This is a genomic window from Pseudomonas sp. LBUM1658 (genome assembly GCF_059716055.1).
This window is the reverse complement of sequence record NZ_CP166798.1, coordinates 2,299,748-2,357,418: the sequence shown is the minus strand read 5'-3', so window position 1 is coordinate 2,357,418 and position 57,671 is coordinate 2,299,748. Positions and strand designations below refer to the sequence as shown.

49 protein-coding genes and 2 pseudogenes (2 of these 51 running past the window's edge) are annotated in these 57,671 nt (G+C 60.9%); 27 read left to right on the top strand and 24 right to left on the bottom strand.

All coding sequences use genetic code 11. From position 1 onward, the window contains the following. Window positions 1-351, top strand: partial view of a transcriptional regulator FtrA gene (gene ftrA / locus ACA064_RS10755; RefSeq protein ID WP_497673335.1) — the end only. The gene continues 630 nt to the left of window position 1, outside the view; 351 of the gene's 981 nt are visible here — the last part of the coding sequence; its start codon lies off the left edge, out of view; its stop codon occupies window positions 349-351. Between the two features lie 135 nt (window positions 352-486). Here ftrA and cobF read toward each other — a convergent pair whose 3' ends face one another. The 4 genes and pseudogenes from cobF to ACA064_RS10735 form a co-directional block, all read right to left on the bottom strand. Beyond that, window positions 487-1,248, bottom strand: a complete 762-nt coding sequence (cobF, locus tag ACA064_RS10750) for a precorrin-6A synthase (deacetylating) (RefSeq protein ID WP_497673334.1) — start codon at window positions 1,246-1,248, stop codon at window positions 487-489. Beyond that, the gene (locus tag ACA064_RS10745) at window positions 1,245-1,832 is read right to left on the bottom strand and encodes a histidine phosphatase family protein (RefSeq protein WP_497673333.1); all 588 of its coding nucleotides are present in this window, start codon (window positions 1,830-1,832) and stop codon (window positions 1,245-1,247) included. Before ACA064_RS10745 ends, cobF begins: the two co-directional genes overlap by 4 nt. A 213-nt stretch (window positions 1,833-2,045) precedes the next feature. Then, a pseudogene (locus tag ACA064_RS10740) lies at window positions 2,046-2,330 on the bottom strand (glutamate carboxypeptidase); the annotation flags it as partial. 93 nt (window positions 2,331-2,423) lie between these two features. After that, a complete protein-coding gene (locus ACA064_RS10735) occupies window positions 2,424-3,497 on the bottom strand; it encodes a diguanylate cyclase (protein ID WP_497673332.1) in 1,074 nt (357 codons plus the stop codon). Window positions 3,498-3,757: 260 nt separating this feature from the next. On the opposite strand from ACA064_RS10735, the gene ACA064_RS10730 reads away from it, so the two are divergent. Further along, a complete protein-coding gene (locus tag ACA064_RS10730) occupies window positions 3,758-4,681 on the top strand; it encodes an alpha/beta fold hydrolase (RefSeq protein ID WP_497673331.1) in 924 nt (307 codons plus the stop codon). A gap of 337 nt (window positions 4,682-5,018) precedes the next feature. Next, the gene (gene hglS, locus ACA064_RS10725; protein WP_497673330.1) at window positions 5,019-6,410 is read left to right on the top strand and encodes a 2-oxoadipate dioxygenase/decarboxylase HglS; all 1,392 of its coding nucleotides are present in this window, start codon (window positions 5,019-5,021) and stop codon (window positions 6,408-6,410) included. A gap of 195 nt (window positions 6,411-6,605) precedes the next feature. On the opposite strand, the gene ACA064_RS10720 is transcribed toward hglS, so the two are convergent. Genes ACA064_RS10720 through ACA064_RS10710 form a run of 3 tightly spaced genes read right to left on the bottom strand, consistent with a single transcriptional unit; the run spans window position 6,606 to window position 10,831 of the window. Beyond that, the gene (locus tag ACA064_RS10720; protein ID WP_497673329.1) at window positions 6,606-7,691 is read right to left on the bottom strand and encodes a lipocalin-like domain-containing protein; all 1,086 of its coding nucleotides are present in this window, start codon (window positions 7,689-7,691) and stop codon (window positions 6,606-6,608) included. Further along, window positions 7,681-10,161 (bottom strand): FtsX-like permease family protein, encoded by a 2,481-nt coding sequence (locus ACA064_RS10715; RefSeq protein WP_497673328.1) that lies wholly within the window; start codon window positions 10,159-10,161, stop codon window positions 7,681-7,683. The genes ACA064_RS10720 and ACA064_RS10715 overlap by 11 nt, the downstream gene beginning before the upstream one ends. 1 nt (window position 10,162) lies before the next feature. Further along, on the bottom strand, window positions 10,163-10,831 hold the full coding sequence (locus tag ACA064_RS10710) for an ABC transporter ATP-binding protein (protein WP_497673327.1): 669 nt from the start codon (window positions 10,829-10,831) through the stop codon (window positions 10,163-10,165). A 215-nt stretch (window positions 10,832-11,046) separates the two neighbouring features. Between ACA064_RS10710 and ACA064_RS10705 the strand changes: the two genes are divergently transcribed. After that, complete coding sequence (locus ACA064_RS10705) at window positions 11,047-12,960, top strand: acyltransferase family protein (RefSeq protein WP_497673326.1); 1,914 nt, start codon at window positions 11,047-11,049, stop codon at window positions 12,958-12,960. Between the two features lie 53 nt (window positions 12,961-13,013). Here ACA064_RS10705 and ACA064_RS10700 read toward each other — a convergent pair. Continuing rightward, window positions 13,014-14,111 (bottom strand): annotated as a pseudogene (locus ACA064_RS10700) (RHS repeat domain-containing protein); the annotation flags it as partial. A gap of 378 nt (window positions 14,112-14,489) precedes the next feature. Then, on the bottom strand, window positions 14,490-16,187 hold the full coding sequence (locus ACA064_RS10695; protein WP_497673325.1) for a sulfatase-like hydrolase/transferase: 1,698 nt from the start codon (window positions 16,185-16,187) through the stop codon (window positions 14,490-14,492). 498 nt (window positions 16,188-16,685) lie between these two features. Here ACA064_RS10695 and ACA064_RS10690 point away from each other — a divergent pair, with 498 nt between their 5' ends. The 16 genes from ACA064_RS10690 to ACA064_RS10615 all read left to right on the top strand — a co-directional run bounded on the left by ACA064_RS10690 (window position 16,686) and on the right by ACA064_RS10615 (window position 34,748). Next, on the top strand, window positions 16,686-18,038 hold the full coding sequence (locus tag ACA064_RS10690) for a UDP-glucose dehydrogenase family protein (RefSeq protein ID WP_497673324.1): 1,353 nt from the start codon (window positions 16,686-16,688) through the stop codon (window positions 18,036-18,038). Continuing rightward, entirely contained in the window at window positions 18,035-19,117 is a 1,083-nt protein-coding gene (locus ACA064_RS10685; RefSeq protein ID WP_497673323.1) for an NAD-dependent epimerase, read from the top strand. Before ACA064_RS10690 ends, ACA064_RS10685 begins: the two co-directional genes overlap by 4 nt. Continuing rightward, on the top strand, window positions 19,114-19,860 hold the full coding sequence (locus ACA064_RS10680; RefSeq protein WP_497673322.1) for a sugar transferase: 747 nt from the start codon (window positions 19,114-19,116) through the stop codon (window positions 19,858-19,860). The genes ACA064_RS10685 and ACA064_RS10680 overlap by 4 nt, the downstream gene beginning before the upstream one ends. After that, window positions 19,860-20,507 carry a CpsD/CapB family tyrosine-protein kinase gene (locus ACA064_RS10675; protein ID WP_497673321.1) on the top strand — a complete coding sequence of 216 codons (648 nt, stop codon included), beginning with the start codon at window positions 19,860-19,862 and terminating at the stop codon, window positions 20,505-20,507. Before ACA064_RS10680 ends, ACA064_RS10675 begins: the two co-directional genes overlap by 1 nt. Window positions 20,508-20,529: 22 nt before the next feature. Next, window positions 20,530-21,552, top strand: a complete 1,023-nt coding sequence (locus ACA064_RS10670; protein WP_497673320.1) for a polysaccharide biosynthesis/export family protein — start codon at window positions 20,530-20,532, stop codon at window positions 21,550-21,552. Window positions 21,553-21,572: 20 nt separating this feature from the next. After that, window positions 21,573-23,165: a GumC family protein gene (locus ACA064_RS10665; protein ID WP_497673319.1), complete on the top strand. Its 1,593-nt coding sequence runs from the start codon at window positions 21,573-21,575 to the stop codon at window positions 23,163-23,165. After that, on the top strand, window positions 23,162-24,244 hold the full coding sequence (locus ACA064_RS10660; RefSeq protein ID WP_497673318.1) for a glycosyltransferase family 4 protein: 1,083 nt from the start codon (window positions 23,162-23,164) through the stop codon (window positions 24,242-24,244). The genes ACA064_RS10665 and ACA064_RS10660 overlap by 4 nt, the downstream gene beginning before the upstream one ends. Before the next feature lie 2 nt (window positions 24,245-24,246). Beyond that, window positions 24,247-25,614, top strand: coding sequence for an O-antigen ligase family protein (locus tag ACA064_RS10655; protein WP_497673317.1), 1,368 nt, complete (start codon window positions 24,247-24,249; stop codon window positions 25,612-25,614). Next, on the top strand, window positions 25,611-26,579 hold the full coding sequence (locus ACA064_RS10650) for a glycosyltransferase family 2 protein (RefSeq protein ID WP_497673316.1): 969 nt from the start codon (window positions 25,611-25,613) through the stop codon (window positions 26,577-26,579). The genes ACA064_RS10655 and ACA064_RS10650 overlap by 4 nt, the downstream gene beginning before the upstream one ends. Further along, entirely contained in the window at window positions 26,572-27,708 is a 1,137-nt protein-coding gene (locus tag ACA064_RS10645; RefSeq protein WP_497673315.1) for a glycosyltransferase, read from the top strand. The genes ACA064_RS10650 and ACA064_RS10645 overlap by 8 nt, the downstream gene beginning before the upstream one ends. A 12-nt stretch (window positions 27,709-27,720) precedes the next feature. Further along, window positions 27,721-28,731: a polysaccharide deacetylase family protein gene (locus tag ACA064_RS10640; RefSeq protein ID WP_497673314.1), complete on the top strand. Its 1,011-nt coding sequence runs from the start codon at window positions 27,721-27,723 to the stop codon at window positions 28,729-28,731. Then, entirely contained in the window at window positions 28,728-30,032 is a 1,305-nt protein-coding gene (locus ACA064_RS10635) for an oligosaccharide flippase family protein (protein ID WP_497673313.1), read from the top strand. Before ACA064_RS10640 ends, ACA064_RS10635 begins: the two co-directional genes overlap by 4 nt. After that, window positions 30,029-31,966 carry a hypothetical protein gene (locus ACA064_RS10630; RefSeq protein WP_497673312.1) on the top strand — a complete coding sequence of 646 codons (1,938 nt, stop codon included), beginning with the start codon at window positions 30,029-30,031 and terminating at the stop codon, window positions 31,964-31,966. The genes ACA064_RS10635 and ACA064_RS10630 overlap by 4 nt, the downstream gene beginning before the upstream one ends. 139 nt (window positions 31,967-32,105) lie before the next feature. After that, on the top strand, window positions 32,106-32,795 hold the full coding sequence (locus tag ACA064_RS10625; RefSeq protein WP_497673311.1) for an N-acetyltransferase: 690 nt from the start codon (window positions 32,106-32,108) through the stop codon (window positions 32,793-32,795). Window positions 32,796-32,800: 5 nt separating this feature from the next. Further along, complete coding sequence (locus ACA064_RS10620) at window positions 32,801-33,985, top strand: GNAT family N-acetyltransferase (protein ID WP_497673310.1); 1,185 nt, start codon at window positions 32,801-32,803, stop codon at window positions 33,983-33,985. Next, a complete protein-coding gene (locus ACA064_RS10615) occupies window positions 33,957-34,748 on the top strand; it encodes a carbohydrate deacetylase (protein ID WP_497673309.1) in 792 nt (263 codons plus the stop codon). Before ACA064_RS10620 ends, ACA064_RS10615 begins: the two co-directional genes overlap by 29 nt. Before the next feature lie 240 nt (window positions 34,749-34,988). Here ACA064_RS10615 and ACA064_RS10610 read toward each other — a convergent pair whose 3' ends face one another. From ACA064_RS10610 to ACA064_RS10585, 6 genes are all read right to left on the bottom strand, one after another. Next, on the bottom strand, window positions 34,989-36,293 hold the full coding sequence (locus ACA064_RS10610) for an MFS transporter (protein ID WP_497673308.1): 1,305 nt from the start codon (window positions 36,291-36,293) through the stop codon (window positions 34,989-34,991). Between the two features lie 109 nt (window positions 36,294-36,402). Next, the gene (locus ACA064_RS10605; protein WP_497673307.1) at window positions 36,403-37,620 is read right to left on the bottom strand and encodes a fumarylacetoacetate hydrolase family protein; all 1,218 of its coding nucleotides are present in this window, start codon (window positions 37,618-37,620) and stop codon (window positions 36,403-36,405) included. Between the two features lie 52 nt (window positions 37,621-37,672). Beyond that, window positions 37,673-38,731, bottom strand: coding sequence for an Ldh family oxidoreductase (locus tag ACA064_RS10600; RefSeq protein WP_497674217.1), 1,059 nt, complete (start codon window positions 38,729-38,731; stop codon window positions 37,673-37,675). Window positions 38,732-38,767: 36 nt separating this feature from the next. Continuing rightward, entirely contained in the window at window positions 38,768-40,348 is a 1,581-nt protein-coding gene (locus ACA064_RS10595; protein ID WP_497673306.1) for an aldehyde dehydrogenase (NADP(+)), read from the bottom strand. Between the two features lie 110 nt (window positions 40,349-40,458). Then, a complete protein-coding gene (locus ACA064_RS10590) occupies window positions 40,459-42,012 on the bottom strand; it encodes a UxaA family hydrolase (RefSeq protein ID WP_497673305.1) in 1,554 nt (517 codons plus the stop codon). Between the two features lie 184 nt (window positions 42,013-42,196). Then, window positions 42,197-43,213: a LysR family transcriptional regulator gene (locus ACA064_RS10585; protein ID WP_497673304.1), complete on the bottom strand. Its 1,017-nt coding sequence runs from the start codon at window positions 43,211-43,213 to the stop codon at window positions 42,197-42,199. 84 nt (window positions 43,214-43,297) lie between these two features. Here ACA064_RS10585 and ACA064_RS10580 point away from each other — a divergent pair, with 84 nt between their 5' ends. Further along, window positions 43,298-44,623, top strand: coding sequence for an L-fuconate dehydratase (locus ACA064_RS10580; protein WP_497673303.1), 1,326 nt, complete (start codon window positions 43,298-43,300; stop codon window positions 44,621-44,623). Window positions 44,624-44,817: 194 nt separating this feature from the next. Beyond that, window positions 44,818-46,119 carry an MFS transporter gene (locus tag ACA064_RS10575; protein ID WP_497673302.1) on the top strand — a complete coding sequence of 434 codons (1,302 nt, stop codon included), beginning with the start codon at window positions 44,818-44,820 and terminating at the stop codon, window positions 46,117-46,119. Window positions 46,120-46,310: 191 nt separating this feature from the next. Here the strand turns inward: ACA064_RS10575 and ACA064_RS10570 are convergent, their stop codons facing one another. Next, window positions 46,311-47,225 (bottom strand): LysR substrate-binding domain-containing protein, encoded by a 915-nt coding sequence (locus tag ACA064_RS10570; RefSeq protein ID WP_497673301.1) that lies wholly within the window; start codon window positions 47,223-47,225, stop codon window positions 46,311-46,313. A gap of 96 nt (window positions 47,226-47,321) precedes the next feature. Here ACA064_RS10570 and ACA064_RS10565 point away from each other — a divergent pair, with 96 nt between their 5' ends. The 5 genes from ACA064_RS10565 (at window position 47,322) to ACA064_RS10545 (ending at window position 51,555) form a co-directional block, all read left to right on the top strand. Next, window positions 47,322-48,317 (top strand): DMT family transporter, encoded by a 996-nt coding sequence (locus ACA064_RS10565; RefSeq protein WP_497673300.1) that lies wholly within the window; start codon window positions 47,322-47,324, stop codon window positions 48,315-48,317. A 72-nt stretch (window positions 48,318-48,389) separates the two neighbouring features. Further along, window positions 48,390-48,920: an iron transporter gene (locus tag ACA064_RS10560; protein WP_497673299.1), complete on the top strand. Its 531-nt coding sequence runs from the start codon at window positions 48,390-48,392 to the stop codon at window positions 48,918-48,920. A gap of 9 nt (window positions 48,921-48,929) precedes the next feature. Next, window positions 48,930-49,298, top strand: a complete 369-nt coding sequence (locus ACA064_RS10555) for a cupredoxin domain-containing protein (protein WP_497674216.1) — start codon at window positions 48,930-48,932, stop codon at window positions 49,296-49,298. A gap of 38 nt (window positions 49,299-49,336) precedes the next feature. Next, the gene (locus ACA064_RS10550; RefSeq protein WP_497673298.1) at window positions 49,337-50,191 is read left to right on the top strand and encodes an FTR1 family iron permease; all 855 of its coding nucleotides are present in this window, start codon (window positions 49,337-49,339) and stop codon (window positions 50,189-50,191) included. Beyond that, window positions 50,179-51,555: a 4Fe-4S binding protein gene (locus ACA064_RS10545; protein WP_497673297.1), complete on the top strand. Its 1,377-nt coding sequence runs from the start codon at window positions 50,179-50,181 to the stop codon at window positions 51,553-51,555. The genes ACA064_RS10550 and ACA064_RS10545 overlap by 13 nt, the downstream gene beginning before the upstream one ends. A 60-nt stretch (window positions 51,556-51,615) precedes the next feature. Here ACA064_RS10545 and ACA064_RS10540 read toward each other — a convergent pair whose 3' ends face one another. The 8 genes from ACA064_RS10540 to ACA064_RS10505 all read right to left on the bottom strand — a co-directional run. Continuing rightward, window positions 51,616-52,848: a KPHS_23130 family T6SS system protein gene (locus ACA064_RS10540; protein ID WP_497673296.1), complete on the bottom strand. Its 1,233-nt coding sequence runs from the start codon at window positions 52,846-52,848 to the stop codon at window positions 51,616-51,618. After that, the gene (locus ACA064_RS10535) at window positions 52,848-52,967 is read right to left on the bottom strand and encodes a hypothetical protein (RefSeq protein WP_497674215.1); all 120 of its coding nucleotides are present in this window, start codon (window positions 52,965-52,967) and stop codon (window positions 52,848-52,850) included. Before ACA064_RS10535 ends, ACA064_RS10540 begins: the two co-directional genes overlap by 1 nt. 29 nt (window positions 52,968-52,996) lie before the next feature. After that, a complete protein-coding gene (locus ACA064_RS10530; protein ID WP_497673295.1) occupies window positions 52,997-53,680 on the bottom strand; it encodes a hypothetical protein in 684 nt (227 codons plus the stop codon). Further along, window positions 53,677-54,498, bottom strand: coding sequence for a hypothetical protein (locus ACA064_RS10525; protein WP_497673294.1), 822 nt, complete (start codon window positions 54,496-54,498; stop codon window positions 53,677-53,679). The genes ACA064_RS10530 and ACA064_RS10525 overlap by 4 nt, the downstream gene beginning before the upstream one ends. Continuing rightward, window positions 54,452-54,808, bottom strand: coding sequence for a hypothetical protein (locus ACA064_RS10520; RefSeq protein ID WP_497673293.1), 357 nt, complete (start codon window positions 54,806-54,808; stop codon window positions 54,452-54,454). The genes ACA064_RS10525 and ACA064_RS10520 overlap by 47 nt, the downstream gene beginning before the upstream one ends. Window positions 54,809-55,430: 622 nt before the next feature. Continuing rightward, window positions 55,431-56,126, bottom strand: coding sequence for an anaerobic ribonucleoside-triphosphate reductase activating protein (locus ACA064_RS10515; protein WP_497673292.1), 696 nt, complete (start codon window positions 56,124-56,126; stop codon window positions 55,431-55,433). Then, complete coding sequence (nrdD, locus tag ACA064_RS10510) at window positions 56,123-56,290, bottom strand: anaerobic ribonucleoside-triphosphate reductase (RefSeq protein WP_497673291.1); 168 nt, start codon at window positions 56,288-56,290, stop codon at window positions 56,123-56,125. Before nrdD ends, ACA064_RS10515 begins: the two co-directional genes overlap by 4 nt. 31 nt (window positions 56,291-56,321) lie before the next feature. After that, window positions 56,322-57,671, bottom strand: partial view of a ribonucleoside triphosphate reductase gene (locus ACA064_RS10505; RefSeq protein WP_497673290.1) — the 3' portion only. It continues 666 nt past the right edge of the window; 1,350 of the gene's 2,016 nt are visible here — the last part of the coding sequence; the start codon falls outside the window, past its right edge — the gene reads right to left on this strand; it ends in the stop codon at window positions 56,322-56,324.

Sequence of the window (57,671 nt, the reverse complement as noted above, 5' to 3'; positions counted from 1 at the left end):
ACGCCGCGCAGTGATCTGTCGCGGGTCATGCAGTGGGCCCGCGAGCATTTGCATGAACCGTTGGGCGTGCGTGAACTGGCCAGCCAGGCGGCCATGAGCGAACGAACCTTTTTGCGGCGTTTCAGTGAAGCCACCGGTGCTTCGCCCAAGTCCTGGCTGCAGCAGCAACGTCTGGCCCGTGCCCGCGATCTGCTGGAAAGCAGCAGTCACAACACCGACCACATCGCCCAATTGTGCGGCTATCGCTCGGTGGAGAGTTTTCGTGTGGCATTTCGGACAGTGGTCGGTTTGCCGCCGTCGGTGTATCGCGAGCGGTTTGGGGGTGGGGTCAAGGTAAAGGGGTGTGTCTGAGGGCCAATCGCGAGCAGGCTCGCTCCCACAATAGATAGCATCCAGCCGCAGATTTTGCGATCGACACAAATCCAATGTGGGAGCGAGCCTGCTCGCGATGAGGCCAGCATAGACAACATAGCTTCTGCTCAGTGCTCACTCACCACGCTTTCGCAACAAATAGGTATCCATGATCCAGCCATTGGCCAGCCGCGCCGCTTTGCGCACCTGTTCGATCTCGTCGGCCACGTCCTTGAGCTTGCCGGCAATAAGGATTTCATCCGGTGTGCCCAGGTAAGCTCCCCAGTAGATATCCAGGTCCTGGTCAGCCACCTGCTGATAGGAGTCCTCGGCATCGAGCATCACCACCAGGCTGTCGGCATCGCTGACCAGCCCCGCCGCGAGCCTGCGTCCGGTGGTGATTTCGACCGATCGACCGATGCTGTTCAATGGCACCTTATGCTGTGCCGCCAGCGCCTGGACGCTGGTGATGCCGGGAATGACCTCGAACTCGAAGGTGCAGCGACCGCCAGCGAGGATCGCCTGGAGAATGCGGATGGTGCTGTCGTACAGCGCCGGGTCGCCCCACACCAGAAAGGCCGCGCATTCGTCGTCGGCCATTTCATCGCTGATCAGCCGCTCGAAGGTCTGCTGCTTGTCGCGGTTCAGATCCTGCACGCTCGCGGTGTAGTCCACCTCGCCACGCACACGCTCGGGGCTGTGGGCTTCGACAAAACGGTAGTCGCGCCCGGTGATATAGCGCTCGCAGATGTCGTGCCGCAGGTCGGTGAGTTTGTCCTTGCTGCGGCCCTTGTCCATGATAAAAAAAACGTCGACCCGATTCAGCGCGTTGACGGCCTGCATGGTGATGTATTCGGGGTTACCGGCACCGATGCCGATGATCAGGATTTTCTTCATGGGGTCATGGTCTCCGTGTCTGAGCGGTTTTCCTGCAAGCGCAGGCGCCAGCGTCCGTTGAAGCGCAATTCGGTGGCCGATAACGGCTCGATATCGATCACATTGAAGGCTGCAGGCGGGCACTGCATGACGTGCATGATCGCTGCACGAATAACGAACGGGTGAGTGATCGCAACGAAATGTCCCGGGGTACTGCGCAACGTCTCCAGCCAGTCAGCCACTCGCTCGCACAGTTGCGCGACAGACTCACCGCCGTGGGGCGCCGAGGTGTTATCGGTCAACCAGGCTTGAAGTGCCTCGGGTTCATGTTTTTGCAAATCATCGATGGGCAGGCCGTGCCAACGGCCCATGGCACAATCCGCCAGCGCGGGGACGATCAGCATCTGCGCGCCGAACAGTTCGGCGGTTTGCCGGGCCCGAGCCTCAGGCGCACTGAGCAATTGCGCTGATCGTTTGAAGTCGCCGGCCCGAGAGCCCCGCGCTACCTGCCAATCCATTTCCACCGACTCGTCCAAGGGAAAGCGTGCGGTTTTCTGCGCCACGGTTCGCGCGTGGCAGATCAAGGTCAAACGGGTGGCCTGCACTGGGGATTACTCTGGTTTGGTCAGTCGGGAAGCGTACATCGCCGGTGGCGCTACTGTATTCGGGCTTTTCGCTGTAAGCCAGACCCAGGTTTTGTGGTGACAAGCCTGACGCCTTCACGCCCGCTCCCACAGGGTCCGGCGCACCCGCAAAAGCTTGATCTATCAAATCATTTCTTCCCCGCCAACTCCATGATCATCCGCGTCAGCAAATAGATCCGCGGTGTCCGGCGTATTGGGCACCAGTTCAATGGTTGCACCGAGCTTTTTCAGCTCCTCGATAGCGATATCGCGAACCTGGGTCAGGCCCGGCTCATAGCCGGAACCGGAGTCGATATTCACCAGCCGCTCAAGCAGTTTCAGGGCCTCGCCCTTGTACTGTTCAGCATCTGCCTGGACCTGTTTGTGGGGTTCGGCAAAGGCGCCGGGAGCAACCATGCCAAGAGCGAGGCTCAGGCCAAGACTGGCAGCCATGATGGAGCGATGGAATCTGAAGGTCATGAATCAATCCTTGTTTCGTGCCGGAAGTTGTCGAAACACCCTACCTGACAATCCGACAAGGCTCCATCGCGGATGGCGCAACCGAGAACCGCTTCACACCGAACCAAGCATGACCTGATGCGGCGCCCAGTCAGACCGACAAATGACCCGATTGCGGCCGGTGGCTTTGGCTACGTACAACGCCTGGTCGGCATCATTGAGCCACTGGGTTGCTTCAGTGTATCGGGGGTCATAGGCGGCCAGGCCTATACTCAGGCTGACCTTGAGCGCCGGGTTTTGCTCATAACCCAGGCAGGCGAAGCGATCCCGCAGAGCGTCCATGACCTGAGCGGCGCTGGCCAGTGACATGTCCGGCAGAATCACGCAGAACTCGTCGCCGCCGTAACGCCCGGCCATATCACTGGATAGCAGGTTTTGCTTGAGGGTTTTGCTCAACTGACGCAACACGATATCGCCGGCGACGTGGCCATAGGTGTCGTTGATGGTTTTGAAGTGATCGATATCGATCAGCGCGATGGCCCCGCCCTGTTGCTGGCGCCGGCAACGCTGGAACTCGAACTCCAGTTGATCCTTCAAGGCGCCATGGTTGAGCAGGCCGGTCAGGCTGTCCGTGCGACTCAGGGCCAGCAGCTCACGCTTGTGCCGGCCCAGGGTGTAGGCCTGGCGAAAACAGATCCAGCCCAGTGCCAGCGGATACAAGGTTAATAGCGGCAGGCAGGCGTACAGTTGCAGAGGGCTGGTTTGCGGGATGAAGGCTGGTGCAAACATCAGCAGACCGGTGCCAATACCCAACAGTTGGGCGACGGAGCCTGCGAGCAAAAAGCGCATGCCGCCGATCGCCACGTTATTCATCGCCATCATCGACACCGTGACTGCCGCGGGCAATGGATTGAAATGCATGGCGGCGACCCAGAAACCACCCAGAAACGAGTCGATCAGCAGATTGCGGTGTTCGGCGTGGTAGGGCACTTTCGAGCGGCGTGCCCATTGATAGCCCAGATGCGGCCAGAGCAGGCCATTGAAGATCATGAACACCCAGACCCAGGGCGCAGGGTCGAGCGGGTACATCGCCGCCGCCACGCACAGGAGCCCCAGAGCAAGGCCCAGCATTCGCGAGGTGTACAGCCTCCTGGCCAGTGAAAGTCCCTTTCCTCCAGTTTGTCCCATGGGGGCCAATGCTCCTCTGTGCTGCTGAACGAGACACCGCTTCTTGCTTGGGGCTTGCTGGGAGTCTATCAGCGCAACGGCAAATAGCCATCACCGGTCAGCGCCTTGAAAACGCTGTTCTCGCGGTTCCTTTGGCGAATGCTTGACTATAAATGACAGTGGGCGAAACGTGATGTCACTGGTCGTCCGGGTAAAAAATGACGCGAACGCTCAAACCTGCCGATCACATCCTGCCCTGAACACGCTGGGGATAGCGCTCCATGTTAATGACCCTGCTACTTGCCGCGGCTTTCATCATTTTGAGCTGGTGGAACTGGCCGCATCTCGGCGAGCTGCTGTATGACCTGAACATGGCCCTGGAGGCGCGTCTCTATCACCTGCGAAAAGTGCCGGTGCCAATCGCGGAAATGACGCTGAGCACCTATCAGGGAGGCCTGCCCAAGGCGCCGACGCTCCTGATGCTCCACGGCTACAGTGCCGACAAAACCGTCTGGCTGCGTTTTGCCCGGCACCTGGTCGGTGATTATCGGGTGATCATTCCCGACCTGGCGGGCCATGGTGAAACCGGCTTTCGGCGACGTGGCAGCTACGACATTCCCTCCCAGGCACAACGGCTGACCCAGCTGCTGGATGCCTGCGCGGTGGAGAAGGTTCATGTGATCGGCAATTCCATGGGCGGCTACCTTGCTGCCTGGCTCGCTGCGACTTATCCCGAGCGAGTTGCATCACTGGCGCTGATCGACCCGGCGGGAGTCGCCTCGCCGCTGCCCAGCGACATGGAACGGCTGCTGGCCCAGGGTAACAACCCGTTCCTGATCCATTCACGGGCCGACTTCGATCAGTTTTACGCCATGACCATGGCCTCGCCACCCTGGGTGCCCGACGTAATACTGGCGGCGTTGGCCGAACGGTATCAGCGCCGGCGTGACGAACTGGCGGAGATCTTCCAGGACTTCCATGGCAGTGATCCGCTCGAACCCCGGCTGGCCGAAATCCAGGCCCCTACCCTGCTGTTGTGGGGACGCGAGGATCGGCTGATTCACGTCAGCAGCGCGCAAGTCTGGGCCGAGGGCATTGCCCGGATTCGCGTGGAGCTGTGGGATGGCATCGGGCATATGCCGATGGTCGAGCGACCGGCCAGGACTGCGCAGTTGTATCGCGAGTTTTTGCAAGAGCAGGCCTGATGCGATCTTTCATGTGGCGGACACTTGTGGCGAGGGGGCTTGCCCCCGTTGGGTCGCGAAGCGGCCCTAAATCCTGCAATCTCTTTCTTTCAGATGTACCGAGTTGGCTGGATTACGACTGCTTCGCAGCCGAACGGGGCGGTGCGGCGGTCCGACAAGCCCCCTCGCCACAGCAAGCTCCCTCGCCACAGGGGGTTCTCCAACAACCAAGAGAGCAGTCATTTGCAGAATGAAGTTGGGAGGAAACTTCGTTTGTCAGTATCCCCTGCCCCGAACAGAATCGGGCAACGAAAAACCACCGTTGAACCCACGATTTCATTGCCCGGGAATTCTGTCTATGAGCATCCAGAGCTGTGTCAGCCCTGACCTGATCCGCCAACGCTTTTCGCGGGCAATGTCGGACATGTACCGCGAAGAGGTGCCGTTGTATGGCGCGCTGATGGAGTTGGTGGCGCAGACCAACGCCCAGGTGTTGCGTGACGACAGCCGAGTTGCGCAACAGCTGCGCAGCACCGGGGAAATCGAACGCCTGGACCTTGAGCGCCATGGCGCGATCCGCGTCGGCACCGCCGAGGAACTGGCGACCATCAGCCGCTTGTTTGCAGTGATGGGCATGCAGCCGGTCGGCTATTACGACCTGACACCCGCCGGGGTGCCGGTGCACGCCACCGCATTCCGCGCGGTGCATGAAGCCTCGCTGCAGGTCAGTCCATTCCGGGTGTTCACCTCATTGCTGCGCCTGGAACTCATCGAAAACCCCGAGCTGCGCGAGTTCGCCCGGGCGGTCCTGGCCAGACGCTCGATCTTCACCCCGGCCGCGCTGGCTTTGATCGACAAATCCGAAAACCAGGGCGGGCTTGACGAGCAAGACGCCGAGGCATTCGTCGAGCAGGCGCTGGAAACCTTTCGCTGGCACCACAGCGCCACCGTCACGGCCGAGCAATATCGGCAGTTGAGTGCGCAGCACCGGCTGGTCGCCGACGTGGTGGCCTTTAAAGGGCCGCACATTAATCACCTGACCCCGCGCACCCTCGACATCGACCGGGTCCAGGCGCAAATGCCCGAGTATGGTATTACCTCCAAAGCCGTGATCGAAGGCCCGCCGCGCCGCGAGTGCCCGATCCTGCTGCGCCAGACCAGTTTCAAGGCGCTGGAAGAACCCATCGCCTTCCCCGGTCAGAGCAGCGGCAGCCATAGTGCCCGCTTCGGCGAGATCGAACAGCGCGGCGCAGCACTGACCCCGGCGGGTCGGGCGCTGTATGACCGCTTGCTGAATGCCGCTCGCGATGAGTTGAAGGATTTCCCCAACGAAGAAAATGCCCAGCGCTACAACGCCCTGCTGCAAGTGCACTTCGCTGAATTCCCGGACTCCTGGGCCGGCATGCGCGAACAAGGGCTGGCTTACTTCCGCTACTTCGTCACCGAACAAGGCCTCGCCGCAAGTGGCGACCTGTCGGATTCAGAGACGCTGGAAGGGTTGCTCAGCCGAAACTACATGTGCTTCGAGCCGCTGGTCTACGAGGACTTTTTGCCGGTCAGTGCGGCGGGCATCTTCCAGTCCAACCTGGGTGACGATGCGCAAAGCCACTACGCCAGCCAATCGAACCAGCAGGAATTCGAAAACGTACTGGGCCGTTCGACCATCAATGAACTGGCGCTGTATGCCGAGACTCAACGGCGCTCGATCCTGGAATGCTGCGCTGCACTCGAGCTGCCACCACTGGTGTGAGGGTGCCGCAAGGGAGTTCGCCCAGTGCGTTGGCCTGGCAATCCATGCACCGGTAAAGAGCCGATACACTGGGCGAACATAGGGATTTTAATTGAACGTGCAGAATAAGTCCGCGCAAAAAATCTGAATAAATCTGGACACAATATTTCCAGTGCGAATTAACGTTCAGAACAGTTCAGAACAGTTCACACCGGTTCAATACCCGGTCATTTCCAGATAGCCGCTGCCGGCATGACTGCCGCTCAACTGCACCGGGCCTTCCCAGTAAGCAATCCGCAGCGCCATCCAGGCCTTGGGATTGAGCGCCTGCGCGGTGATATCCAGACCTTTGCCAGGGATCTTGATCGACCAGCGGGTCGGCATCTTGCGCCCCGCCACCGCAGTGGAGTCCAGCGGCGTCAGGCTGATCTCGTCTCTGGACAGCCGCTCGGTGCGGCCATCGGCAGCAATCCAGGTCCCGGTCAGATAGGCGTTTCCATTTTTTTCGCGCACCCGAAACAGCATTACCTGTTCGGCGCTATCCAGGTGCAGGGAAAACCAGTCCCAACCCGTTTGATCGGCGGTCAACGGCTGGCTGCTCCACTCGCGGTCGAGCCAGGCCGGACCGCTGACTTGCCAGGTCTGGCCATCGATCTCAAGGCTACCCTGGGCCTGGAAAAATGGCTGGCTGTAGTAGTACGACGCCTGGCCATGTTCGGATTTCTGGCTGTAACCCTGCTCGCCTTGCAACACCGGGGGGTTGCTCGAGGTCAGGCGCAGTTGATAGCTGAAGCCTTGTCCGCTGGCGTGCAGTTGCATATCGGCCAAGGGGTTGGCAGGGCCGGACTGGCTGCTGAAACTCCAGTCATCGATCCAGGCATTGAACGGCGCGCCAGTGACTCCGGCCTGCCCTACCCCGCCCCGGGCGTAGCGTTCAGCCACGTGATGCTGAGTGGCCGAGGTCACTGCGGCGTGGGCGAGCCAGACCGTCTGGCTACCCCAGCCAGGTTGCTCGGGCCCGACTTTCAGTGCGTTGCGAAACAGGGTCCATTGCACACCGAAACTGCGGCCCTCAGCGTCCTTGAGATTGGCGGTGATGTACCACCACTCGATACGAAAGCCGTCGTGGGGCCCGTGGTCGGCGGGAAAGCTGAAGGCTCTGCCGGGAACCACCGGGGTGAACTCAGCCGCTTCGCTGCCCAGCCCGGCGAAACTTTCTGAATTTTTCGGCGCGTCATCGCAACCACCCAGTTGCCACAGCAGCACCAGCAGCACGCCAAACCACAGCGACTTAATCTTCATGGGCAAAAGTCCTGAGCAGATCGACCGGCCGGCTGCGGTAGAGTTTGATCAGTGGCCAGGCCGACGCCAGCAAGGTCGCCAACAATGCCAGGGCGGTCAATTGCAGCAGTTGCAGCGGGAAGATCCGCAACGGCAGGCGCCAGCCAAAGGCCTGGACATTAATCACCGAGTTCAGGCACCACGCCAGCAAGATCCCCAGCGGCAATGCCAGCAGCAAGGTCAGCACCGCCAGCAACCAGGTCTGCCCCAGGTTGAGCAGCATCAGTTGGCGCCGGGTCACACCCAGAGCCCATAACGGCGCCAGTTGCCCGAGACGACTCTGGCTCTGGGTCAGCAGGCTGATGAACAGCGCGACACCGGCCACCCCCAGAGTCAGGCTATTGAGCGCCGCGGTGGCAGTAAAGGTCCGTTCGAACACTTGAGTGGACCAGCCCTTGAGCTGCGCCTGATCGACGATGCGGTTGTCGTCCAGGGCAAAGCGCGCTTGCAGGGCTTGCACCAGGGGCGTCACGGCCGCGGGGTCGATGCGCAGGTTGAAGCGGCTCGGCGCCAGCTGCGGCCAGTAACGTTGCAGGTGCCCGGCGTTGACCAGTAAATGTCCTTTCGGATTGCCGTAGTCGGCATAGATCCCGACGATGCGCGGCGACCACTGACCTTGCGGCGTCGCAATCACCAGCCGATCACCCAATTGCACCTTCAGGCGCCGGGCCAGTTGTTCACTGAGCATCAGCGTGTCGTCGTCGACCAGCCGCTCCCAGGGATCGTCCCCCAGCGCCTGCAGCAGCGGCCAGTGCTGGCGATAGCTCGGGTGATCGATAACCCCGTACAGCTCCGCGGGCCAGCCTTGCAGCTGGATCGACAGCTGCCAGCTGGGCAACACCGCGGAAACCAGTGGTTGTTGGCTTAACCAGGCTTGAAGCTCACGGGACTGAGCCGGACTGACTGGATTGAGATACAGCTCGGCGCTCAAGCGTTGTTCGAGCCAGTCAGCGAAGGTCTGGCGAAAACCCGCGGTCATGCTGCCGGCACCGATATTGGCGGCCAGCGCCAGCAACAGCGCCATCAATGCCAGACTCAGGGCCGGTAACTGCTGGCGGCAATCGGCAATAAACCACTGCGCCAACACCGAGCGACCGGGCCTGAGCACCAGCCTCAGCAGCCCATCGAGCAGCACTGGCAAACTCAGCGCCGCCGCCAACAACAGGCCGGCCATCAGCACAAAACCACTGGTCAAACTGTCCCCCAGCAACCAGGCCAGTAGCCCCACCGCGGCGGCAATCGCCGCCACCCAACCCTGGCGCCGCAACCAGCGGGCATGGGCCAGATGCCAGGCTTGCGGGTTGGCCAGCGCGAGCAACGGCAAGCGCGCCGCGCGCAACAAACTGTTGGCGCCGGCCAGCAACGCTCCCAACAGACTCAAGCCCACCCCACCGAGCCACCAGAGCGGGCCGAGGTTCAACTGCCCCGCCACCTCGGCCCCGTACAGCCCACGCAGGCTGGCGGCGACGTCCGGCAACAACACGCCGGCGAGCAAATACCCACTGATCACCCCGGCAATCCCGCCCAGCAATGCCAGGCCACCGAGCTCAACGCTCAGGCTGAAGATCAACATGCGCGCACTGACCCCGCAAGCCCGCAGGGTTCTCAGCAGACCACGACGCTGCTCCAGGGCCAGGCCGATGGCGGCATGCACGATAAACAGCCCGACCACGAACGACAGAAAACCCAAGGCATCGAGGTTCAGGTGAAAGCTTTCGGTCAGGCGCGCCAGATTGTTTTCTTCACCACTGCGTTTGAGCACTAACTGCCCGGCAAACGCTTCAGGCAACCGCGGCTCAGTAGCCGCGAAATCCTTGGGCAGCACCAGCCGCGAGAGCTGTTGTGGCATTCCCAGCAGCTGCTGGGCGAAGCCGATATCCACCAGCAGCACCCCCGGCGCCATGTCGACCTGGCTGTGCAGCGGCGGCAGGCGTTGGCCATTTACCGTGAAGGGTTGGTCGCCCTCGCGATAACCCAGGGCCTGCAAGGTTTGCGGGGCGATCCAGGTGCTGCCGGGCGGGCTGATGAAGTCGACCATTCGCGCCAGCTCCAGCGCCTGTCCAGCCACCGCCGATCCGGCCGGTAGCGACAGCGGTTCGATGCCGATCAATTGCAGACGTTGATCTTCCCGGCCCTTGAGTGACAGCCGCGCTTGCAGCAGCGGCGACACTGGCCAACCGGCACGCCGCAGGCTGATGAACAAGGATTGCGCGAAGGTCGCGCCATTCGGTGCAGCGAGACTGGCCTGGGGTTCGCCGCCAATCAACTGGCTGGCCCGCGCGTAGCTTTCTCGCGCCTGGCTGTTTAGCGCCTGCACCCCGGTCAACAGGCTGGTGGCCAGCCAGAGCCCGGTCAGCACACTGAAAAACTGCACCGGATGCTGCCGCCAATGGCTGAGCAAGGCCCGCAACGTGCCCTGAAAAACCCGCACCTCAGCCCCCGCCCGTGCTGAGCAGACGCCCGTTATGCAGCACCACTCTTTGCGCCAGACGGGCCGCGACCCGCGGACTGTGGGTGACCATCAGCAGACTGGTGGGGCTGTCGACAAGCAGCTCCAGGAGCAACTGCAGCACTTGATCGCTGGTGCTTTCATCAAGACTGCCAGTGGGTTCATCGGCCAGCAGCAGACCAGGACGCGACGCCAGCGCACGCCCCAGCGCCACCCGTTGTTGCTGGCCGCCAGAGAGTTGTTCAGGATAACGTTTGAGCAAGTCGCCGAGCCCCAGCCGCTCCACCAGTTGCGCCTGCCAGACTGGCTCAAGTCGCCCGGCCAGACGTGCCTGAAAGGCCAGGTTGTCCTCGACCTGCAAGCTGCTGATCAAATTGAACTGCTGGAACACCAGGCCCACCTCGGTACGCCGCCAGTTGGCCAGTTGCGCCTCATTCATCCGTTCCAGCGAATGCCCACCAATGCGGATGCTGCCGCTATCCACCTTGTCCAGCCCGGCGATCAGGTGCAGCAAGGTGCTCTTGCCACTGCCCGACTCGCCCATCAACGCCAGGCTGCTGCCGTGTTGCAACTGCAAGTCGACACCCTGCAACACCGCCAGCGGTCCTTGCGGGGTTGCATAGCTCTTGAACACGCCTTGCACCTGGAGCATGGGAACACTCGATTGACTGAAGCTGAAGCCAAGGATAGCGGGTGTGGCTGGGCGAGGCGTCGCTGCGGCATCCGCACTTTTTTATTTTTGACTTCGACTGTGCGAACAGACGATTCCAGACTAAAAATAACAGTGTGGTGAAGCGATATGGGAGTCCCACGTTGTGACGATGATTGTCATGACCCGGACCTAGAGGGATAACACAAGTTCCGGGGATGGCCAGGCACATGGCTCAGGGCAAATACCGTTCCGACATAGACGGACTACGGGCTGTCGCCGTTATTGCAGTCTTCGTCAATCACCTGAATAACAGCCTGTTGCCGGGTGGTTTCATTGGCGTCGATATATTCTTCGTCATTTCCGGATTCCTGATCACCTCGCAGGTTTTTTCCGAGGTAAAACGCAATGTCTTCTCGCTGAAGAGCTTTTATCAGCGGCGCATCAACCGCATTGTTCCCGCCCTGATGACAGTGCTCCTGGTCAGTGTGATCGCCGGGGCCTTCATCCTTTCCCCGGCCGACCTGACGCGACTCAACGCCAGCGCACTGTTCTCATTGCTGGGCGCCTCGAATATCTACATCTGGATGAAGTACGGCAACTACTTCGCCGCAGACGCCAGTGAAGCGCCCTTGTTGCATACCTGGTCGCTGGGCATTGAAGAGCAGTTCTACCTGGTTTGGCCGTTATTCATCGTGCTGCTGTATCGCTGGGCACCGCGCTATATGTTGCCCGTACTGATCCTGGGAGTTGTGGCCGCCGCAGGCCTTTCCGAATACGCGACAGGGGTGTTTGCCACGGCTTCCTACTACCTGCTGCCCATGCGTTTTTTCGAACTGATGCTGGGTGGGCTGCTGGGCATTTACCTGCAACAACCACGCGTCATCGGCAAGGTGGCTGCCTATGGCTATGCGCTGGTGGGCTCGCTGCTGGTCGGGGTTGCGCTGTTTGCCTTGAACGACAGCTCGGCCTTTCCCGGGATCGATGCCCTGATACCGTGTCTGGGGGCAGCCTTGTTGATCCTGGCCGGCAGCGCCGACGTTCGTTTACCTTTGCTGACCAGCCGGCCGATGGTGTTTATCGGCTTGATCTCCTACTCACTCTACCTGTGCCACTGGCCGCTGATTGCCTACCTGAACTATCTGGATATCCCCATCAATCTTCCGGTGGCGCTGTTGGTGGTGCTGGCATCGGTGCTCATGGCCTGGTTGTTGTGGCGCTTTGTCGAAGTGCCTTTTCGCCGCAGCGGGGCGGCGTTGCGCTTTTCGCGGGTGTTTACCCGACGCTTTGCCCTGCCGGCCTTGGGGTTGGCCTTGTTGGCGGGGTTGAGCCAGCAGTGGGATGGATTCCCGACTCGTTTCAGTCCCGGGGTCTCGACGCTTGAGGCGATGACCCTGAGCAAACCCAGCGAGATTCGCAGTGGTTGCCACGTGCCCAATGCGCTGTACCGCACCGACCCCAGTCCCGAATGCCATCTGGGAGCCAAAAAAGAGCGGCTCGACGGCATCATGGTCGGCGATTCGTTTGCCAATCACTTTACCGGCATGGTGGACATCCTGGCCCGGCCCGACGGCATCACGCTGATGGATTACACCTTGGACTCCTGCCCGCCGATTGTCGGTTACAGCGGAGGGATGCCGGCGGTGTATGCCGCCCATTGCGCGATACGCAACGAACGGGTGTTCAATCTGATCGAGCAGAACCACTACCCTTATGTGGTCCTGGCGGGGAGTTGGCCCAAGGATGAAGCCGCAGCAGGCATCGTCGAGGCGAGCATCAAGCGAGTGGTGGAAAACAGCGGTCAGGTCATCGTCATCCTGAGTAATCAGAACATTGAAAACGCCGCGACCTGCCCTATCCGCCGATTAATGTTCGGCCGCGAGCGCGAGTGCTCGGCCACCCAGAGTGCGATTCCGCTTTACTGGGCGCAATTGCACGAAAAATTCCCGCAGGTGCACTTCATCGATCCCAATCAGGTGATTTGCCCGGAACATCTCTGCAGCCCGATTATCGAGGGCAATCTGTTGTACCTAGACAACGCGCACTTGAACGAGAGGGGATCGCGCTTCATCGGCCGCACGCTATTAGATAAAGGTTACTCGTTGTTGCATGATCCCGTGGCGAGATCCTGACTCAGGGGTACCAGACCAATAATGCAGGAGCGAGCTTGCTCGCGATGCGGTCTCACCCCCGAGGAATTCACCCAGCCTATCGGATTCGGGGTGTACCGGTAGTCATTCCACACCTCCGCCAGCGGGCCCGGAGCCGGCGTCAGGTAGCGGCCGATGTGCGGATCGTAGTAGCGATGCCGGTTGTAGTGCAGGCCGGTTTCAGCATCGAAGTACTGGCCCTGGAAGCGCAACGGATTGTCGACCTGTGGTTCGCTGTCGAGGCCGGCGAGTTGGCCGTAGGCCCGGTAATTCGCCGACCAGACGATCTCGCCGTTGTAGTCGGTGAGTTCCAGCGGTGTACCAAGGTGGTCGAGTTGGTAGTAGTACCGACGGGCCTTGAATGGGTCTTCGCCGTCGAGCAGGGCCAATGGCCGCAAGCTGCCGGGTTCGTAGAGGTAGCGGCGGTAGTGATGGCTGCTGCGTTCGGCAATGAGTTGCCGGCCTTGCCAGAGGAATTCGGTGCTGTGGCCATCGACGGTTTTGCCGATTCGGCGGCCGAACGCGTCGTAGCGGTAGCTCACGCAACGGCCGTCCGGCAGGCTCACGCCTGTCAGTCGGTGCAGGCAGTCGTAGCGGTATTCGGTGACCCGTTTCTCGCCGTCGCCGCGCCGTTCGCGGATCAGATTGCCGTAGGTGTCGTAGTCGTAATGGCGGTCGCCTTGCATCAGCAGACGGTTGCCTTTGATCGTCGTCGGGCCCTGCATCTGCAGGTTACCGACAGGGTCGTGGGCAAAGTTTTCCAGGAGTTCGCCGCGAGAATGGCGGACGCGAATCAGACGATCCAGCGCATCGTAGTAATAACTGCGCTGGCCGTGACGGCTGTCCGCGATAGAGGCAATGTTGCCGTTGACCGCATAACTGTAATGGCGCAAATACAACGGCCGGGCTTGCCGGGTGATCGCGTGGAGCTGCAGGCGCCCTTGCTCGTCGTAGTGGTACTGGCTGAGCAGCAGGCCTTGCTGGCGTTGCTGCTCGCGACCGGCGCTGAACTGGTGAGTGGTCAGCCGCTCGCCATTGAGGTCGATGGCGCTCAGAGCACCGCCCTGGACAGGGTGGTAGTCGAGTATGCTGAGGTCCGGCAGGCATAGCTGGTCAAGCTGGCCGCATGGATCGTCGTGATCGTTCATCCGCAATCCCTCGCGTGGGTGGTATTGGCGCGAGAACTTTGCAGGGGATCGTTGGGAAATGGAATCGGGGAGATTCGAGAGGCCGGGTAGGAATTTTCTTTAAATCAAATGGAAAAAATCAACAACGAAAGATGTGTCGAACGCAAACCTGTGGCGAGGGGGCTTGTCGGAACGCCGCATCGCCCCGTTCGGCTGCGAAGCAGTCGTAAAACCAACTAATGCGTTTTACCTGATAGAACGCGGTTGCTGATTTTGGGGCCGCTGCGCGACCCAGCGGGGGCAAGCCCCCTCGCCACAGCAAGCTCCCTCGCCACAGGGATTGTGTTCGCCGCATCCGTGTTTTAACTACCCGACATCACCCCCCTAACCACCCGCCGCGAGGCCAGTCTGCGCCTGATCCGGAGTGACGATGTCCCTGAGGTCGATATGTTTCCACATCGGCTTGGCACCGAGGCGCGCGTTGAAGCGGGTGTTGAAGGTAAAGTCGTCCTCGGTCGACTCGCTCAGTGGTTTGCCGTAGACCGGTTCGATCGCCGCCAGGTCGTAGCCCATCAGCTGCAGCAAGGTGGGGAAGATGTTGTAGTGGCTGGAGCGGTCCTTGTTGGCCGCCAGCGTGCTCTTCCAGTCGAGGGTGTGCAGGGCGTTGCCCTGGATCACCACCAACGGCACCAGGCCCTCCTCCGCCACCGGGTCACCGCCGCAATGGGTATTGAGGCCCGGGTTGCCACGTTCGTGCAGGTCCTGGCCATGGTCGGAGGTGTAGATCAGCACAGCATTACTCAGGTCGGCCTTGGTCAAGACTCGCGAGAAGAACTCGCCGACGCTCCACAACAACGTGTTCTTGTAGGCATTGCGGTACAGCAGCCAGTCATCGGTCTGGCCGCTGAAACCGTCGCGCGACGCGGTGTCGGCGACCTCGACATACTGCCCCCGTGACAGCACCGGGCGGTAGGCCATGAACTCATCCGGGTATTTGTCATGAACCGGAAAGTGCGCGCCGACCTTGTTGATGACCACCAGCTGCGGCTGGCCGTCGTTGAGCAGCTCAATCAGTTTCTGCGCCGCCGCCATATCGCGGTCGCGCACGCTGATCTGGTCGAACTGGACAAACTCGTCGATGTCCTTGCGCTCAAGCTCGTTCATCCGGTTCTGCAGGAAGCCGCCGGTGCGTTGGGCGTCGATATACACCGTGCGCAGTCCTGCCTGCCGGGCGTACTGCCAGATCGACGGCAGGGTCGAGTTGATGCGCATGTAGTCATCGCGAGTACCGCCATAGCGCAGCGTGACGTTGGTATCGGCGCTGCAGTTGGCAATGGACGCGGCATAGCCGTAGTTGTAAATGTCCACGTCTGGACGGGGCTCCTTGAGGCTGCTGTGCGCACCGAAGGGGGCGTTGATATCCAGGTAGTTGCCGGACACGCTTTCATCGATGATCAGCACGATATCGTGGCCGACGGCCTGCGGTTGTCGCGTCAGGCTGACCGTCTCGCGGGGACCGACGGTGTCCTGCGCGGACTCATAGGCAAACAGGTTCAGGTACGCCAGCGGCGTGTACATGATCGGCAAGCCTCTGGCGCCCTCGCCCGCCCGCACGAACAACACCGCCGAAAGCAGCAGCACCCCGAGCAGCGGTGCCGCCGTCAGGACGTAACCAGGCAGCGGCAGACGCCGCTGCGGCTTGAGTCCGATACCCAGCAGTAGCAACAGACCGCTTGCCAGTGAGCCGAGTATGACCCAACGGTATTGGTATGCTGCCTCCAGAATGAACCCGCCGGAATAAACCAGCGAAATGAAGCTGCTGTAGGTCAGGTAATCGGCGGTGACTTTGGTGTAGATGTCGAAAAACACCGCGGAACTGAAGAACATCAGCGCGAACAGGTGCCGTACCAGCGTCTTGCGAATATAGGCGGTCAACAGCAGGGAGCAGACCAGGACAAAGAACATTCCGGCAAACAACAGCAACGGTAATCCGACGCCCATTGCGCCAATGCGTTCAAGGTAATAATCGGAGTTCTTCAGCAAGTACAGAACGATCAACAGTTCCTTGAAGTATCTCGCCATAAATCCCTCGTTTGAATGGCGTTTAAGCTCCGCCGTCCAGTGTAACTATCCGTTGACACCTCGAAAGGGTTATGCCCGATCAACCCTTTTCGCCTCCAAGTACCAAGTCAATTAGTTGACGACTGCCATTCGTCCTGCTCATTAACATAAGTAACTTGATTGAGACATTAGCATCACATCATCAAAGCGCAACCTGCTGTTTCAACGGTGAGCGCGTCAAAAAAAAGATGACTCAAATCTGACACACCCCCACCGCTAAGACCCATGCAAATCAAGCCGTACAACCGTTCGTCGTTTAACTTGACTGTGTTTTTTTCGGTACAAATTCATCCAAACCCGCTGCCGCTAAGCGTCTGATGGCAAAACGCCCGAAAAGCTAGTAATTGCTAAGCCCAAAGAACATGTCATTTCGTTGACACGTTTTTTCAAGGCTGGTCTATACCCACTTCATCAGTCTCATCTCAGTTACATCAACCGCATTTTACGAGGCGCGCCAATATGGACGTGAGCGTATTCGGTACGGGCTACGTTGGCCTGATTCAAGCAGCCGCACTGGCAGACGTCGGTCACCGAGTGCTGTGTGTCGACGTCGATCTGAACAAAATCAAACAGCTGCAACAGGCTGTTCCGCCCATCAGTGAACCGGGACTTTCCGGCATGTTGGAAGACAACATCAAGGAAGGCCGGTTGCTGTTCAGCACCCAGGCCAGTGATGCCGTCACCCACGCCGAGTTGATCTTCATCGCAGTCGGAACTCCGGCCGATGAAGACGGTTCTGCCGATCTCAGCCATGTGCTGACGGTCACCCGGGAAATCGCCCGCTGCATGGAAGCCGATCGCACCCTGATCATCAAGTCCACAGTCCCGGTGGGAACCGCCGACAAAGTCGCGGCCTGCGCCCACGAAGAATTGCAGCGCCGAGGCAAGGGCCAGCTGAACGTGCGAGTGGTCTCCAACCCGGAGTTCCTCAAGGAAGGCAGCGCGCTCAACGATTGCATGCGCCCCGACCGGATCATCGTCGGGACCAGTGATGAGATCGCCCGTACCCAGCTCGCAGAACTTTATGCGCCGTTCTGCCGCAACCATGAAAAATTGATGTTCATGGATAACCGCAGCGCCGAACTGACCAAGTACGCCGCCAATGCCATGCTGGCGACCCGCATCAGTTTCATGAACGAGTTGGCCAACCTGACTGAACATCTGGGCGCTGACATCGAGGCGGTTCGCAAGGGTATCGGTTCGGACCCACGTATCGGTTATCACTTCATTTACCCCGGCTGCGGCTTTGGCGGTTCGTGCTTCCCCAAGGACCTGCGAGCCTTGCTGCATACCGCCGAGCAGAACGACATGCCGTTGCGCCTGCTGCGCAGCGTGTGCGATGTGAATGATGCCCAGCGCCATATCCTCTTCAGCAAACTCAAGCCGTATTTCCCCCAGGGCCTGGCCGGCAAGTCGGTCGCCATCTGGGGCCTGGCCTTCAAACCGAACACCGACGACATGCGCGAAGCCCCGAGCCGCTACCTGATGGAAGCGCTCTGGCGCGAAGGCGCAACCGTTCGCGCGTTCGATCCGGAAGCCATGGCCGAGTGCCGGCGCATCTACGGTTACCGCAACGATTTGCAACTGTGCGCCACCCGTGACGACACCCTGGAAGATGCCGATGCGCTGGTGATCTGCACCGAGTGGAAAAACTTTCGGGTGGTCGACCTTGAGCTGCTGGCCAGCAAATTGCGCTCGCGGGTGGTCATCGATGGCCGCAACCTCTACAACCCGGAACATCTCGCGGCCGCTGGATTGCACTATCGTGGTATCGGCCTGCGCAACATCGCTCCAGAAGGAGCGGGCCAATGAAAATCCTGGTGACCGGAGCCGCTGGCTTTATCGGAGCCCACTGCGTCCTGCGCCTGCTGCGCGACGGACACCAGGTATTTGGGCTGGACAATTTCAACGACTACTACGACCCGGCATTGAAGGAAGCCCGCGTGCGTTGGGTACAGGAACAGGCTGGCGACTTCCCCCTGTTTCGCCTCGACCTGGCCGACAACCAGGCAATCGCCGAACTGTTCGCCCGCGAGCAACCACAGGTGGTCATCCACCTGGCTGCCCAGGCCGGGGTGCGCTATTCGCTGGACAATCCGCGGGCCTATGTCGACAGCAACCTGAGCGGGTTCCTGAATATCCTCGAAGGCTGCCGCCATCATCCGGTGCGCCACCTGATCTACGCCTCATCCAGTTCGGTCTACGGGGCCAACCAGCACACCCCGTACTCGGTGCAGGACGGCGTCAACCATCCGCTGTCGCTGTATGCCGCGACCAAGAAAGCCAATGAACTGATGGCCCACAGCTACAGCCATCTGTTCGGTGTCCCATGCACCGGCCTGCGCTTTTTCACCGTGTACGGCCCCTGGGGTCGTCCGGACATGTCGCCGATCCAGTTTGCCCAGGCGATCGTCTCGCGGCGCCCGCTGAAGTTGTTCAACTACGGCCAGCATCAACGCGACTTCACCTACATCGACGACATCATCGAAAGCCTGACCCGGCTGATCGAGCGTGCGCCCCAGGCCGCGTCGAACTGGGACCGTGAACACCCGGATCCGGCCACCAGCATGGCCCCATGGCAGCTCTACAACATTGGCGGCCAGCGCCCGGTCGAACTCAAGGATTACCTCGCCCTCCTGGAGAAACACCTGGGGATCAAGGCTGAGGTCGAGCTGCTGCCCCTGCAACCGGGGGACGTGCTCAACACCTGTGCCGATGTTTCGCAACTGGAACGAGACACCGGTTTTCACCCCCGGATCGAACTGGACGAAGGGCTCGCGCGCTTTGTTTCCTGGTTCCGTGATTACTACCCAATGCCTGTAATTGAAGCACCGCTCGAAAACGGCACTTCGTCACTGGCAGTTCCTGTGCAGCAGTGGAGAAGTCTATGACCGGTCAGCAAAAAGATATTGCGCTCGCGGTTTTGCGGCGAGACAAACGCATGGACCCCAATCATCGCATGCGTCTCGATGCGGCGATCCATATGCAGGGCCGGAGCTGGATGACCGGTCGCGACGGTGGTCGGCCATGGACCCTGTCGCGGACCAATCGGCTGGTGGCCTGCCTGGGTGCCCTGGTGTTGCTGGTACTGCTCTCGCCCCTGCTGCTGACACTGGCCTTGATCGTCAAGCTGACCAGCGCCGGTCCGGTGATGTTCGTACAGAAACGCACTGGCTATCGCGGGCGCACATTCGGTATGTACAAGTTCCGCACCATGGTGGCCAACGCCGAAGAACTCAAAGAGTCGGTGCGCCACCTGAACAAACATGGTGCCGATGCCATCGACTTCAAAATCGACCAGGACCCGCGAGTGACGAAAATCGGTCGCTGGTTGCGGCGCAGCAGCCTGGACGAGTTACCCAACCTGATCAATGTGGTCACCGGCGACATGCGTCTGGTGGGCCCGCGTCCGACTTCATTCAATGCTTACCGCTACAAGGACAACCACCTTGCGCGGCTGAGTATCTACCCCGGCATGACAGGTCTCTGGCAGATCTCCGGGCGTAGCAATATCGACTTCGACCAACGTGTGGAACTGGACCTGAGCTACATAGCAGAGCAGAGCCTCATGCTTGATTTGAAGATCCTGCTTAAAACCCCCTTCAAAGTATTCAGCGGCCAAGGAGCAAGTTGATGGACGGTTCAACCAATAAAAGCTTGAGCATCGCGAACCCGAGCGAGACTAACCTGACCTCGACCGTGCTCGATCCGGATCTGCGGATCCTTCTCTTGACCGCTGCCAATACGGGCAGTGGCACCAGCACCAGCGCCCTGGCGCTGGCCAGTCAACTGGCGCAGATGAGTAGCGGCCAGGTGCTGTTGGTCGACGCGAGTCAGACCTCATCCAGCCTCAGTCAGCAGCTGGGGTTGCAGAAGGAGCGCGGCTTTCGCGACCTGTTGTTCAACCAGGACAACCCGCCGCTGCTGCAGGATTGCATCGTGCACATCTCGAGCCTGCCGTTCCACGTCCTGCCCAACGGCCGGTACATCCGCGGCGCCGATCACCTGAATCCGGAGCAACTGCGCCCCCTGCTCAAGCAGCTCGGTGCGCGATACCGCTTCGTGGTGCTCGATGGCGATGCCGTGTATTCAGCCGCCGACACCCTGGTCATCAGCACCTTGGTAGACGGTGTGGTGCTGGTCGTGCGCGCCGAGGATACCCGCTGGGAAGTAGCGCAAGCCGCCAGCCAGCGCCTGACACAGGCTGGGGCGAAGTTGGTCGGTAGCGTCTTCAACCGACGCAAGTACTACATGCCCAAGTGGCTCTACAACAACCTCTAAGCAGCAGCCAAAGGATGACAACATGAAAGCTAAATGGCTTCCCCTGCTGTTGCTGCCTCTTGTAGGTTGCTCCAGCAATGAAACCCAGAACACGCCGGTGCAGATACTGACCGCCGCACCGGCCGATGCCCAGGCCACCGAGGTACTCAAGGTCGAGCAGACGTTGCGGCCACAGGACGTGCTCGATGTGATCTTCCACGTCAGCACCAGTGGTTCGGCCGCTTACCGGGTGCAGTCCGGCGACCAGGTCGCTCTGAACTTCACCGCCGCCAACCAGCTCAACGGCACCCAGCTGGTGCTGCCCGACGGCACCATCGAACTGCCGGGCGCCAACACTTCGGTGAAAATCGCCGGAATGACCACCGAGCAAGCGCGCCAGGAAATCCAGCGGGTCTACCAGCAAAAGCAACTGTTCCAGCCCAATCGTAACCAGCTTAGCGTGCAGGTCATCACCCCCTTGAGCAACGAGCAGAATCTCAAGAGCGCACTGAACCACCCGGGCACCGGGATGAGCCGGGAGATCATTGTGGGCAGCGACGGCTATGCGAGCTTCCCGGAAATCGGCTCGGTGCCGTTGCAAGGGATGACCCTCAATCAGCTGGAAACCTTCCTCAACTCGCGTTACGCGCAGTTGCCGGGGCGGATGACGGTCGATGTGATGCTCAAGTCAACGAAGGGTAACGAGATCTTTGTACTCGGTGAAGTCGGGATGCCTGGTGCCTACCCTATCCGCCGGCCGGTCTCGATACTCGAGGCACTGACCCTGGCACGGGGGCCGAACATCAAGGCGCAACTGGGTTCAGTGGTCGTCATGCGGCGTACCGGCAACCTGGTTCAGGCACACCGCTACGACGTTGACAAAGCGCTGGCAGGCGATGCTTCGCAGTTCGCTTACCTGCAGGCCGACGACATGCTCTACGTCCCCAAGACCAAATTGGCCAGCGCCGGCGAGCTCGCCCGGCAACTGGCTGACGTGGTGCTGTTCCAGGGTGTCGGCTTGAGTTTCGGCTACCGCCTTGACAACAAAGACTCAGACAGCAACTAACCCCAAGCAGGTGACAGGCCATGAATCCAAAGGAAAACTACCTGCATGAGTTCTTCAGGATCTTCTTCGCCAACCGTCAAACGGTGAAGCGAGTCTTCCTGGTCTTTGCAGTGATCGCACTGGCGTTGCCATTGGTGCTCAAACAGAGCTTCGATATCACCGCCGAAGTCATAGTCCAATCCAAGAAGTTGTCCCAAAGCGATGCCGCCACGGCGCTGACGCAGGATACCGACAAGTTCATTCCGCCTTCGCTGGCGGACATGGAAACCGAGAGCAATATCCTGCGCTCACCGACACTGATCCGGCAGACCATCAGCCAATTGCGTGAGCAGGGCGACCTCACTACCAGCCCTGGCATTCTCTCCAGGCTGGTGATGGCCCCGCTGCGCGAGTACGTGATCAATCCGCTGCGCGAAAAGGTTGTCAACCCGGTACGCGAGGTCTTTGGCCTGGAAGTCGATCCGGTACGTGACACCTCCCTGGATATCCTCACCGAAAAAGCGATAGAAGACCTCAAGATCGAAACACTCCCCGGCTCCAACGTGATTTCGATCGTCTACAGCTACGACGACCCGGCCGTGGGCACCAAATTCGTCGATCACCTGCTGAAAAACTACCTGCAGAACCGCCAGGATCTGCAATCCAACGAGCTGCCACAGACCTTCTACGAACAGAAGAAAAACCAGTACCAGGTGCGTCTCGATGGCCTGGAAGGTAATCGACTGAAACTGCTGGAGGGCGCCAGTTCTGCGGACCCCAAGGAAGAAATTACCTTCCGCCTGAACGCCATCAACACCGAAGAGCAGGCACTCAACCTGCACCGCGACCGTCTGCTGCAAAGCCAGCGCTGGCTCGACTACCTGAAAACCAGTCTGGCCGCCGCCAGCAGCGCCAGACTCAACGACTACACCTTCCCCTACACCTTCACCACCACGGTGGACAATGTTGCGTTCGAAGACCGCGAGATCAGACAACTCGGCGAACAGCTGACAAGTCAGGTTACCCGCTATAACAACGATCTGGCGATTTTCCAGCCGGGCAGCGAACCGATGCTGTTGACCCGCGAGCAGATTACCCGCTCACGGCAGCAGTTCCTCAAGGTGGTCAACAATCGTATCCAGGAACGGACCAACGATCTGGCGGTCGTCACTTCGGTGATCAACCAGAAGACCGCGCGCATTGCTGATTACAAGAACCGCGTCCATCAGCTGCAACAGACTCAGAGCAAGCTGCGGCAAATGGACACTGAAATCAACGCGTTGCATGCGGCCTTCTTCACCTACACCCAGCGGTATGAAGAAAGCAGCAGCGAGCGTTCGCTGGCCAGCGACCTGTCGAACGCACGAGTCCTCAGCCCGCCGTATGAACCGACCGAAGCGGCCTTTCCGAAACCGCTGCTGATCATTCCGTTCGGCCTGATCACTGGTCTGTTGCTGGCCATCGCACTGGTCTATGTCCGCGAGTTCTTCGATCATCGTTTCAAACATCCGGCGCAAATCACCCATCAACTCGGCCTGCCGGTGTTGCTGGTGATCAACGATCAGCACGCCGATCAGCCCAATCCACACCGCAACTGGTCGGTACCCAGCTTCGTGCATTGGGTGCGCAATTGAACGCGCAGCACAAACCTGCGCTGGCGATCATCCATCTGCTCAGCAGCGGCGGTTTCTACGGGGCTGAGCGGATGTTGATGGATCATTGCCTGGCGACGCCGGGGCAGCACCAAGTGCTGTTCCTCGACGCGCCACCGGAGTTGATCGCCCGCTTTCGTGATGCTGGCGTTGACTGCCGCGGCTGCTCGGGACTTACCGAGTTGTTGCGGCACCTGGGGCGGCGGCGCAAGGAGCGGCCGCTGATCAACACCCATAACTTCAAGGGCCTGTTGTTTGGCTGGGTGGGTGCCACGCTGTGGCGCCTGCCGCTGGTCATCACCCAGCACGGCTTCACCCCGCGCAGCACCAAGCAACGCTTCTACACCTGGCTGAGCCTGCAACTGTGCCGCACACCCTCGGTCAATCGGGTGGTGTGCGTCGCAGAAAGCATCGCGCTGCTGCATCGCCAGGCCAGCGTGCGGGCTGACAAGTTGCAGGTGATCCCCAACGGTCTGCCGCTGGCACCGGCGCTGCCGCCGCGTGCCAGCGGCAATCCACGCTGGCTGGCCGGTTACGTTGGACGGCTGAGCAGCGAAAAAGGCCCTGACTTGTTCCTCGATGCACTGATCCCGCTGTGCCAGCAGCACCCGCAACTGCATGCGGTGATGCTTGGCGATGGCCCCGAACGCCCCGCGCTGCTGGCGCGGATCGAGGCCGCCGGGTTGCTTGAGCGCATCGAGTTGCCGGGCTACCAGACCAATATGCGTCGCTGGTGGAGTGAACTGAATGTGCTGGTGATCAGTTCACGCACTGAAGGCACTCCGATGATTCTGTTGGAGGCCATGCAAGCCGGTGTACCGGTGGTGGCTTTTGGCGTTGGCGGTATTCCCGACGTGATCGAGCACCGCCGCAACGGTCTGCTGGCCCAGGCCTGCGACAGCAGCGAACTGGCCAGCCAGATCGGCAGTCTGCTGCGCGACCCGGTGCTGGTGCGGACCCTGACAGACCGCGCACGCCACACCCAGCTCGATCGTTACGACCTTGCGGCCCTGGCCCAACGTTGGTCGCAGCTCTATATCCATACTGCACAGGGGGTATAAGCGTGATTATTCCGCTCTCGATGATCGGCCTGCTGGCCGCAACCTGCCTGGCCCTGCTGGTCAGTCCCTACCCGTACCTGGCACCCGGTGCGGTGCTGGGGCTGGTCGGAGTGGCCGTACTCTATCGACGGCCCGCCTGGGGTTTGCTCGGGATTGTCGCGCTGGTGCCATTCGAGGGCCTGATGAAGGAGAGCAGTTTCTCCGGGGCTAAATTCCTCGGCATCTCACTGGCCTTGATTCTCTCCCTGCAACTGCTCCTGCGCCAGCTTCCGGCCAGTCGCCTGCGGAGCAATCAATGGCCGCTGTTGTTGTCGTTCATGGCGCTCTACCTGTTGAGTCTGGCGGCCTCCGACAACCTTGCGATGTCCCTCAGCCATCTGCGGGAACTGATCGTCGGGCTGCTGCTCTTCGTCATCACCTTGCTCGTCGGTCGCGAGCTGAACCTGATCAACTTCTGCCGCCTGGCCACGGTCAGCGTCGCCATCACCTGTGCCGTCGCCATGTTTTCCACCAAGTACCAGGAACAGGGGCGAGCCTCAGCCATGCTCGACCCCAATTCCCTGGCAATGCTGATTGCGTTCGCCATCCCCCTGGCGCTGCTGCTCGCTGTTAAAAGCTCGAACCTGTTGCAGCGCCTGGGTTGGCTTGCGTGCACCCTGCTGCTGTTGGGGGGCATGACCAAGACCGAATCACGCTCAGGGCTGGTGGTGCTGTTTATCAGCCTGGTCATCGGCATTTATCACTACCGCGCGCAGCTACCGCGAATTCGCCCGCGCCACCTGGGTTTTGCCATGCTCGGAGTGGCGATTGTCATCCCCTTGGCGATCTACGCCATGCCGGCCGGATACGTCGCACGTATTCAGTCCCTGAGCATTCTGTCATCCGGCGCCAAGGCCTATGGCGACGAGTCCCTGGGACGACGCGCTTCCTACATCGTGGTCGGCAGCAAGATGATCCGCGAACATCCGTTGCTGGGTACCGGCCCCGGCACCTTCCCGCTGCATTACGCCACCACCGGCTATGCCAAGGCCTTCTCGGCCAACCGCAAGGTCACCGACCTTTACCGGCGGGCGCATAACACCTACCTGGAGCTGTTCAGCGAGGTCGGTATTCCCGCTGCCTTGTTGTTCGTGTCGATGATAGCCCTTGCTTTGCGCAATATCCTGCGGGCCCGCCGGGCATGGCTGGAACGCGACAATTGGGGACAGGCGGACCTGGTCACCCACCTGGGCATGAGTCTGCTGTCGCTGTCGCTGTTCCTGATGTTCCTCAGCGCCCCCAACGCGAAATACGTGTGGATCATGCTGGCGCTCTCCTATGTGCTGCGGCTGAAGGCTGAAGAAAGCCCGTTGCTGGGGCGCCGAGCATGAGCCTGATCAGCATTGTTATCCCGATGTACAACGAGGCCCGGCACATCGCCCGGACCGTACAGGCGGCACGCCTGGCGGCCAATGCAGCGGGCCTTGAGTGCGAGCTGCTGGTGGTCGACAACGGCTCCCAGGACCAGGGCCCGCAGATCGCCCGCGAACTGGGGGCCCAGGTGCTGATTCTGCCCGGCCTGCATATCGGTACCTTGCGCAACCACGGCGCCGCCATCGCCAGCGGGGAATGGCTGGCCTTCCTCGATGCCGACATCGAGATGCCACACAACTGGCTCTCGTTATTGCTCGAACTCGAATCTGGCGGCCAGGCCGATGTACTCGGCCTGGACTGCGACACGCCGACGCAAGCGCCGTGGTTCGCCCACGCCTGGCAGCGCCGCACATTGCGCCCCACTACCCACAGCCTGCACCCGGCGCAATGGTTGCCGACCGCCAATCTGCTGATGCGCCGCGAGTGGTTCGTGCGGGTCGGCGGTTTTGACGAAAGCCTGCGCACCGGCGAGGACAAGGACTTGACGATGCGCCTGGCCCAGACCGGAGCGCGCTTGCTGGCGGTGAATGAGAGCATCGCCCTGCATTGGGGTTACGAGGGCAGCTGGCGCGAGTGGGTCGGCAAAGAGCTGTGGCGTCAGGGCAGCCATCTGCAATTGCTCCGCAGCCACGGCATCAGCCTGCGTCTGCTGCGCTTTCCGCTGCTGTCACTGGGCGCCTGGGTGCTGGATGCAATGGCGCTCTCGGCATTGCTCGACGGCCGGCCCCATCTGGCGCTGTTGCTGGTGCTGGTAACCAGCCTGCCGGCGCTGGCGTTGAGCATGCGCCAGAGCCTGATACATCGTGACCTGGGCCTGACCCTGCAACTCTGGGGCTTGCACTGGTTGCGTTTGCACCTGGCTGGAGCCGCCTTTGTACTCAGCCTTTGTCATTGGAAAGCCAGGAGACCTGCCCGTGGCTGAATTCATTTTCTGGTTGTGCCTGCTGTTGCCACTGTACGCCTATCTGGGTTACCCGCTGATGCTGGCAATCCTCACGCCGTGGTTTGCAGAACGTCGCTACCCGCCGGCCGAACCCCTGGCGGTGAGCATCGTCATCGCCGCGCACAACGAAGCCCGGCATGTCGAAGAGAAACTGCGCATCTTGCTGGACCAGGATTATTCGGCGCTGGCGCTGCAAATCATCCTCGCCAGCGACGGCTCCAGCGATGACACCGTGGCCTGTGCGCAACGGGTAATCGATCCGCGCATCCAGGTGCTCGACCTGCCCCGCCAGGGCAAGGCCGCTACCTTGAATGCCGCCGTCGAACTGAGCACTGGCGATATTCTGGTGTTCACCGACGCTGACAATCAGTGGTCAACCAGTACCCTTGGGCAACTGCTGGCGCCACTCAATGATCCACAAGTCGGTGCCTGCGCCGGGCACATGGTGATCCCGATCCCGGGCAAAGGCCTGAGCCTGGGCGATAGCCTCTACCGCCATTACGAGGGTTGGTTGCGCCGCGTGGAAAACCGCACCGGCTGCATGGTCTCCGCCGACGGCGCCCTGCTCGCCCTGCGCCGCGAGCTGTTCCAGAGCATTCCGGCGCAGGTCAACGATGACTTCTTCCTCAGCACCTGCGCGCCGGTAGCCGGCAAACGCATCGTCTACGTCGAATCGGCGCAGGTGATCGATCAGGGCGTCGATGAAGCCGACAAACAGTTTCGTCGCCGCCAACGGGTGACCGTGGGCGGACTGCAAAGCCTGGCGCAGCGCCGTGAGCTGCTCAACCCCTTGCGTCACGGCCTGTACGCATTGGCGCTGATCAGCCACAAATTGATTCGCCGGCTGGCGCCGGTCCTGCTGGTGCCGCTGCTGCTGAGCAATCTCTGGCTGTGGGGCGAGCACGGCTTCTACAACCTGGCACTGATCACCCAACTGCTGGGCTACAGCGTGGCCTTCGCCGGCCTGCTCGATGTGCAGCACCGTTTGCCCAAACCTTTTCGCCTCGCCGCCTTTTTCCTGGTGACCCTTGCCGGGATGAGTGTCGGTCTGTGGCAGTTCCTGCGTGGCCAGCATTATAGCCAATGGAATCCCGACCAGAATCGATAAGAGTGCCGACCTATGCCGATCAAGCAAATGTTCAAGAGCACCAGTGGCTGGCTGTACCTCAACTCGCCGCAGGGTCGCAGCCAGCTGCGGGGCGCCGGAGTGATTCTGATGTTGCATCGGGTGCTCGCCGATGACCGCAGCGCCGAGCTGCCCCATCGCAATGAGCTGTGCGTCGGCCCGCGTGCCTTTGATAAATTGCTGCGCTGGCTCAAGCGCCATTTCGACTGCGTGACGCTGATGGACCTGCTGTACGCCGACGCCCATCCGAACGCCTCGGCGCGGCCGAAGGTCGCCCTGACCTTCGACGACGGCTGGCGTGACAATGCACTGAATGCCTTTCCGCTGCTACAGCAGCATCAGGTGCCGGCGAGTATTTTCCTGTCCACCGACTTCATTGGCAGCCGCCAGCGCTTCTGGTGGGAAAGCCTTGGTGAAACACTCTGGGGCAGCCATGGCGGCTTCTCGCGTCAACGCCTGCTCGAACACCTGCAACGTATCGGCCGGCCATTACCCGCGGCGTTCCTCGGCGATGGCAACAAACAGCAACGCAGCCTGGTCCTGGCCAACTACTTGCAGAGTCTGAAAAGCCTGGCCCCCCAGGACCTCAACAGCCTCACCGACGCTTGCCCGATCGAGTCGTTGCCCCAGGCACTGGATTGGCAGCAAGTGCGCATCCTGGAACGCTCCGGACTGATCAGCTTCGGTCCCCACGGCGCAAGTCACTCCATCCTTACCGGACTTGACGACACCCGTCTGGACCTGGAACTGAGCCGCAGCCACGACGCCTTGCAGCGGGGCTGCCAAAAACCGCTGCCGGTCTATTGCTACCCCAATGGCGATCATGATCAGCGAGTCCGCCAACGCCTGGCCGCGCACCGCTACGCCTTTGCCCTGAGCACCAACGCCGGCATCTATCGCGGCAATGGCGACCCACTGGCGCTGCCGCGCATCGGCGTCAGCCAGCGCAATGCCAGCCGCCCATCGCTGCTGGCCTGGCGCATCTGCCAGGGTGGTCGCCCATGAGCCGCAATCAATATCTGCACCACCTGGTGCTGAGCATGGGCACGCGGCTGGCGATGATCGCCCTGCGCCTGCTGCGCAACGTGTTGCTGGCACGGATTCTCGGCCCCAGCGAACGCGGCCTGTTCGCCCTGGTCAGCACCTTGCCAGACCTGATCAGCGCCGCCACCAGCGGCGGGCTGAACTCGGCGGTCGGCTACCAGGCGGCGCAACAGCGCTCGATGGGCCTGCTGCTCAGCCAGGTGCTGGTCTTCGGTTGCTTGCTCGCCGGTGTGCTGACCTTGATCAGCGTCACCCTGCTCCGTGAATTCGGCACCACGCTGGACATCACCGCGCAGCTTGGATTGCTTGCCTGGTTGCTGCTGTTGGCGGTGCCCCTGACGGTACTCAAGAGCGGTCTGCTGACTCTGCACAATGCCTCCGGTGGAGTAGTGGCCTTCAACACTCTGCGGCTGATTGAGTCACTGGCGCCGCTGTTGCTGTTTCTCGCCCTGTTCTGGATGTGGCAAAGCGCGGCGCTGGAAGCGGCGTTGATCAGCTGGCTGGCGGGCATCAGCCTGGTGGTCCTCGCTGGCTGGTTCTGGCTCAGCCGCAGTCAGGAAGTAAAACTCTGCTGGGACCGCAGCAGCCAGCAGGAACTGCTGCGCTTCAGTGCCAAGAGCCATCCTGATCTGCTGTTCCAGCAGGTGATCCTGCGCTCTGACTACCTGTTCATCGGCGCCCTCCTCGGCAGCACCGCCCTGGGCCATTACGCCATGGCCAGTGCTGCTGCGGAACTGCTGCTGATCGTCCCCGAGGCCGTCACCACGCCGCTGATGAAACGTCTGCTGCAACAGGAAAAAGGTATCGAACGCTTGACGCCACTGGCCTTGCGCTTGACGGCCACGGTGATGCTCGGCGCCTGCCTGAGCATGGCGCTGATCGGCGAATGGTTGATCGTCACGTTGTTTGGTGCGGCCTACCAGCCGGCCTACCCGGCGCTGCTGGCGTTGCTGCCAGGGTTGCTGGGCCTGTGCTACGCCAGCATCCTGCGCCTGGACCTGCTCGGGAAAAATCGCCCGGGCAGCATCTCGCTATTGATGGGCCTGGGTGCGATGCTCAACCTGGCGTTGAACCTGCTGCTGATTCCAGCCTACGGCATCGTCGGCGCGGCCATGGCTTCGTCCATTGCCTACCTGGCAGTGACCGTGGCCTTGCTGGTGTTGTATTGCCGGCTCAGTGGTGTGCCCGTGTGGCAAACCCTGGTGGTTTTGCCCAGCGATCTGGCCCCCCTGTGGCATATGTTGCAGCGGAGGCCAGCATGAGCCGCACACATCTGCTGACAAGCCTCGGGCTCTGCCTGGGGTTGCTCGCGAGCGCGCAGGCCGCGCCCATGCGCTGGGCCGAGATTCGCGACGGCAGCCTGTATCTGCAGCCCGATAAAGCCGACACCCTGACTGTCAGCTGGGAGCCTGCCTGGCAGGCCGACGCCAACGAAGAACGTCTGTACTTGCTCGACGGTCAAGGAAAGTTGCTCGGCGAGCGGGTCATCCCATCCGGTGAAGTCCGCGGCCGTCAGAGCTGGCCCTTGGCTGCGAGCGCCGCCAGCTATCGCTTGGAGATTCCGGGCTACAGCTTCCGGCGTTACCAGCTCGAACATGATCAGCGTACGGTGGCCCTGTTTGCTCCGGCCAAGGTTCACTTCAGCGCCGAAACCACCCATGGCACAGAGCTCTACTTCAAGGTCGGTGCCGGTGAACAGGCGGTACTCGCGGGAAAATTCTACGGCGGAGTCAGCGGCTTGCAAGCCGAGCGCCTGAAGGATGGCCAGCGGATCAACCTGTCGCTCAAATCCCACCCGGCTTACTGGCAATTTGATCAGGTAGCCCTTCCGGTCACCGCCGATGAACAGGTCTGGAGGCTGCGCCTGCAGGGCAGCGGCAAGGCCGCGTTCTGGCTCGACGGCACGGCCAATCTATTCGCCCAGCAGCCGCAACAACTCATGCCGTTGCGCCAGGACGAAGGTCGGGCCCGGCTCAACCTGCACCCGCAAATCCTGGGGCAGACTCCGAATCTGGGCGTCGCCCTGCCCTATGTCATGCCGCCGCAATCGGTCTATCCGACGATCGACGCGCTGCAACTGCGCGCGGCCGGCTATTACAGCTTTGTCGACATTCTGACCCGGGATCCGCACTACGAAGACCGCTTCCGTCGCTTGTACCAGGAGCGCTTCGGCATTACCAACGACATCACCCTGCTGGCGGGCAGTAACCGCAAGGCCGACCTGCTGGCGGACTCGGTCACCAACGTCGGCCTGAATGCCTGGCTGGCCGCCACGGTCGCCCTCGGCGGCAAAGGCCTGCACTACATCTCCTTCGCCGACGAGCCGAATCTCAATTACAACGACTACGCCACCTACCAGCGTCAGTTCGACAGCATGGCGCGGCAGGTGCGCGACTACCCGGGGGCCTTCGAGGCCGGGGTACGGATTGCCATGCCCGGCAGTTCACGGCTGATCAACGGCCCGTTTCACGAAGACTCGAGTGAACGGCGCGGTATCGATTGGGCGCGCCGGCTGCTGGAAAAATCTCCCGGGCAAATCGACGCCCTGGCCTGGCACGAATGGATGGTGCGCGATCTATTGGCCACCCGCAGCTATCGCGACAGCGTGCGCCAGGCCGCCGAACTGGTCGGACTTGACGCTAATGGCCGACCACGCAAGGCCCTGCTGCTGGACCAGACCAACCTCTCCAGCGGCTCGAGCCTGAGCCCCTACGACCAGGACACCCACTTCGCCTCGATGTGGTGGGCGTCGGTGGTAATCAATTCCGCCCAGGACGGTTTGCTCGACATGCTCAACTATTTCCACGCCGCCGATGAGCCGCAGTACCCCAAGGGTATGTTGCGGGTACTGGGGCCTTCGAGTTTCGAGTTGAAACCGGTCGGCCTCGCCCAGCAGTTCATCCAGGCCCACTGGCTTGGGCAGGTACTGCGCCTGGATAACGATGCCTTCGAGGTCGACGCGCTGGCCATGGCCAACGGTCAACAACGCAGCCTGCTGGGCGTGAACAAAGCCACACGTATGCAGCATGTCAGCCTGCAGGGTCCCGATGCGGCATGCCCGCAATCGTCCGCTGCACTGGTGTATTTCGGTGCCGACAGCAAGAGCCGGGCCGCCAGATACCGCTGCCTGGAAGGCCGCATCAGCTTCGAAGTACCTGGCGAAACCTTGTTCGCACTGACCTGGAGTGCATCATGAAACATCCGAACAGACACCGTGGCCCAAGGCGCCCGGGTTCCCCCAAAAGCGCCTTGCCCGGCGTGCCTTCATGGACCGATTGCGCGTTGTGCATTCCCGCGATTACTGCCATCTACTACCAGCACCATCTGGAGGCATCATGAGTGCAATGCAGAAGCTCAGTGAGCGAATCAAACAAAAGGGCCTGCGCTATACCTTCAACAGCTTGTGGAAGAAATATGTGTTTTTCCATTGGGAACTGTTATGGATGGAGCGCGATCTGGTCAGCCCGGTACCTCCCCACAGACTCAGGGCCTACCGGCCACTGCGCCTGGAAACCATCACCACGGAAAATGTTGGAGCCTTTACCACGCACTACGCCGACCGCGTGGAAACCATGCGCGAATTGGCCGCCGAGGGGCACACCGGACACATGTACCTGGACGACAAAGGCGATGCCGTGTCCTTCATCTGGGCCAGCACCCGTAACTACCACGATCGCCACTATTACGGCTGCTGGTTCCCGGTCAAGCAAGGCGAGTTCTTCGAGTTCGGCGGCGAGCAGACTCGGCCCTACTTCGGAACTACCTTGTCGGTGGATGTGCAACTCAACCTGTGGAAAGCCATGCAAGCGCAGGGCTGCAACAAGGTAGTGGATGTCTGCGAATCCTTTAACATTCCGGCCCTCAAACTGCATATGCGCATGGGATATCAGGAGCAGGGCCGGGTCATGCATGTGTATGGCTTGTTCCGGCGCTGGCGCTTCTTTCGCGAGACCCGCTACAGCGGCTCGCGACTGGACGCCTTGCGCAAACCCGAACGGCCCGCCGTCACTGCGTCTGCAGCGTGACGGCCATGACAATGACTTTCGAATGGCGCACTTCGCTGTGCGCCCCAGACTTCCCGACCGCGGCCTACGAGACCTTGCGCAAGCAGGTCGTCAACCATACGCCGTTCAACTCACTGGCCTGGCTGTGCGCGGCCGAGGGTGCGCTGGGTGCCAACGACCAGTTGCATGTGCTGCTTGCCTGGCAGGCCGAGGAGCTGTGTCTGTGCCTGCCGCTGATAGCGTCCCGCGTGTACTTCGGCGGGGTGCCGCTGCGGGTGCTGCGCCACCTCGGCTTCCCCCTCAGCGACCGCATCGCCTTGCTCGCCACCCTGGAAGGTGCCGGTGCGCGGCAAACGCTGCGGCAGATCCGCCGCCGATTGCCCCACGCGCTGTTGCAGCTCAACGAGTTGACCGACCCTGACGCTCGGTCCAGCCTCCTGACGCAGTGGAAACGCCAGAGCTCCACCGGTGAACAGCGCCTCAGTTGCCGGGCGCCGGTACATCAGATCAGCGAGGCCGACCGCCAGGAAGTTTCCGGCGATCCGCGCTACAAGCTGCGGCGAGCGCGAAAGCGAATCGCTGCCTGTGGTGCGGTGGTGCGACGGCTGGTGCCGGATGCCACGACCATGGGGCCATTGCTGCAAGTCATCAGCGAAGTCGAGGCCGTCAGCTGGAAAGGCGATAAAGGAGTCGGGATCTTTTCCGATGCCCAACGCAGGGAATGGATGGACCGCGCCTTCACCGCCCTCGCCGACCGGGGTCTGGTGCGTGTGGTGGTGCTGGAACTGGACGGGCGCTGCATCAGCTATCGTCTGGGGCTGCTGGAACAGGGTCGGCTGTATGACTACAACCTGGCGTTTCTACCGAAATACGCCGATCTGGGCAGCGGTCGAGTGCTGCTCGATGAGTGGATTCGCTGGGGCCTCGAGGAAGACTGGCAATGGATCGACGCATCGCGGGTCAGCCTGGAGAACTCCAGCCATCAACTGCATGAACGCATGACCGGACAACTTGAACACTGGCGCTGGAGTTTCTACTCCTGGCGTCCCAGCGGGCTCTACCTGGGCACCGCCCTGCGCCTTTGGCAACGGCTCAGACCGTACCTGAAAAAGTGGCGGGCCAAACGCGCGGCGGCATCCGCCAAGCCTGTCGATACCATTCCAAACCCACTGGAGGGTCAAAATGCCTCAGCACGTCATAGTCAACGCTGACGACTTCGGCCTCAGCGAGAACGAGAATGCAGTCATCCTGCGGGCGTTCCAGACCGGCTTGATCAGCTCCGCAACCGCGATGGCGAACATGCCGGCGTTTCCAGCCGCCTGTGCCATGGCCCAGCATCCACTGCTGCAGGGGCGAATCGGCCTGCACTTCAACCTCACCTATGGGCGTCCGCTCAGCGAAGCAATTCTCGAACAACCGGCGTTCTGTAGCCCCAGCGGCGAGTTCGATCTGGACCTGTCTCGCCACAGCCTGTGGCTTGGCCGCAAGGCGCGGCGAGCGGTGCTGGAGGAACTCGAAGCCCAATGGCAACGCTGCCTGGAATTCGGCCTGCAGCCCAGTCACCTGGACTCGCACCAGCACGTCCACAATATCTGGCCCATCGGCGAAATCGTCGCGCGCTTCGCCGCGCGGCAAGGTGTGGCGCTACGTCTGGCGCGTAACCTTGGGCAAAATATCGGCACTGGCAAGCGGCTGTTCAAGACCTTGCTCAACCGGCGTCTACGCAGTCTCGCCGGCACCACCGCCGACCACGTCTGTACCCCGGCTGACCTGCGCAATGCCGCACCGCCAGCGGACGGCCTGCTGGAGGTGGTCACCCATCCCAACCTGCTTGGCGCGGATTTCGGCGATGCTTACCTGAACCCTGGGGAATCCTTGAGCCAGGTGCTGGAGAGTCGTCTGTCGGGGGTTCCGCGAGTTCCCTATAGCGGGGCAGGCAAAATGCTGACGGTAGCGGTCGGTGTATTGGAATAGTCGGACAATGCCTGTCAGTTAACACAAATCTATGGTCGGACGAATAATTGTGGCGAGGGGGCTTGTCGGAACGCCGCATCGCCCCGCTCGGCTGCGCAGCAGTCGTAAAGTCGGTGAACGCGGTGAACCTGATACACCGCGTTTGCAGGTTTTAGGGCCGCTGCGCGCCCCAGCGGGGGCAAGCCCCCTCGCCACAGTAAGCCCTCTCACCACATGGCCGATCTGCTGTTTTTTTTTGGCTCAGGCAGCAACCGGACTCGGGAATGCCTGATCGCCAATCGGTGCCTTGAGCAGCAGGAAATACGCCAGTGCCGAACACACCGCCACCACCGCGCTGATCATGAAGGCCGTGGAGAACGAGCCAGAGTATTGAATGCTGAAACCGGTGACGATGGGCGCGACGGAACCGGCGATGTAGCCGCCGAAATTCTGGATCGAACCAAACGACGCCACACGCCGTGTATCGACGATGGTATTGACGATCATCCAGGCCGAAGCGCTGGCCATGTTGATGCTGAACAGCGCCAGGCACAGCAGGATGATGCAACCGGTCAGGCCACTGACAAACGACAACGGCACAGTGAATGCCGCGGCCATCAACAGGCCACTGATCACGGTAAACTTGCGACCGCCAAGGATACCCATGCCGCGTTTGACCATAGCGTCACACACCCGCCCGGCCAGAATCGTCCCGAAGGCACCGAACAGATAGGCCAGGGAAACTACCCAGGCAGTCTGGTACAGATCCAGGCCGTGTTCACGCTGGAAATACCCCGGCAACCAGGTCAGGTGCAGCCACAGCATGTAGATCACGCCCATGAAGCCAAGCACTGCGCCCCAGGTGCTGCGGTGTTTGAACAGATCGAGCCAGTCGGCAAAGAACGAAGCTTTCGGCGCCGAGCGCTCGACAGTCGCTACCGGGGGCTTTTTCAGTGCCGGTGGCAGCTCGCCGCTGGCCTCCAGTTGGGCCAGGTACTGCGCCTTGCTTTTATAGAAGGCAAACCAGCACAGCCCCAGCACCAGGCCGATGACACCAGTGATGATGAACATCCCGCGCCAGCCGAAGTTGACCATGAACAGCGTCAACACCGGTGGCGCCAGGCAAGGTCCGACGCAGGTGGATGACCAGACGATCCCGGTGGGGGTGCCGCGCTCTTCAGCGTCGAACCACTCCGACAGGGCCTTGGCCGCCGAAGGAAACATCGGTGCCTCGCCTATACCCAGCAGGACCCGCAAGCCGAAAAATCCGCCGAAACTGGTAACCAGTCCCGACATCGATTGCGCGACCGACCAGGCGATCAATGAAGCGCCCAGGGCGATCTTGGTCCCCAGCCGATCGATGACCATGCCCAACGGCAACTGGGCAAAGGCATAGGCAAGGGAAAACGCCGAGAGCAGGATGCCCATTTGCGAAGGACTGATCATCATGTCCTTCTGGATCGAGGTGTTGGCAATCGACAAGGCACTGCGATCCAGGTAATTCACGATACCGATCAGCAGCAAAAAAATGACCGTCAGCGTTTGATACTTCTTGAGTGTTTTCATCGCGCTCTTTTTTATTATTGTGAAGCATGGAAACCAAACCAGCTGCGATCCTTCGGCGGCCCAGACCTTCATCCATTGAGCAACTGGCGTTCATTGAACAACATTGGAGTCAGGCTTGATGAGCGGTTACCGCCACCTGCAACAATCCGCGGCGGTTCAGGCTGTCGAGCAACGCCCGCACACCGAAGTCCCAGACCGGCGCCTGGTCACTGGTGGTGACCCGATTGCACAGCGTGCCCAAGTGGTCGTTGCTGATCGCGACGATATCGCCCTGCTTGTGGGTGAAACCGGCGCCGGGTTGATCGCGATCCTGTTTGGGGGCGAACAGCGTACCAAGAAACAGCACCAGGCCATCGGGGTACTGGTGGTTTTCGTTGAGGGTCTGCTGCACCAGGTCGACCGGGTCGCGGCTGATCTGGCGCATGGAGCTGCGACCTTCGAGCACGAAGCCATCCTCGCCCGTCACCCGCAAGTCCACTTCGGCCTGGCGCACGTCATCCAGGCTGAAGCTGTCATCGAACAAACGCAGGAATGGCCCCAACGCCGTCGAGGCATTGTTGTCCTTGGCCTTGGACAGCAGCAACGCGCTGCGACCTTCGAAGTCCCGCAGGTTGACGTCGTTGCCAAGCATCGCGCCGTGGATCCTGCCGCTGCTAGACACCGCCAGTACCACTTCCGGCTCCGGGTTGTTCCAGCTGGATTTGGGATGGATGCCGATCGCCGCACCATGACCCACTGCCGACAATGGCTGGGCCTTGGTGAAAATTTCCGCATCGGGACCAATCCCGACTTCCAGGTACTGCGACCACAATCCCTGCTCCACCAACACCGCACGCAACGCTTCAGCTTGTGCCGAACCGGGCACAATCTGCGACAGGTCGGCGCCGATCTGCGCGACCAGGGTATCGCGGATCGCCTCGGCCCGGGCCGGATCACCCTTGGCCTGCTCTTCGACCACTCGCTCGAGCATGCTCGCCGCAAAGGTCACGCCCGCGGCCTTGATCGCCTGCAGGTCAATCGGCGCCAACAGCCACGGCAGTTGTGCATCGCACTGCGCCGGGTCGCTGTTGTGCAGCAGCGCTTGCAGTTCGATCAGTGGCTCGGCCAGCGGCAGGCTGCGCAGCCAGCTCACCGGATCCTCCAGTTCCAGCAGCGCCGACACCGTCGCCACATGGGCGCTGATGTCGTACACCGCTGCGTTGTTCAACAGGACCACGGACGGCCCCAGGTCAGGCCGCCAGACGCGCCCGACCCAAGTCCCCTGGTCAAATACATGAGCATTCACGCCAAGGTCGAGGGAGCCAGGCGCAGCAGTTTTATTTTTCATCTCAGCACTCTATTTGTAGTGTCAGTGGTGATGTCAGTCAGGGCATCGCGGCTCAGTGAGTGAGCGGCGCGAGTTGCAGGGATTGGGCGGTGCGATTCAAATCGGCGAGCACCGCCTGCGATAGTTCAAGCCCGTCGCGCAGGCGCGCTTCGCGAAGCTTCAGCCCGGCCTGCCCCGGCAACCTGACCGGTCGTTGCGGGTCGACCGCGCGGCTTTCGAGAATCAGCCCACTGAGGAACGAGGTCTCCGCGGTGAAACTTTCCAGCCCGCCGAAAAACTCCGGATCAATCGCCATCACCGTGACCGAGGCGCCCCACTGCTGTGGAGCGTCCTTGCGACCATGTCCGGCGAGGGCCGAGGTCAGCGCTTCGACCAGAATTCCCAAGGCAAAACCCTTGTGCCCGAAAGCCTGCCCACCCAAGGGCAAAATGCTGCCCGGCGGGGTGGTGGAAAACGCTTCCGGGTCGTCGGTCAATTGTCCTGTGTTGGACATCACCACCGGATGCGGCAGTTTTTTCCCGGCCTGCCGGCATTGGCCGATCAGCCCCAGGGTAATGGTCGACATGCTGACATCCAGCAGAATCGGCGCGCCGTCGGTGGGGATCCCGGCGGCGATCGGGTTGGGTGTGTAGATCGGCTCGATCCCGCCATGGGCCGAGACCGACGCCACCGATGGATCGGAGCTGTAGATGATCGCCACCAAGCCCTGATCGGTGATCGGCTTGAGGTAGGCTGCCAGGCAGCCGATATGCGAGGAGCGACGGACTACCGCCATGCCCAGCCCGTGGACGGTGGCGGCTTGCACCGCAAAGTCCAGCGCCTTGCTGACGCAATACGGCCCCAGCACATAGTGGCCGTCGAACAGCCCCGCCCCCCCCCTGGCCGACAGCTGCTCGAACTTGCTCCCGTCGGCCTGGGCATCGCCGGCCAGGATTCCGGCGATGTAGCGGCTCACCAGGTTCACACCGTGGGTGTGATGCCCCAGCAGATCACCTTCGAGCAGGACCCGGGTCACCACCCGGGCTACCTCTGTGTCAGCCCCGGCCTTCTCGAACAGCTGCTGGATAAAGCCCAGCAGCGTTTGGTAGTCGTAACGTTTCGGATTGGGCATCTCAGTCATTTGCGCGGCTCCTTTCAATTGCGCTGCTCAATCCAGGGCCCGGGTGCTGATCTGGCCGTCCACCAGCCGGGCGATGCCCAGCGGATTGGCGTTTTTCAGCGGCTCGGGCAAGTGCGCGTCGGGAATATTCTGGTAGCACACCGGACGCAGGAAACGCTCGATGGCCAGGGTCCCCACTGAGGTACCCCGGGAGTCGGAGGTCGCCGGGTACGGTCCGCCGTGAACCATCGCATCGCAGACTTCGACGCCGGTCGGATAGCCGTTGAGCAGCACCCGGCCGACCCGCTGCTCGAGCAGCCCGAACAGTTCGGCAAAGACCGTCAGGTCAGTCTCTTCAGCCAGCAGCGTGGCCGTGAGCTGACCCTGCAACGCGCCTACCGCCTGTAGCAGTTCATCCTTGTCGGCGGCCAGGATCACGATGGTGCAAGGGCCGAAGACTTCTTCCTGGAGCAGGTGATCGTGCTCCAGCAAAAGACTGACATCGGCCTCGAACAATTGCGGCTGGGCCTGATTGCCCTGTTGTGGCTGACCGCTCAAATGCTTGATACCCGGATGGCCGAGCAACGCGTTCAAGCCATTGCCATAGCTGCGCAAGGTGCCGGCATTGAGCATGGTTTGCGCGGGTTGCTCGGCCATGTGACCGCGCAACTGCTCGACAAAACCGTCCATTTGCGGCGAGCGAATGCCCAGGACCAGGCCCGGGTTGGTGCAGAACTGGCCGCAGCCCTGGACCACCGAAGCGCTCAACTCTTTACCGATCGCCGCACTGCGCGCTTGCAGCGCCTTGGGCAAGACGATCACTGGGTTGATGCTCGACATCTCGGCGAACACCGGGATCGGTCGTGGGCGGGCGGCAGCCATGTCACACAGGGCACGTCCACCCTTGAGCGAGCCGGTGAAACCCACCGCCTGGATGCCCGGATGCTTGACCAGTGCCTCACCGACGCCCGAGCCGAAGATCATGTTGAACACCCCGGCCGGCATCGCGGTTTTTTCCGCGGCACGGATCAGCGCGGCGGCGACCCGCTCGGCGGTCGCCATATGTCCGCTGTGGGCCTTGAACACCACCGGGCAACCGGCCGCCAGCGCGGCCGCGGTATCGCCGCCGGCCGTAGAGAACGCCAGCGGGAAGTTGCTTGCACCGAACACCGCCACCGGGCCGACGGCGATCTTGTATTGGCGCAGGTCCGGACGTGGCAGCGGCGTGCGCTCAGGCAGTGCCTGATCGATCCGCGCGCCGTAGAAATCGCCGCGCCGCAGCACCTTGGCAAACAGCCGCATCTGGCCGCTGGTGCGACCGCGCTCACCCTGAATCCGCGCCGCCGGCAATGCCGTTTCGCGACAGGTCAGCGCCACCAGGTCATCGCCCAGCCCGTCGAGCTCGTCGGCGATTGCTTCAAGGAACTCCGCACGCCGGCTGGCCGGCAGGTTGCGAAACAGCGGATAAGCTTGCTCGGCCGCCAGTACCGCGGCGTCCACCTCGGCCAGCGTTGCCTGGTAAAAGGCCCCGGGCAATTGCTCGCCGGTGGAGGCATCGACGCTGTGCAGCAGGGTCTCGCCTTTGGCGCTGCGTTGACCGCCGATAAAGTTGTGTCCGGATACGCTCATATAAATCTCTTGCCTCATGAAATAGCAGCGCGATCGGGCCTGGGGCCCGCGGTGGCTCAAGGGCCTGCGCTGCTGTTACGGGAATGGGTGTCAAAGCCGAAATGGGATGCTCAGGTCACTGCGCCGATCTGCCAGGGCACGAATTCGTTCTGCCCATAACCGTGCAGCTCACTCTTGCTGCGTTCACCGGAAGCGATGCTCAGCATCAGCTCGAAGATGTGCGCACCGCGTTCCTCGATGCTGGTACTGCCGTCGGCAATGCCGCCGCAGTTCACATCCATGTCTTCTTCCTGGTGTTCGAACACCCGGTTGTTGGTCGCCAGCTTGATCGACGGCGCAGGCGCGCAGCCGTAGGCCGAACCGCGCCCGGTGGTAAAGGCGATCAGGTTGGCGCCCCCGGCCACCTGGCCGGTCGCCGATACCGGGTCGTAGCCAGGGGTGTCCATGAACACCAGGCCTTTGGCCCGCACCGCCTCGGCGTATTCGTAGACTTCGACCAGGTTGCTGGAACCGGCCTTGGCCACCGCGCCCAGGGATTTCTCGAGGATGGTGGTCAGGCCGCCGGCCTTGTTGCCGGCCGAAGGGTTGTTGTTGAGTTCGGCATTCATCCGCTGGCAGTACGCTTCCCACCAATGGATGCGGGCGATCAATTTTTCGCCCACCGCGCGGCTGACCGCGCGGCGGGTCAACAAGTGCTCGGCACCGTAGATTTCCGGGGTTTCCGAAAGAATCGCGCTGCCACCGGCGGCCACCAGGCGGTCCACCGCATTGCCCAATGCCGGGTTGGCGGTGATGCCCGAGTAACCGTCGGAGCCACCGCATTGCAGGCCGACAACCAGGTGCCGGGCACTGACTCGCTCGCGCTGCACCTGGTTGGCCTGGGCCAGCAGACCTTTGACTTGTTCGATGCCGCTGGCGATGGTTTTTGAAGTACCACCGATGCCCTGAATGGTGAATGCGCGCAGCTGCTCGCTTTTGACCAGGCCCTGAGTGGCGAGCAGATCCTCGATCTGGTTGGTTTCACAGCCCAGTCCGATGATCAGCACCGCGGCAAAATTGGGGTGTACCGCATAACCACCCAGGGTCCGCCGTAATAACCCCAAGGCTTCACCACTCGGGTCCACGGCGCAGCCCGCGCTGTGGGTCAGCGCCACCACCCCATCGACATTCGGGTAGGCCGCCAGCGCTTCGGGATGGATGTCCCGCCGAAAGTAATCGGCCACGGCCCGGGCCACAGTGGCGGAGCAATTCACCGAGGTCAGGATGCCGACATAATTGCGGGTCGCGACCCGCCCGTCAGCCCGCACGATGCCCTGGAAGAATGCCTCGGTCGTCGGCAGCTGATGGGCATCGACACCGAAGGCATAGTCACGGGAGAAATCACCCATTTCGACGTTCTGCACGTGCACATGCTCGCCGACTTCGATGGTCTGCGAAGCGAAGCCGATGATTTGCCCGTAACGGCGCAACGGCTGGCCCTTTTCGACTCGCACCGTCGCGACTTTGTGCCCGGAAGGAATCGTTTGCCGAACGGTGATCTGCTCCTGCTCCAGACGCAAACCTTCAGGCAGCATCTGGCGGGCGATCAGTACATTGTCCAGGGGATTGAGGCGGATAACGGCAGCACTGCTGTCGTAGGCCGGGGTTTTGGCAATCAGTTCCATGGAACCTCTCAGGGACGGTGATGCCCGGCGCTGACGTCAAGTCGCTGAGCTGACGGACGTCTGGTACCGGCGGGTAAGTTCTTGTTATTACAGGTTCGATCTGCACCGAACGGATCTGTAATCACTCTAGGGAGCTACCCGCACATTTCCCAATGAAAGGTTCCGATTGACTGATAACCCTGGGTTATCGAATCAGCCGAGAGCTGTGCTCAGATGATTTCTCGCCGTGCTCCTTGAGGTAACCCAGCAGTTTGCTCACCGCCGCCGACAAGGGTCGCGACTGGCGAGTCAGCAAGCCGATGTTGACCATGGAGATGGGCAACTCGACCGGCAGGATGGCGACCATGCCATAGCGCAGGTAATGCTCCGCCACGTCATTGGGGACCACGGCGATCATGTCCGAGGCTTCGATCATCGAAGTGGTCGCGAGGATCGAAGCGGTCTCGACGATGTCCAGGGTCTGCACCATGCCCCCGGCCTTCAGCGCGCTTTCCACCCGCCGGCGCATCGGGCTGCCGATCGGATGGAGGATCCAGGTCATCGGCACCAGGTCGGCCAGACTGAGTTTCCCGGCTGCGGCCAACGCGTGGCCCGGGCGCGCAATGACGCGCATCTGCTCGCCCTTTTCGAACAATTGAATATCCAGCCCCTGGCTGTCGATCTGGTCCGGCAGGCGTCCCAGCACCACGTCGAAATCGCCGCGAATCAATGCCGGCAGCAGCGTGTCGCTAGTGCCGACTTCAATGCAGATCCGCACTTTCGGGTTATCCGCCTTGAACGCCAGCACGCCACGGGTCAACAAAGTCGGCACTGGGCCCATCACCGTGCCGATGCGCACCAGCCCCGAAGCACCGCGTGCCAGCTCCGTCAGCTGGGCTTCGGCGTGCTCGAATTCATGAATCGCGCCCTGGGCGTAGCGAATCATCACCTCGCCGTACAGCGTCGGTTCCATGCCGCGCGGCAGGCGCTCGAACAGCTTGGCGTCGAGGCGCTCTTCCAACTGCTGCAGCAACAGGCTCGCCGCTGGCTGTGTGGTATGCATCGCGGCCGCCGCGCGGCGCAGGTTGCGAAACTCACCCAAGGCATTGAGCAGGGCAATCTGGCGACTGGAGATCTTCAGCGGGCTGAAGGTTTTCGGCGACACCGGGCTGGCGAGGGTCGGGATTTTCGGCTGATCTGACATATCAATTTTGATATCCATCTATACGAATCGACGATTATGCCTATATCACCGACCACCCTACAGTCGAGCTCCCAAGTGGTCACCAACAATAAAGAGTCCTCCATGAGCATTCGAATCACCCACCTGAGCGTTCGCGACATCCGTTTCCCTACTTCCCGGTCACTCGACGGCTCCGACGCGATGAACAGCGCACCGGACTATTCGGCGTCCTACGTGGTGCTGCACACCGACTCGGCACAAGGCCTGGAAGGCCATGGCCTGACCTTCACCATTGGTCGTGGCAATGAAATCTGCGTCGCCGCCGTGCAATCCCTGGCGCCGCTGATCGTCGGCCTGACCCTGGAAGAGATCACCGCCGACATGGGCGGCTTCTGGCACAACTTCACCGTCGGTGACAGCCAGTTGCGCTGGCTGGGCCCGGAAAAGGGTGTGATTCATCTGGCCACCGCCGCCATCGTCAATGCGGTCTGGGACCTGTGGGCCAAGGTCGAAGCCAAGCCGGTGTGGAAACTGCTGGCGGACATGACTCCAGAGCAACTGGTGGCCTGCCTGGACTTCAGCTACGTGACCGACGCCATCACCCCCGAAGAAGCCGTCGCCCTGCTGCGCCGTCAGGTCCCCGGCAAAGCCCAGCGTGAAGCCCAGATGCTGCGCGAAGGTTATCCCGGCTACACCACCGCTCCGGGCTGGCTGGGTTACTCGGAAGAGAAAATGCGTCGCCTGGCCCGCGAGGCCGTGGCCGATGGCTGGACCCACTTCAAGCAGAAAATCGGCGCCAATCTGGAAGACGACCTGCGCCGCGCGGCAATCCTGCGCGAAGAAATCGGCTGGGAGCGGACCTTGATGATGGATGCCAACCAGGTCTGGGGCGTCGATGAGACAGTGGCCAACATGCGCCGCCTCGCGGCATTCGACCCCTGGTGGATCGAAGAACCGACCAGCCCCGACGACATCCTCGGGCACGCGACCATTCGCCAGCGGATCGCCCCGATCGGCGTCGCCACCGGCGAGCACTGCCACAACCGGGTGATGTTCAAGCAAATGTTCCAGGCCAAGGCGCTGGACTTCTGCCAATTGGACGCGGCACGTCTGGGCGGCCTCAACGAAGTGCTGATCGTACTGCTGATGGCGGCCAAGTTCGAGGTGCCGGTATGCCCCCATGGCGGCGGCGTCGGCTTGTGCGAGTACGTGCAGAACATCTCGCTGTTCGATTACATCGCGGTATCCGGCTCGCTGCAGAATCGCGTGCTGGAATACGTCGACCATCTGCACGAGCACTTCCTCGAACCGGTAGTGATCCGCAACGGCCGCTACATGCCACCGCAGCGTCCTGGCTACAGCATTGAAATGACCGCCGAAACCCTGGAACGCTACCAGTACCCCAACGGCCCGGTGTGGCTGGACCTGGAGCAAGCCCCGAGCAACTGAGTTTCAGGTACGACTCGATTCTTAGGGGAGCGTTACCGCCTGAATCGCGGGCAAGCCCAAATGCCAGTCAGTGAAGGAAATGAGGTCTCTTGCAGGGGCGCACCTTTCGTTTAACTGACGGGCATTAGGGCAAGCCCGCTCCCGCTCTGATCTTATTCTGCCGAGATGCACCTGCCCGCATTAGGACTATAAAAATGACAATCCTAAATACTGCCGCAGTGGCTCAAGCCCCTGCTCTTGCCGATGAAAACCGCCTGACTAATCTGCTACTGCGCAAACTGATGCCACTGCTGGTAGTGGTTTACGTGATGAGCTTCCTCGATCGCACCAACATTGCCCTGGCCAAGGCCAGCATGGGCATCGACCTCGGGCTTTCCGCCGCGGCCTACGGACTGGGTGCGGGCTTGTTCTTTCTGACGTATGCGTTGTTCGAAGTGCCGAGCAACCTGATCATGCAGAAGGTCGGCGCGCGGTTCTGGATCACCCGCATCATGATCACCTGGGGCCTGCTCTCCACCGGCATGGCCTTCGTCCAGGGCGAGACCTCGTTCTACATCATGCGCCTGTTGCTGGGTGTGGCCGAAGCCGGTCTGTTTCCCGGGGTCATGCTCTACCTGACCTATTGGTTCAACCGCGAACAACGTGCGCGAGCCACCGGGTATTTTCTGCTCGGGGTGTGCCTGGCGAATATTCTCAGCGGTCCGTTGGGTGGCGCGCTGTTGCAACTCGATGGCTGGCTCGGCTGGCATGGCTGGCAGTGGCTGTTCGTGCTCGAAGGCCTGCCTGCGGTAGCGCTGGCTTACGTGGTGTGGAAAAAATTGCCCGACGACCCCTCCTCCGCGCCCTGGCTTTCGAAGGCCGACGCGAGGACAATCGAAGCGCAGCTGAACGCCGAAAAAGCCGCCTCGCCTCAACAAAGCCGGTTGAGTCAGATGCTGCGCGACAAGCAGATATGGTTGGCGATCGTCGTCTACTTCGTACATCAGATCACCATCTACACCGTGATCTTCTTCCTGCCCGGCATCATCGGCACCTACGGTGCATTGTCGCCGCTGCAGATCGGTCTGCTGACCTCGGTGCCATGGATCGCCGCCGCCATCGGCGCAGCGACTTTCCCGCGCCTGGCCACTTCGCCCCAGCGTTGCCGGGGGATTCTGTTCTTCGGCCTGTTGACCATGTCCGCCGGCTTGCTGCTGGCCTCGTTCGCCAACTCGTTCATCGGCCTGGTCGGCTTTTCCATGACCGCGCTGATGCTGTTCGTGGTGCAGTCGATCATCTTTGTCTTCCCCTCCAGTCGCCTGAGCGGTACCGCCCTGGCTGGCGGTCTGGCGTTCGTTACCACCTGCGGTTTGCTCGGCGGATTTGTCGGGCCGTCGGTGATGGGTCTGATCGAACAGGCAACCGGCAGCACCCGCAATGGCTTGCTGGTGATTGCAGGTCTGCTGGTAGTGGCGGCGCTGGTGAGCACCCGGTTGCGTCAGGGCCAGGAAGAATAACCGCGCAACAGTTGCGGCCATGAAAGATCGCAGGCTGCGCCAGCTCCTACGCCGTCCGTGTACACCTGCAAATATCGTGGGTGTCCGCAATCCCCTGTAGGAGCTGCCGCAGGCTGCGATCTTTTGATCTTGATCTTCGACGGTCTTCAAAATCGCCAAAAGATTGCAGCCCCACCCAGGTTGAAGCCGCGCTACGAACGCTCGTTCAGTAATTCATCCTCAAGCCACTGAATCAGCGCTCGAGTCTCTGGCCGATCGGCTCCGGCGTAGCGCTGGTACACCGATATCGCCTGAGGCAAAGGCACGCTCTGCGCACATGGCCTCACCAGTGCGCCACTGTCGATAAGCCTGCTGGCTGTTCGGCGCCAGCCCATCGCGATGCCATGTCCCTCGACGGCGGCCTGGAGCATCAGGGGATAGCTGTCAAAAAACCTGTCCTTCGCCTGGTTACCCAAGGAAGCTCCAAAGGTGCCCAGCCAACTGTCCCATTCCATCAAATGGGGTGGCGTCGCACGATGATGCAACAGCGTGTGCCGGGGTATGTCGGCAATATCCAGCAGCTGCCCATGAGCCACCAGGTAAGCCGGGCTGCACACCGGAAATACTTCATCGGAGGCGGTGAATGCCAACACATGCAAGCCACTGGCGCGCCCGGTACTTTGCAGGGCTACGTCGAAGTGCTCGGTGAATTCTGTCAGTGGTTTGGTCGATGTCGCAACCTGGATTTCGATTTCCGGGTGAAGCTGATGAAACCTTGAAAGACGCGGCATCAACCAATAGAACGCTTCACACAACTGACAGAGTAGAACCACCCGATTCTTGCGCGGCTCGCCACGCAGGGCCTCGGCACCAGAACTGATGCTGTGCAAGGCATCGCTCACCACCCGCCCCAGTTCTCGCCCTTCCTGCGTGAGAAAAACCGCGCGATTGCGTCGGCAAAAGAGCGTGACCCCAAGATTGACTTCAAGCCCACGAATCTGCCGACTTATAGCCGCTTGGGTGATGTGCAGTTCATCAGCGGCCCTGGAAAAGCTTTCCAGTCGGGCAGCGGCTTCGAACGGCAGCAAGCTGGAAAGTGGCGGCAAGGATTTACCGAGCGTATTCATAATCTGAGGTTATGTATTCAAGACCGAGAACTCGTTTGTAGCACAGATCCTGCGCTGTGCACCATGGGGCTCATGCCACTCGCGGACGAGCGTTCCATGACTACAGATACTTCAAAAACAGCCATCGGAGTCGCTCTGGCGGTATTCGCGACTTTGAGCTGGGCACTGAATTTCATTGCGCCCTACGTCACCGGTGGCTACAGCATCTATGACTTGATGGCCCTGCGCTTTTTGTTTGCCGGGGTACTCGGACTACTTATCGTCGGGGTCTATTGGGCTCAAGTCCGACTATTGCGCGCAGATCAGTGGTTGCGTGCGCTCGGTCTGGGGGCCATGGGCTACCTGGGATACAGCACCTGTATTGCCGCCGGCGTTATTATTGCCGGGCCATTACTGACTCCAGCACTGATTGGCATGGTCCCGGTGTTGCTGGCACTGCTCGGCAATGCTCGGAGCAAGACCCTGGCATGGCGGCGGTTGGCGACACCGCTGGCTTTTCTGGCGAGTGGCCTGCTGCTCACCAATCTGAGCGCAATAAACCAGCCGGGGGTATCGTCAGGCTCTTTCCTGACAGGCCTGATCTTCTCGCTGCTGGCCGTTGTTTTGTGGATAGTCTTCAGTCTGCTCAATCAAGGCGCGCTGGAAAAAATCCCGCCGAGCGCTACCGCTGCATGGACCGGACTGATGATGACGGGTGGCGCAATCGGCACCTTGGGCCTGCTCCCCCTTGGCTTGGCACTGGAGGTTTTCAAGCTGCCGTCGCTGGGGTTCGGCTTCGCCAGCGCCGGGCATTTATATGCCTGGGCACTGCTGATCGCGGTGCTGTGTTCATTGATTGGCGCGTGGGCCTGGAACCTGGCTTCGCGCTATCTGCCGATGGTACTTTCAGGGCAACTTATTGCCCTTGAGTCACTGTTCGCGACCCTTCTGGGACTGATTTTTCATGGCCGCTTACCAACGTTTCCGGAAGCGCTGGGCCTGGTCGCGGTGTTGACAGGCGCGGTCCTGGCGGTGCGGGTCATCCTCGCGCCCCTTGGCAGTCGGGTTGTGTGCCTGAAAACGCAATCGCCGGCCGATCTGCACAAAAATTGACAATAATCATTATTATTCGCAAGAAAGCTTCCTAGACTCGGACTCCTACTTGTCAGTGCCCAGGAAGACCTCATGCGTACCACCTTTTCGCTGTCTCTCGCCGTGCTGTTGCTAGCTCCCCTGGCTCAGGCCAAGGAGTATCCAATCGGCGAGCCGCAATTATGTCCTGGGCTGGAAGTTGCGGCGGTGTATCTGCAGCCGATCGAGATGGCGCCTGCCGGTATGATGCGCGCCACCGCGGATTCCGACGTGCATCTGGAAGCCGACATCCGCGCCACCGCGGACAATCGACAGGGCTTTCAGGAAGGCAGTTTCGTGCCCTACTTGAATGTCTCTTTCAACCTGAAAAAGCAGGGCAGCGAGACCGAACTCAAAGGCGACTTCCATGCCATGGTGGCCAATGACGGTCCGCACTACGGCGACAATGTGAAGCTGCTCGGCCCGGGCAAATACCAACTGACCTTCAGCGTCCTGCCACCCGCCGGCCATAGTTCCCTCGGTCGCCACACCGACAAGGAAACCGGTGTCGCGCCGTGGTTCGAGCGCTGTGAGCTGCACTACGAATTCATTTACGCCGGCATCGGTAAAAAAGGCGGCTATTGAATGAACCGCATGCCGTCGACCCATCGCGGTCGGTCAAGGTTTGCCTGTGCTCACCCGCGTCTTGCCTGGCTGCTGCTGGCCTGGGCGATCACGCCATTGGCCGCCCAGGCCCAATTGCCGACCTATGAGCTGACCATGCGCGACGGGCACTTCACCCCGGCATTGCTGGAGGTGCCGGCCGGGCAACGTTTCAAGATCGTCCTGAAAAACATCGGCCAGGGGCCGGCAGAGTTCGAGAGCACGCCTTTGCGGGTGGAAAAAGTCCTGTCGCCGGGGGTGACCACCTTCGTGGTCATTCACCCCTTGCGACCCGGTCATTATCCGTTCTTCGACGAATTCAATCTGCAATTGCCTGAGGGCGGCATCCTCGCCAAATAACCGGGTCGTCCACGGAGCTTTCCTTCAAGGAGCTTTCCATGAATCAATCAATGTTCATCGTCTGGCGCGAAAGCGTCGAGGCGCTGCTGGTGATCGGCATTCTCCAGGCCTGGGTCAGCCAGCAAAGCCAGGGCAATCGTCTGGTCCGATACCTGTGGGCCGGCGTGGTGCTGGGGTTGATGCTTTCGGGGTTGTTGGCGGTGCTAATTCTGTTTGCCGGCGAGGCCATGAGCGGCTCGGCCAGCGAATGGTTCCAGGCTGCGCTGGCGCTGGTTGCCAGTTTGCTGATCGTGCAAATGGTTGGCTGGATGCACCACCACGCCCGGACCCTCAAGCAGGATCTGCGCCGCCACGCCGACAGCCATCTGGCCCGGCAAGGCGGCCTCGGCCTGTTGCTGCTGGCGATGCTCGCGGTCAGCCGTGAAGGCAGCGAAACCGTGGTGTTTCTGTATGGCGCCGGAGCTCAGTTGCGCGGCCCGCAACTGGGTTTGTTCGCCGTCGGCGGGCTGGCGGGACTGGTGCTGGCGGGGTTGACCGTCTATCTGCTGCAGAGCAGCCGCCGGTTCATTTCATGGCCCAGATTTTTTGCCCTCAGCGAAGCCCTGCTGCTGATGCTCGGCGCGGCATTACTGGTCAGAGGCATCGAGCGCGTCGGCGGGCAATTGCTTGCCCTGGATGTGCCGGAGATGGTCTATAGCGTGTTTGGCGAAGCCCTTTGGGACAGCAGCGCGTTGCTCAGCGACAGCCACGGCCCGGGCAGTTTCCTCGCTGGCTTTGCCGGTTATCGAGCGACCCCAAGTGCTGCGACCTTGCTGGTGTTGATTGGTTACTGGCTGATCGTCGGCGGCTGGTTGCGCCAGCATCCGGTGGAAAAAGTCCCATGCCCGAGCTGAGTCGGCGCAACCTCTGGCTGCAGCGCCTGGGCGACGGGATGCGCCGTCATGCGCAGCTGATTCGTGCCGTGCAGTGGCTGGTGGTACTGATCTACGGGTTACTGTTGTTGCTACCGGCGCTGCTGCCACTGCCGGACAGCCAGGCACGAATCTTCGACAACCTGACCCTGCTCGCGCAGTTTCTGTTCTGGGGCATCTGGTGGCCGTTCGTGCTGCTGTCGATTGTGCTGTTCGGCCGCCTCTGGTGCGGCGTGCTATGCCCGGAAGGTTCGCTGAGCGAATGGGCCAGCCACTACGGCAAAGGCCTGGGCGTACCGCGCTGGCTGCGCTGGGGCGGCTGGCCAACCCTGGCGTTCTGCCTGACCACCCTCTACGGCCAGTTGATTAGCGTCTATGACTACGCCCAGGCCGCGCTGCTGATACTGGGTGGCTCGACGGTCGCAGCAGTCATCGTCGGCCTGCTGTTCGCCCGCGGCAAGCGGGTCTGGTGCCGTTACCTGTGCCCGGTCAGCGGAGTCTTCGCCCTGCTCGCCCGCCTGGCTCCGGTACATTTTCAGGTGGATGAACAACGCTGGCTGGAAAATCCCGCGCCAAGACTGCCACCACCCAACTGCGCACCCTTGCTCGATATCCGACGCATGCAAGGCGCAAGCGACTGTCACGCCTGCGGACGCTGCAGCGGCCAACGCGGCGCGGTGCAATTGATCGCCCGCTCCAGCAACCAGGAAATCCTGCAGTCCAGCGCACGCACCCTATCGGTCTGGGATGCACGCTTGCTGCTGTTCGGCGTGATCGGCCTGGCCATGGGCGGATTTCAGTGGACCGTCAGCCCCTGGTTCGTCGCCCTCAAACAACAGCTCGCCTCATGGCTGATCGAACAAGACCTGCTCTGGCCCTTGCAAGACAATGCCCCCTGGTGGTTCCTCACCCACTACCCGCAACTCAACGACAGCTTCAGCTGGCTCGACGGCTTCAGCATCGTCGCCTACCTGGGCTTGAGCTCGCTGCTGCTGGGCACGGCCTTGCTGATTCTGTTGCGACTGACGGCGCGGCTGGCGGGAAATCCGGCGCTCTACTTGCCCCTGGCCCTAACCCTTACACCCATTGGCGGTGCCGGGCTGTTTCTTGGGCTGTCGGCGACCACCGTGAAATTGCTGCGCTATGAGGGCTTGCTGCTGGAGTGGGTGCAGCCGGCCAGGGCGTTGTTGTTGATGGCGGCGATGGGTTGGAGTCTGGTGTTGGGGTGGAAGGTGCTGAGTCGTGAGGACGTGTCGTTGGCTCGGCGGCTGGCGGGCAGTGGGTGCCTGTTATTGGCTAATGGGTTGGTGGGGTATGGTTGGTGGTTGCAGTTTTGGGGGTGGTAGCAGCGTCTACCGCCCCAAACGCCTAACCCTTCAAAACGTCGATTTTCCATCCAGATTTCCCTATGCCGAAGCGGATGACGCAGGCGTTAGCACCGTGCACCACAATTTTTCATCGGAAATGCCATCCCCACTGAAGACGAAGTGCGGCTGTCCACTACTGCGAATTTCCTCCACCGCGGCGGCGATCGCCAGCCACGGCGCCGAAACACCCGGCAGCCCCAGTGACGCCCCAATGTTATGCAGCCCCTGACCCGCTTTCACTGGCATCGGTATCTCGCTCAAAACCGTAGTGATTGCCGCCTCTCGTACCGAGCAGACACCCGACAGCCAGACGTGCCGGACGGCTTCGGCGTCCAGCGTCGCCCAATCCAGCGCCTGGCGTACGGCATAACGCAAATCCTCGGCCGTTGCCTCACGCTCCTGTTCGGGACGGTACAGGTAAGCCAGGGGTTCAAGCGTGTTTTGCATCAGCCGATTGCCAAACAACAGCCCAACCACTGATTCCGCGGTTTCCTCGGGCTGTGATGGCGCTACTTGCAGGGCCACCACCAGCAACAACGCCTGATCGTGAATGCGTTGATCCAGCCAATGATCCACCGCTGCCAGCCCGTTGCCGTCCAACAGCGTGGTCCTCTGTCTGATGCCCGATGCGCTCCAGGCCTGTTGCCAGATGTCGTGCATGTCATCTTCCGCCACTGCACTATTGGCCTGCAGTAACAAAGCCAGCGGCCTGTCCGCCGGGAGTACCGCCAATGTAGTCGCCAGTTCCGCCAGTACCTTCGATAGCACCTGCAGCAACAACTTCTCGGGCAAATCGGCACCCGCTCGTGACAAGCGGCTATGGCGCATTGGACTGTCCTGCCAGGAAGGTTGAGTCCGCAAGGCCGATTCACCACTGAGCAAGACCGATAACTGCGCCTGCCCATCCTGGGCATCCGGCTCACGCATCGCGGTGTGCAGACTGACGGCCAGTACCTGTTGCGATCGTCGTCCCTGACGCATTTTTTGGATCAGGTCCTGTTCGCGCGCTTGATCCCAACCCTCAGCCATGGTCACCTCCCAGAGATAGACCATCGCCCGCAGACAACCCAGCAAACACCAGACCAGAAACGGCAGCCCCAAGGCGGTGGCCCAGAACCGAACCGGCTGCTGAGCAAGCACTTCATCACCCAGCCACAGCGTCACCCCAAGACCCAGCGCCAGGCACAACGGACACAGCAGCAACCAGACCCAGAAACGTGGTAGTTCCGGGCTTGGGGCCGGCGCCGGAAGCCTATCCAACCTGACCGGCATCAGCTTGCAACCGCTTCTGGCAAGGACAAAATCAAGGCACGACCGCAGGCACATCGGTGCATGTGAAAGGCGATAGATACACCATTGTCATGAAACGTTGGGTGGCCTTCGGCAATCATTGTCGGGCCAGGACCGGAAATCGGACAGCTCATCGGGTCACCTTGGCAGGCGCCGTCAAATGCCGCTCTTTCAGACTTCGATCCAAGGCATCGCGCTGCGCACTATCGAGATCGAAGAGATTTTTCTCAACAATAGTGCGATAGGCATCGGCGTTATCATCGCTGGGCGGGTCGCATGCCAGTAAATTATCAAACGAAGCAACGGGAGAATCTGCAGACCTCAGCTTACCCTTGGCGTAATCGTTCGCTCTGGGAGTTTTATTGGCCAAGTTCACATCAGGATAGAGTGGGTTTTTCCATTTACCATCCTCTGTAAAGGTGCCACCACAGAATTGGCCAGTATCCCTTGCCAGGATGCAGCCGTTGCGTATGTCAATCAGATTACAGTAGGCGACCTCGTGGTATATCACCGTGCCGTCCGACATCTCCGCATCGCCTGATTCGATCTGGCTCAATAAGACGAAATTGCCATCCGGCGATAAAAACGGTGGATCGTCACGTTCAAATGCTCCACCGCTCTGACTCTCTCCACGCAAAGTGCGTACTATACTGGCGTCGCGAAATATCGTCAGGGTGAGATATCGCTTACCCACTGGGTCGCCATAGTGGAAATCGCTAACGTGACTCGATTCTTTTTCTCTGGCGCTCTCAGCTACAGCTACGCCATAGTTACCCGAGTTAAATAGGATCAGTATCAGGAGGTAGCGTTTCATAACTTGCCCTTCAAGTTTTGGTACCGAAGACTGGAGTCAGTCATGTCGCGTGATGGACCATAGATGTCCAGCAAAGCGGATTCATGCCTTGCATGGTCTACCCCCCAGCGTGCTGGATTCTCAGACACCATCGGGTTCAAGGCTAAGAAACTATTAAGCGCAGCACCAAAATCCCGTGCCACCTTGCTAGGCCGGTTCACGTGATGATCGAGAACAACTGCCTTGCCAAAACTTGAATGAATGTAGTCGCTTATGGCGTATGAACTGTAGCCTTTGGGCGTCAGCGCGATTGCTTTCCTGAGGCGTTGCACGAAATCAACTACTTGCTTGACCAAGTATTCATTGGTGGTGATCGCATTGGCAAACACGGCCAGTGGCTGCGATGCAATCTTCCTCCTACTTTCATAGGCTATTTGATCAAAACCCTTACGAAGAAACGTTTTTAGCTCTTCGCCAGTGATGCCATCATAGTAAAGATATTGCTCTCTATTCTCTGTCTTGACTTCCCAACCGCAATCCGCGAACAACTTCTGATATAAGTCCGGATGCGCCAGTTGAAACTCATATACTTGTTGTGGCAACTCGCCTGTACCTAGGAAATTAATCGTCTTCTGCATGGCGCCAGCGGTCAATATCTCGCTGTCGTAGGACTGTAGCGCATCCAAATTACCTTCGTTTTCAGACATTGCCACGAGGATGTCCCGCTCGGCCGTTGTCGCCTCGCCTTTGCTGACTAATTCATCCCAGCCCTGGAAGTCGGCCAGTTTCGATTTACCCCAGTAGACTGGCCCATACTGCTTGCCATAACGGGTTGCCATTGCGCGAGAAGGGTTTCTTTACAGACAGTTTGTGGACCCAGTAGGGCGTGGTTGGCGAGTGCTGGTCGATGCGATAAGCCACCACCTCACCATCGGCCAGGCACTGCACGCTGGATTGATCCAGGCCGCCGGCGGTGCCGCTGTCGAAATGCACGCCGCCGTGCCACAGGCCATTAATTCCCAGCGGATAATAGCCAGCCGTCGCCTTGGCCAAGTGGGTCAACTGCTGCAGCGGGTTGCGCTGATCCTTGAACGGATGGCTCCAGTTCTTCAGCGGTTGCAGAGTGTCGGTGCTGGTCTCGGGAGGCAAAGATGACCGGACCGGGCCAGTGTCGGGCGTCGGCAAGATCGGGGCATTCCGCACGTCAAACCGAGAGTTCCGGTCACTGTAGCGCCGTCCAAAAAGCCAAGTGAACAAAATGCTCATGCCGTGTTCGCTCCTTGCAAAGGGGTCAGCTAGAGAAATCCGTGAGCCCCAAGGACTCGGAGAAACCTGGGCCCAAACGCTGTCGACGTTGTTCTGGTTAATTATGATCGACAGGCAGCGGCCTCTCCCTGCAAACAACTATGAATCACCTCCAGCGCCCCCTCTACCCCCCGAGGCATCATCAGGAAAGCGCCTATAACTTTTGCCGAATCAACCTACAATCGGTTGCCAGCTAAATGGGGGATGCCTCACTATTTTCGCGGGATCGCAGAAAGCTGGCCCCCCAAACGGTAGCCTCGTGCAGTGGGGCCGTTCCCGCAGGAATGGATAGGTACACCCTCAAGAGCCAGGCCGGCTGTCAGGCTGCCTATATCGCGAGCAAGCCCGCTCCCACAAAATCAAGATCAAAAGATCGCAGCCTGCGGCAGCTCCTACAGTGGGATTGGGTACAGCCGCGAGAGACAGGTCGGCTGTCAGGCCGCGAGCAAGCCAGCTCCCAGAGGGATCACCCACGCAATACAAACTGCGGAAACAACTCGCGCATGGCCGCCCATAGTTCGGCCTGCTCGGCCTGTGCGGAAATGCTCGACAGATGTGGATCGAGCATCCGCGCGGTCCTGACCAACTGCACGGCAAAGCGCTTGACGCCTAACGCGCTCAGCCGCTGGGCCAGGATCAACAGGCGCGCAGGGTCGAACAGGTGCCAATGCACCGTGGTGCGGCACTCATAGTCGACTCCGCTGGCTAGCAGATATTCCAGGCTGCGCCAGTTGGCGGTGCCGCTGCCGGCGATGCGGGTGATGGTCTGGCAATCTTCGGGCAAGGCCTTGATATCGAATCCGACCCAATCGGCCTCCATCACCACCTTGGCAAAGGCCGCCGGTTTGATCCCGGCGCTGTGCAAGCCGATGCGAAAGCCCATCTCCCGCACTTCATCCATGGCCCCGGCCAGGCCGTCCTGCAGCGTCGGTTCACCACCGCTGAACACCACCGCATCGAGCAAGCCCTGGCGCCGTTGCAGAAACGCCAGCACCCGACACCAATCCACTTCTTCGCTGCCACGAGGCGGGATCAGTTGCGGGTTATGGCAATAGCGGCAGCGCCAGGCGCAACCCTGGCAAAACAGCACACAGGCCAGCTGCCCCGGATAGTCGAGGGTGGTCAGGGGCACCATGCCCCCAACCCGAAGCGTTCGACTCATTTGCGCCCGGCCAGTGCCGCGCCTTCAGTGAAGTGGACCCGCTCGCGGTGCTCGGACTGCTTGCCCGGATTGAACGCCGCTACCGGGCGGTGATAGCCCATCACTCGGGTCCAGACTTCGCAGCGTTGACGTTGAGCCAGGGGCAGGGTTTGCGATGCATTCATGATGAAGTTCCTTGCAGTTGAGTGAATCGAATCAATGAGCGGTGCCGAGGTTCTGCTCGCGCAGCAGCAATACCTCGTCGCACTTGGGGCAGAATTCATGTTCGCCATCGAGGTAACCATGCACCGGACAGATGGAGAAAGTCGGGGTCACGGTCAGATAGGGCAGGCGGAAGCGTCCGAGGGCTTTGCGCACCAGTTGCTTGCAGGCCTCGGTCGAGGAAATCCGTTCGGCCATGTACAGATGCAGTACGGTGCCGCCGGTGTACTTGCATTGCAGTTCGTCTTGAAGCTCCAGCGCCTCGAAGGGATCGTCGGTAAAGCCCACCGGCAGTTGTGAGGAGTTGGTGTAGTACGGCGCCTCGACGCTGCCGGCCTGGAGAATGTCGGGGTAACGTTTGCGATCTTCCTTGGCGAAGCGATAGGTGGTGCCTTCGGCCGGAGTCGCTTCGAGGTTGTACATGTGGCCGGTTTCCTCCTGGAATCGCAGGAGGGTGGCGCGCACATGGTCCAGCAGATCCAGGGCAAATTGCCGGCCTTTCTCGGTGTGCATACCCTCCTCGTCGCCAGTATAATTGCGCAGCATTTCATGCATGCCATTGAGGCCGATGGTGGAGAAGTGGTTGCGCAAGGTGCCCAGATAACGCTTGGTATAGGGATATAGACCGGCATCCATATGGTGCTGGATCACCTTGCGCTTGACCTCCAGGCTCTCCATGGCCAGCTCCATCAGGGTGTCCAGGCGCTTCAACAAGCCGCTGCTATCGCCCTTGAACAGATACCCCAGACGCGCACAGTTGATAGTGACAACCCCCAGCGAGCCAGTCTGTTCCGCCGAACCGAACAGGCCGCCGCCGCGCTTGAGCAACTCGCGCACATCCAGTTGCAGGCGGCAGCACATCGAGCGCACCTGATTGGGTTGCAGATCGGAATTGAGGAAGTTCTGGAAATACGGCAAGCCGTAACGCGCGGTCATCTCGAACAGGCGGTCGGCGTTTTCACTGTCCCAGGGGAAGTCATGGGTAATGTTGTAGGTCGGTATCGGGAAGGTAAACACCCGCCCTTTTGCATCGCCGGCCTGCATCACTTCGATGTAGGCGCGGTTGAGCAGGTCCATTTCGACTTGCAGGTCGCCGTAGGCAAACGGCATTTCCTCACCGCCGATGCTGGGAATCTGTTCGCGCAGATCCTGCGGGCAGACCCAGTCGAAGGTCAAGTTGGTAAAGGGTGTCTGGGTGCCCCAGCGCGAGGGAACGTTGAGGTTGTAGATGAATTCCTGGATCGCCTGACGCACTTCCTGATAGCTCAGCTTGTCCTGACGCACGTAGGGCGCCAGATAGGTATCGAACGAGCTGAACGCCTGAGCGCCAGCCCATTCGTTTTG

What these genes read in the sequence shown, in the direction of transcription:
- ACA064_RS10535 (WP_497674215.1), bottom strand. Translation starts at nt 52,967, where the DNA reads ATGATTGCCGAAGGCCACCCAACGTTTCATGACAATGGTGTATCTATC.
- ACA064_RS10605 (WP_497673307.1), bottom strand. Translation starts at nt 37,620, where the DNA reads ATGAAAAATAAAACTGCTGCGCCTGGCTCCCTCGACCTTGGCGTGAAT.
- ACA064_RS10615 (WP_497673309.1), top strand. Translation starts at nt 33,957, where the DNA reads ATGCCTCAGCACGTCATAGTCAACGCTGACGACTTCGGCCTCAGCGAG.
- ACA064_RS10640 (WP_497673314.1), top strand. Translation starts at nt 27,721, where the DNA reads ATGCCGATCAAGCAAATGTTCAAGAGCACCAGTGGCTGGCTGTACCTC.
- ACA064_RS10690 (WP_497673324.1), top strand. Translation starts at nt 16,686, where the DNA reads ATGGACGTGAGCGTATTCGGTACGGGCTACGTTGGCCTGATTCAAGCA.
- ACA064_RS10555 (WP_497674216.1), top strand. Translation starts at nt 48,930, where the DNA reads ATGCCGTCGACCCATCGCGGTCGGTCAAGGTTTGCCTGTGCTCACCCG.
- ACA064_RS10595 (WP_497673306.1), bottom strand. Translation starts at nt 40,348, where the DNA reads ATGAGCGTATCCGGACACAACTTTATCGGCGGTCAACGCAGCGCCAAA.
- ACA064_RS10730 (WP_497673331.1), top strand. Translation starts at nt 3,758, where the DNA reads ATGTTAATGACCCTGCTACTTGCCGCGGCTTTCATCATTTTGAGCTGG.
- ACA064_RS10545 (WP_497673297.1), top strand. Translation starts at nt 50,179, where the DNA reads ATGCCCGAGCTGAGTCGGCGCAACCTCTGGCTGCAGCGCCTGGGCGAC.
- ACA064_RS10515 (WP_497673292.1), bottom strand. Translation starts at nt 56,126, where the DNA reads ATGAGTCGAACGCTTCGGGTTGGGGGCATGGTGCCCCTGACCACCCTC.
- ACA064_RS10610 (WP_497673308.1), bottom strand. Translation starts at nt 36,293, where the DNA reads ATGAAAACACTCAAGAAGTATCAAACGCTGACGGTCATTTTTTTGCTG.
- hglS (WP_497673330.1), top strand. Translation starts at nt 5,019, where the DNA reads ATGAGCATCCAGAGCTGTGTCAGCCCTGACCTGATCCGCCAACGCTTT.
- ACA064_RS10540 (WP_497673296.1), bottom strand. Translation starts at nt 52,848, where the DNA reads ATGCCGGTCAGGTTGGATAGGCTTCCGGCGCCGGCCCCAAGCCCGGAA.
- nrdD (WP_497673291.1), bottom strand. Translation starts at nt 56,290, where the DNA reads ATGAATGCATCGCAAACCCTGCCCCTGGCTCAACGTCAACGCTGCGAA.
- ACA064_RS10630 (WP_497673312.1), top strand. Translation starts at nt 30,029, where the DNA reads ATGAGCCGCACACATCTGCTGACAAGCCTCGGGCTCTGCCTGGGGTTG.
- ACA064_RS10670 (WP_497673320.1), top strand. Translation starts at nt 20,530, where the DNA reads ATGAAAGCTAAATGGCTTCCCCTGCTGTTGCTGCCTCTTGTAGGTTGC.
- ACA064_RS10525 (WP_497673294.1), bottom strand. Translation starts at nt 54,498, where the DNA reads ATGGCAACCCGTTATGGCAAGCAGTATGGGCCAGTCTACTGGGGTAAA.
- ACA064_RS10650 (WP_497673316.1), top strand. Translation starts at nt 25,611, where the DNA reads ATGAGCCTGATCAGCATTGTTATCCCGATGTACAACGAGGCCCGGCAC.
- ACA064_RS10575 (WP_497673302.1), top strand. Translation starts at nt 44,818, where the DNA reads ATGACAATCCTAAATACTGCCGCAGTGGCTCAAGCCCCTGCTCTTGCC.
- ACA064_RS10560 (WP_497673299.1), top strand. Translation starts at nt 48,390, where the DNA reads ATGCGTACCACCTTTTCGCTGTCTCTCGCCGTGCTGTTGCTAGCTCCC.
- ACA064_RS10600 (WP_497674217.1), bottom strand. Translation starts at nt 38,731, where the DNA reads ATGCCCAATCCGAAACGTTACGACTACCAAACGCTGCTGGGCTTTATC.
- ACA064_RS10720 (WP_497673329.1), bottom strand. Translation starts at nt 7,691, where the DNA reads ATGAAGATTAAGTCGCTGTGGTTTGGCGTGCTGCTGGTGCTGCTGTGG.
- ACA064_RS10550 (WP_497673298.1), top strand. Translation starts at nt 49,337, where the DNA reads ATGAATCAATCAATGTTCATCGTCTGGCGCGAAAGCGTCGAGGCGCTG.
- ACA064_RS10735 (WP_497673332.1), bottom strand. Translation starts at nt 3,497, where the DNA reads ATGGGACAAACTGGAGGAAAGGGACTTTCACTGGCCAGGAGGCTGTAC.
- ACA064_RS10625 (WP_497673311.1), top strand. Translation starts at nt 32,106, where the DNA reads ATGAGTGCAATGCAGAAGCTCAGTGAGCGAATCAAACAAAAGGGCCTG.
- ACA064_RS10710 (WP_497673327.1), bottom strand. Translation starts at nt 10,831, where the DNA reads ATGCTCCAGGTGCAAGGCGTGTTCAAGAGCTATGCAACCCCGCAAGGA.
- cobF (WP_497673334.1), bottom strand. Translation starts at nt 1,248, where the DNA reads ATGAAGAAAATCCTGATCATCGGCATCGGTGCCGGTAACCCCGAATAC.
- ACA064_RS10530 (WP_497673295.1), bottom strand. Translation starts at nt 53,680, where the DNA reads ATGAAACGCTACCTCCTGATACTGATCCTATTTAACTCGGGTAACTAT.
- ACA064_RS10635 (WP_497673313.1), top strand. Translation starts at nt 28,728, where the DNA reads ATGAGCCGCAATCAATATCTGCACCACCTGGTGCTGAGCATGGGCACG.
- ACA064_RS10675 (WP_497673321.1), top strand. Translation starts at nt 19,860, where the DNA reads ATGGACGGTTCAACCAATAAAAGCTTGAGCATCGCGAACCCGAGCGAG.
- ACA064_RS10585 (WP_497673304.1), bottom strand. Translation starts at nt 43,213, where the DNA reads ATGGATATCAAAATTGATATGTCAGATCAGCCGAAAATCCCGACCCTC.
- ACA064_RS10570 (WP_497673301.1), bottom strand. Translation starts at nt 47,225, where the DNA reads ATGAATACGCTCGGTAAATCCTTGCCGCCACTTTCCAGCTTGCTGCCG.
- ACA064_RS10665 (WP_497673319.1), top strand. Translation starts at nt 21,573, where the DNA reads ATGAATCCAAAGGAAAACTACCTGCATGAGTTCTTCAGGATCTTCTTC.
- ACA064_RS10685 (WP_497673323.1), top strand. Translation starts at nt 18,035, where the DNA reads ATGAAAATCCTGGTGACCGGAGCCGCTGGCTTTATCGGAGCCCACTGC.
- ACA064_RS10620 (WP_497673310.1), top strand. Translation starts at nt 32,801, where the DNA reads ATGACAATGACTTTCGAATGGCGCACTTCGCTGTGCGCCCCAGACTTC.
- ACA064_RS10705 (WP_497673326.1), top strand. Translation starts at nt 11,047, where the DNA reads ATGGCCAGGCACATGGCTCAGGGCAAATACCGTTCCGACATAGACGGA.
- ACA064_RS10695 (WP_497673325.1), bottom strand. Translation starts at nt 16,187, where the DNA reads ATGGCGAGATACTTCAAGGAACTGTTGATCGTTCTGTACTTGCTGAAG.
- ACA064_RS10580 (WP_497673303.1), top strand. Translation starts at nt 43,298, where the DNA reads ATGAGCATTCGAATCACCCACCTGAGCGTTCGCGACATCCGTTTCCCT.
- ACA064_RS10565 (WP_497673300.1), top strand. Translation starts at nt 47,322, where the DNA reads ATGACTACAGATACTTCAAAAACAGCCATCGGAGTCGCTCTGGCGGTA.
- ACA064_RS10590 (WP_497673305.1), bottom strand. Translation starts at nt 42,012, where the DNA reads ATGGAACTGATTGCCAAAACCCCGGCCTACGACAGCAGTGCTGCCGTT.
- ACA064_RS10680 (WP_497673322.1), top strand. Translation starts at nt 19,114, where the DNA reads ATGACCGGTCAGCAAAAAGATATTGCGCTCGCGGTTTTGCGGCGAGAC.